The 57,671-nt window shown below is 44.0% G+C and carries 59 protein-coding genes (2 of these 59 cut by a window edge); 20 read left to right on the top strand and 39 right to left on the bottom strand.

Translation table 11 applies throughout. The features are described 5' to 3' along the window. The 5 genes in view from HOP38_RS06550 to HOP38_RS06530 are tightly spaced (at most 12 nt apart) and all read left to right on the top strand, a layout consistent with a single transcriptional unit that may run on beyond the window. Positions 1-1,174, top strand: the 3' portion of a protein-coding gene (locus tag HOP38_RS06550) for a TolC family protein (protein ID WP_198557698.1). The gene continues 449 nt to the left of window position 1, outside the view; 1,174 of the gene's 1,623 nt are visible here — the last part of the coding sequence; its start codon lies off the left edge, out of view; it ends in the stop codon at positions 1,172-1,174. Beyond that, positions 1,175-1,378, top strand: coding sequence for a DUF1656 domain-containing protein (locus HOP38_RS06545; protein WP_006072343.1), 204 nt, complete (start codon positions 1,175-1,177; stop codon positions 1,376-1,378). 12 nt (positions 1,379-1,390) lie between these two features. Further along, the gene (locus tag HOP38_RS06540; RefSeq protein ID WP_198557697.1) at positions 1,391-2,269 is read left to right on the top strand and encodes an HlyD family secretion protein; all 879 of its coding nucleotides are present in this window, start codon (positions 1,391-1,393) and stop codon (positions 2,267-2,269) included. Between the two features lie 12 nt (positions 2,270-2,281). Beyond that, the gene (locus HOP38_RS06535) at positions 2,282-2,968 is read left to right on the top strand and encodes a potassium channel family protein (protein WP_198558265.1); all 687 of its coding nucleotides are present in this window, start codon (positions 2,282-2,284) and stop codon (positions 2,966-2,968) included. Next, entirely contained in the window at positions 2,961-4,097 is a 1,137-nt protein-coding gene (locus HOP38_RS06530; protein ID WP_198557696.1) for an AI-2E family transporter, read from the top strand. The genes HOP38_RS06535 and HOP38_RS06530 overlap by 8 nt, the downstream gene beginning before the upstream one ends. Before the next feature lie 79 nt (positions 4,098-4,176). On the opposite strand, the gene HOP38_RS06525 is transcribed toward HOP38_RS06530, so the two are convergent. Next, complete coding sequence (locus HOP38_RS06525) at positions 4,177-5,328, bottom strand: aminotransferase-like domain-containing protein (protein WP_006072337.1); 1,152 nt, start codon at positions 5,326-5,328, stop codon at positions 4,177-4,179. Between the two features lie 141 nt (positions 5,329-5,469). Between HOP38_RS06525 and HOP38_RS06520 the strand changes: the two genes are divergently transcribed. The 3 genes from HOP38_RS06520 to HOP38_RS06510 all read left to right on the top strand — a co-directional run bounded on the left by HOP38_RS06520 (position 5,470) and on the right by HOP38_RS06510 (position 8,077). Next, positions 5,470-6,375 carry an AraC family transcriptional regulator gene (locus HOP38_RS06520; protein WP_423250083.1) on the top strand — a complete coding sequence of 302 codons (906 nt, stop codon included), beginning with the start codon at positions 5,470-5,472 and terminating at the stop codon, positions 6,373-6,375. 150 nt (positions 6,376-6,525) lie between these two features. Next, positions 6,526-7,203, top strand: coding sequence for an SDR family oxidoreductase (locus HOP38_RS06515; RefSeq protein WP_006072334.1), 678 nt, complete (start codon positions 6,526-6,528; stop codon positions 7,201-7,203). A 103-nt stretch (positions 7,204-7,306) separates the two neighbouring features. After that, entirely contained in the window at positions 7,307-8,077 is a 771-nt protein-coding gene (locus tag HOP38_RS06510) for a class II glutamine amidotransferase (protein WP_006072333.1), read from the top strand. A 202-nt stretch (positions 8,078-8,279) separates the two neighbouring features. On the opposite strand, the gene HOP38_RS06505 is transcribed toward HOP38_RS06510, so the two are convergent. The 11 genes from HOP38_RS06505 to trmY form a co-directional block, all read right to left on the bottom strand. Then, positions 8,280-9,095 (bottom strand): phosphodiesterase, encoded by an 816-nt coding sequence (locus tag HOP38_RS06505; protein WP_124941011.1) that lies wholly within the window; start codon positions 9,093-9,095, stop codon positions 8,280-8,282. Between the two features lie 4 nt (positions 9,096-9,099). Continuing rightward, positions 9,100-10,188: an ABC transporter ATP-binding protein gene (locus HOP38_RS06500; RefSeq protein ID WP_198557695.1), complete on the bottom strand. Its 1,089-nt coding sequence runs from the start codon at positions 10,186-10,188 to the stop codon at positions 9,100-9,102. A gap of 11 nt (positions 10,189-10,199) precedes the next feature. Next, positions 10,200-10,988, bottom strand: coding sequence for an ABC transporter permease (locus HOP38_RS06495; protein ID WP_124941009.1), 789 nt, complete (start codon positions 10,986-10,988; stop codon positions 10,200-10,202). A gap of 3 nt (positions 10,989-10,991) precedes the next feature. Further along, positions 10,992-11,834 carry an ABC transporter permease gene (locus HOP38_RS06490; RefSeq protein ID WP_006072327.1) on the bottom strand — a complete coding sequence of 281 codons (843 nt, stop codon included), beginning with the start codon at positions 11,832-11,834 and terminating at the stop codon, positions 10,992-10,994. Between the two features lie 17 nt (positions 11,835-11,851). Continuing rightward, a complete protein-coding gene (locus HOP38_RS06485) occupies positions 11,852-12,871 on the bottom strand; it encodes an ABC transporter substrate-binding protein (protein WP_198557694.1) in 1,020 nt (339 codons plus the stop codon). A gap of 19 nt (positions 12,872-12,890) precedes the next feature. Next, positions 12,891-13,904: a substrate-binding domain-containing protein gene (locus HOP38_RS06480; RefSeq protein WP_198557693.1), complete on the bottom strand. Its 1,014-nt coding sequence runs from the start codon at positions 13,902-13,904 to the stop codon at positions 12,891-12,893. 352 nt (positions 13,905-14,256) lie between these two features. Next, positions 14,257-14,832 (bottom strand): sugar O-acetyltransferase, encoded by a 576-nt coding sequence (locus tag HOP38_RS06475; protein WP_031495696.1) that lies wholly within the window; start codon positions 14,830-14,832, stop codon positions 14,257-14,259. A 67-nt stretch (positions 14,833-14,899) separates the two neighbouring features. Then, on the bottom strand, positions 14,900-15,352 hold the full coding sequence (locus tag HOP38_RS06470; RefSeq protein WP_198557692.1) for a septal ring lytic transglycosylase RlpA family protein: 453 nt from the start codon (positions 15,350-15,352) through the stop codon (positions 14,900-14,902). A 199-nt stretch (positions 15,353-15,551) separates the two neighbouring features. Continuing rightward, positions 15,552-16,511: a hypothetical protein gene (locus tag HOP38_RS06465; protein ID WP_198557691.1), complete on the bottom strand. Its 960-nt coding sequence runs from the start codon at positions 16,509-16,511 to the stop codon at positions 15,552-15,554. Between the two features lie 99 nt (positions 16,512-16,610). Next, positions 16,611-17,594, bottom strand: coding sequence for an HAD family hydrolase (locus tag HOP38_RS06460; RefSeq protein WP_198557690.1), 984 nt, complete (start codon positions 17,592-17,594; stop codon positions 16,611-16,613). A 193-nt stretch (positions 17,595-17,787) separates the two neighbouring features. After that, positions 17,788-18,384: a tRNA (pseudouridine(54)-N(1))-methyltransferase TrmY gene (gene trmY, locus HOP38_RS06455; RefSeq protein WP_006072313.1), complete on the bottom strand. Its 597-nt coding sequence runs from the start codon at positions 18,382-18,384 to the stop codon at positions 17,788-17,790. A gap of 282 nt (positions 18,385-18,666) precedes the next feature. Here trmY and HOP38_RS06450 point away from each other — a divergent pair, with 282 nt between their 5' ends. After that, complete coding sequence (locus tag HOP38_RS06450; RefSeq protein ID WP_006072312.1) at positions 18,667-19,383, top strand: hypothetical protein; 717 nt, start codon at positions 18,667-18,669, stop codon at positions 19,381-19,383. A gap of 507 nt (positions 19,384-19,890) precedes the next feature. Here the strand turns inward: HOP38_RS06450 and mnhG are convergent. The 10 genes from mnhG to HOP38_RS06400 all read right to left on the bottom strand — a co-directional run bounded on the left by mnhG (position 19,891) and on the right by HOP38_RS06400 (position 29,912). Then, a complete protein-coding gene (mnhG, locus tag HOP38_RS06445) occupies positions 19,891-20,187 on the bottom strand; it encodes a monovalent cation/H(+) antiporter subunit G (RefSeq protein WP_006072311.1) in 297 nt (98 codons plus the stop codon). Next, entirely contained in the window at positions 20,187-20,471 is a 285-nt protein-coding gene (locus tag HOP38_RS06440) for a cation:proton antiporter (RefSeq protein WP_006072309.1), read from the bottom strand. Before HOP38_RS06440 ends, mnhG begins: the two co-directional genes overlap by 1 nt. Further along, the gene (locus HOP38_RS06435; protein ID WP_006072307.1) at positions 20,464-20,940 is read right to left on the bottom strand and encodes a Na+/H+ antiporter subunit E; all 477 of its coding nucleotides are present in this window, start codon (positions 20,938-20,940) and stop codon (positions 20,464-20,466) included. Before HOP38_RS06435 ends, HOP38_RS06440 begins: the two co-directional genes overlap by 8 nt. Next, entirely contained in the window at positions 20,937-22,430 is a 1,494-nt protein-coding gene (locus HOP38_RS06430) for a proton-conducting transporter transmembrane domain-containing protein (protein WP_198557689.1), read from the bottom strand. Before HOP38_RS06430 ends, HOP38_RS06435 begins: the two co-directional genes overlap by 4 nt. Then, positions 22,430-22,783: a Na+/H+ antiporter subunit C gene (locus tag HOP38_RS06425; RefSeq protein ID WP_006072303.1), complete on the bottom strand. Its 354-nt coding sequence runs from the start codon at positions 22,781-22,783 to the stop codon at positions 22,430-22,432. The genes HOP38_RS06430 and HOP38_RS06425 overlap by 1 nt, the downstream gene beginning before the upstream one ends. Further along, positions 22,783-25,452 (bottom strand): hydrogen gas-evolving membrane-bound hydrogenase subunit E, encoded by a 2,670-nt coding sequence (gene mbhE, locus HOP38_RS06420; RefSeq protein WP_423250090.1) that lies wholly within the window; start codon positions 25,450-25,452, stop codon positions 22,783-22,785. Before mbhE ends, HOP38_RS06425 begins: the two co-directional genes overlap by 1 nt. A gap of 856 nt (positions 25,453-26,308) precedes the next feature. After that, positions 26,309-26,662 (bottom strand): rhodanese-like domain-containing protein, encoded by a 354-nt coding sequence (locus tag HOP38_RS06415; RefSeq protein ID WP_006072300.1) that lies wholly within the window; start codon positions 26,660-26,662, stop codon positions 26,309-26,311. Between the two features lie 40 nt (positions 26,663-26,702). Continuing rightward, positions 26,703-27,176, bottom strand: a complete 474-nt coding sequence (locus tag HOP38_RS06410) for a response regulator (RefSeq protein ID WP_031494351.1) — start codon at positions 27,174-27,176, stop codon at positions 26,703-26,705. Further along, positions 27,163-28,488: an ATP-binding protein gene (locus HOP38_RS06405; RefSeq protein WP_124941003.1), complete on the bottom strand. Its 1,326-nt coding sequence runs from the start codon at positions 28,486-28,488 to the stop codon at positions 27,163-27,165. Before HOP38_RS06405 ends, HOP38_RS06410 begins: the two co-directional genes overlap by 14 nt. A gap of 5 nt (positions 28,489-28,493) precedes the next feature. Then, on the bottom strand, positions 28,494-29,912 hold the full coding sequence (locus tag HOP38_RS06400) for an SLC13 family permease (RefSeq protein WP_006072295.1): 1,419 nt from the start codon (positions 29,910-29,912) through the stop codon (positions 28,494-28,496). A gap of 207 nt (positions 29,913-30,119) precedes the next feature. Here HOP38_RS06400 and HOP38_RS06395 point away from each other — a divergent pair, with 207 nt between their 5' ends. Beyond that, positions 30,120-31,016 carry a homocysteine S-methyltransferase family protein gene (locus tag HOP38_RS06395; RefSeq protein ID WP_198557688.1) on the top strand — a complete coding sequence of 299 codons (897 nt, stop codon included), beginning with the start codon at positions 30,120-30,122 and terminating at the stop codon, positions 31,014-31,016. Between the two features lie 62 nt (positions 31,017-31,078). Here the strand turns inward: HOP38_RS06395 and HOP38_RS06390 are convergent, their stop codons facing one another. The 5 genes from HOP38_RS06390 to HOP38_RS06370 form a co-directional block, all read right to left on the bottom strand. After that, a complete protein-coding gene (locus tag HOP38_RS06390; protein WP_006072292.1) occupies positions 31,079-31,552 on the bottom strand; it encodes a DUF2947 domain-containing protein in 474 nt (157 codons plus the stop codon). Between the two features lie 8 nt (positions 31,553-31,560). Beyond that, positions 31,561-32,148 (bottom strand): HD domain-containing protein, encoded by a 588-nt coding sequence (locus HOP38_RS06385; RefSeq protein WP_006072290.1) that lies wholly within the window; start codon positions 32,146-32,148, stop codon positions 31,561-31,563. Next, positions 32,148-32,726, bottom strand: a complete 579-nt coding sequence (gene rimJ / locus HOP38_RS06380; RefSeq protein WP_006072288.1) for a ribosomal protein S5-alanine N-acetyltransferase — start codon at positions 32,724-32,726, stop codon at positions 32,148-32,150. The genes HOP38_RS06385 and rimJ overlap by 1 nt, the downstream gene beginning before the upstream one ends. Next, the gene (tyrR, locus tag HOP38_RS06375) at positions 32,726-34,267 is read right to left on the bottom strand and encodes a transcriptional regulator TyrR (RefSeq protein WP_038228270.1); all 1,542 of its coding nucleotides are present in this window, start codon (positions 34,265-34,267) and stop codon (positions 32,726-32,728) included. The genes rimJ and tyrR overlap by 1 nt, the downstream gene beginning before the upstream one ends. A gap of 133 nt (positions 34,268-34,400) precedes the next feature. Then, entirely contained in the window at positions 34,401-34,730 is a 330-nt protein-coding gene (locus HOP38_RS06370) for an STAS domain-containing protein (RefSeq protein ID WP_006072285.1), read from the bottom strand. Positions 34,731-34,942: 212 nt separating this feature from the next. Between HOP38_RS06370 and HOP38_RS06365 the strand changes: the two genes are divergently transcribed. Then, the gene (locus HOP38_RS06365; protein WP_006072283.1) at positions 34,943-35,830 is read left to right on the top strand and encodes a DMT family transporter; all 888 of its coding nucleotides are present in this window, start codon (positions 34,943-34,945) and stop codon (positions 35,828-35,830) included. Positions 35,831-35,896: 66 nt separating this feature from the next. On the opposite strand, the gene glpD is transcribed toward HOP38_RS06365, so the two are convergent. Beyond that, positions 35,897-37,426, bottom strand: coding sequence for a glycerol-3-phosphate dehydrogenase (glpD, locus tag HOP38_RS06360; RefSeq protein WP_038222546.1), 1,530 nt, complete (start codon positions 37,424-37,426; stop codon positions 35,897-35,899). A 277-nt stretch (positions 37,427-37,703) separates the two neighbouring features. Between glpD and glpK the strand changes: the two genes are divergently transcribed. Next, the gene (gene glpK / locus HOP38_RS06355; protein WP_198557687.1) at positions 37,704-39,197 is read left to right on the top strand and encodes a glycerol kinase GlpK; all 1,494 of its coding nucleotides are present in this window, start codon (positions 37,704-37,706) and stop codon (positions 39,195-39,197) included. A 59-nt stretch (positions 39,198-39,256) separates the two neighbouring features. On the opposite strand, the gene HOP38_RS06350 is transcribed toward glpK, so the two are convergent. Next, entirely contained in the window at positions 39,257-40,411 is a 1,155-nt protein-coding gene (locus tag HOP38_RS06350) for a benzoate/H(+) symporter BenE family transporter (RefSeq protein WP_124941001.1), read from the bottom strand. A gap of 98 nt (positions 40,412-40,509) precedes the next feature. Here HOP38_RS06350 and HOP38_RS06345 point away from each other — a divergent pair, with 98 nt between their 5' ends. Beyond that, complete coding sequence (locus HOP38_RS06345; protein ID WP_171388697.1) at positions 40,510-41,049, top strand: helix-turn-helix domain-containing protein; 540 nt, start codon at positions 40,510-40,512, stop codon at positions 41,047-41,049. Between the two features lie 42 nt (positions 41,050-41,091). On the opposite strand, the gene HOP38_RS06340 is transcribed toward HOP38_RS06345, so the two are convergent. After that, positions 41,092-41,703 (bottom strand): TetR/AcrR family transcriptional regulator, encoded by a 612-nt coding sequence (locus tag HOP38_RS06340; RefSeq protein ID WP_124940999.1) that lies wholly within the window; start codon positions 41,701-41,703, stop codon positions 41,092-41,094. A 111-nt stretch (positions 41,704-41,814) separates the two neighbouring features. Between HOP38_RS06340 and HOP38_RS06335 the strand changes: the two genes are divergently transcribed. From HOP38_RS06335 to HOP38_RS06320, 4 genes are all read left to right on the top strand, one after another. Beyond that, positions 41,815-42,702, top strand: a complete 888-nt coding sequence (locus HOP38_RS06335; RefSeq protein WP_198557686.1) for a DMT family transporter — start codon at positions 41,815-41,817, stop codon at positions 42,700-42,702. 11 nt (positions 42,703-42,713) lie between these two features. Beyond that, positions 42,714-43,136 (top strand): tRNA (N6-threonylcarbamoyladenosine(37)-N6)-methyltransferase TrmO, encoded by a 423-nt coding sequence (gene tsaA, locus HOP38_RS06330; RefSeq protein WP_006072273.1) that lies wholly within the window; start codon positions 42,714-42,716, stop codon positions 43,134-43,136. Positions 43,137-43,282: 146 nt separating this feature from the next. Beyond that, positions 43,283-43,747 carry a hypothetical protein gene (locus HOP38_RS06325; RefSeq protein WP_198557685.1) on the top strand — a complete coding sequence of 155 codons (465 nt, stop codon included), beginning with the start codon at positions 43,283-43,285 and terminating at the stop codon, positions 43,745-43,747. Between the two features lie 164 nt (positions 43,748-43,911). After that, positions 43,912-45,216: an alpha/beta fold hydrolase gene (locus tag HOP38_RS06320; protein WP_198557684.1), complete on the top strand. Its 1,305-nt coding sequence runs from the start codon at positions 43,912-43,914 to the stop codon at positions 45,214-45,216. 51 nt (positions 45,217-45,267) lie between these two features. Here the strand turns inward: HOP38_RS06320 and HOP38_RS06315 are convergent, their stop codons facing one another. Then, positions 45,268-46,152 carry a LysR substrate-binding domain-containing protein gene (locus tag HOP38_RS06315; protein WP_198557683.1) on the bottom strand — a complete coding sequence of 295 codons (885 nt, stop codon included), beginning with the start codon at positions 46,150-46,152 and terminating at the stop codon, positions 45,268-45,270. A gap of 105 nt (positions 46,153-46,257) precedes the next feature. Between HOP38_RS06315 and HOP38_RS06310 the strand changes: the two genes are divergently transcribed. Continuing rightward, complete coding sequence (locus HOP38_RS06310; protein ID WP_198557682.1) at positions 46,258-47,508, top strand: D-amino acid dehydrogenase; 1,251 nt, start codon at positions 46,258-46,260, stop codon at positions 47,506-47,508. A 28-nt stretch (positions 47,509-47,536) separates the two neighbouring features. Here HOP38_RS06310 and HOP38_RS06305 read toward each other — a convergent pair whose 3' ends face one another. The 4 genes from HOP38_RS06305 to HOP38_RS06290 form a co-directional block, all read right to left on the bottom strand. Further along, positions 47,537-48,295: a DeoR/GlpR family transcriptional regulator gene (locus tag HOP38_RS06305; protein ID WP_038222536.1), complete on the bottom strand. Its 759-nt coding sequence runs from the start codon at positions 48,293-48,295 to the stop codon at positions 47,537-47,539. Positions 48,296-48,326: 31 nt separating this feature from the next. Continuing rightward, complete coding sequence (locus tag HOP38_RS06300; RefSeq protein ID WP_006072262.1) at positions 48,327-48,992, bottom strand: HAD family hydrolase; 666 nt, start codon at positions 48,990-48,992, stop codon at positions 48,327-48,329. 87 nt (positions 48,993-49,079) lie between these two features. Beyond that, the gene (locus HOP38_RS06295; RefSeq protein ID WP_198557681.1) at positions 49,080-52,688 is read right to left on the bottom strand and encodes an ATP-binding protein; all 3,609 of its coding nucleotides are present in this window, start codon (positions 52,686-52,688) and stop codon (positions 49,080-49,082) included. Positions 52,689-52,725: 37 nt separating this feature from the next. Then, complete coding sequence (locus HOP38_RS06290) at positions 52,726-53,763, bottom strand: HD-GYP domain-containing protein (RefSeq protein WP_031494127.1); 1,038 nt, start codon at positions 53,761-53,763, stop codon at positions 52,726-52,728. A 150-nt stretch (positions 53,764-53,913) separates the two neighbouring features. Here HOP38_RS06290 and HOP38_RS06285 point away from each other — a divergent pair, with 150 nt between their 5' ends. After that, entirely contained in the window at positions 53,914-54,933 is a 1,020-nt protein-coding gene (locus tag HOP38_RS06285; RefSeq protein ID WP_198557680.1) for an AbrB family transcriptional regulator, read from the top strand. Positions 54,934-54,936: 3 nt separating this feature from the next. Continuing rightward, on the top strand, positions 54,937-55,209 hold the full coding sequence (locus HOP38_RS06280) for a DUF134 domain-containing protein (protein WP_006072255.1): 273 nt from the start codon (positions 54,937-54,939) through the stop codon (positions 55,207-55,209). Positions 55,210-55,223: 14 nt separating this feature from the next. Here HOP38_RS06280 and nqrM read toward each other — a convergent pair whose 3' ends face one another. The 4 genes from nqrM to HOP38_RS06260 form a co-directional block, all read right to left on the bottom strand. After that, on the bottom strand, positions 55,224-55,376 hold the full coding sequence (gene nqrM / locus HOP38_RS06275; RefSeq protein WP_198558262.1) for a (Na+)-NQR maturation NqrM: 153 nt from the start codon (positions 55,374-55,376) through the stop codon (positions 55,224-55,226). Positions 55,377-55,436: 60 nt separating this feature from the next. Further along, a complete protein-coding gene (locus HOP38_RS06270; RefSeq protein WP_124940989.1) occupies positions 55,437-55,877 on the bottom strand; it encodes a NifB/NifX family molybdenum-iron cluster-binding protein in 441 nt (146 codons plus the stop codon). A 186-nt stretch (positions 55,878-56,063) separates the two neighbouring features. Then, positions 56,064-56,981: a pseudouridine-5'-phosphate glycosidase gene (locus HOP38_RS06265; protein WP_198557679.1), complete on the bottom strand. Its 918-nt coding sequence runs from the start codon at positions 56,979-56,981 to the stop codon at positions 56,064-56,066. After that, positions 56,975-57,671, bottom strand: the 3' portion of a protein-coding gene (locus HOP38_RS06260) for a PfkB family carbohydrate kinase (protein WP_088877095.1). The gene runs 395 nt beyond the window's last position; 697 of the gene's 1,092 nt are visible here — the last part of the coding sequence; its start codon lies off the right edge, out of view; its stop codon occupies positions 56,975-56,977. Before HOP38_RS06260 ends, HOP38_RS06265 begins: the two co-directional genes overlap by 7 nt.

Below are 57,671 nucleotides of genomic sequence, written 5' to 3'. Positions count from 1 at the left end.
TTACGCCTCCATCGCTTCCTACAACGATATTTTGGTGACCATCACCTCTGAAGTGGCAAGAAACTATATTAATTACCGAACATTCCAAGAACGCATACTGCTTTCACAGCGCAATATCGAGATTCAAGAGCGAGTAGTCAACATTACGCGAGTGCAGTTTGAGTCAGGCAATGTCACCGAACTCGACGTTCAACAGGCGCGCAATCAACTATTCACCACCAAAGCTGCCCTACCGGGGCTAACTGTAGCGATGTTGCAAGCCAAAAATGCGTTGGCGGTCCTGCTGGGCACATTGCCTGAAGAAATAGAGCCCATTCTTAAGTCAGACATGGAGCAGAAACTGGTTCAATTTGAGCAGCGTTTTAAAGCTTCCGGATCAAAAAGCGCTATTTCGGAAAAGGGAGATGGCTCTATCGTTCCAGAAACCCCAGTATTAGCCAATCTTGTTGACGCTAGTTTGGTTATGCGCAGACCAGACTTACAAGTCGCAGAGCTTCAAGCTCATGCCCAAAGCGCTCAAATCGGTGTCGCTGAAACGGCGTTGTACCCGAGCTTCTCCCTCTTTGGATCCATAGGCATTAACAGCTCTGTACCTTCAGGCAGTAGTTTCAGCTTCAACGATTCGCTGACTTTGGTGGCCGGACCCGCAATGAGCTGGAACATTTTTCAATATGGGCGAGTGAAGAACAATATCCGTTTTGAAGACGCGAAATTCCAAGAAACCCTGACCAATTACAACAAAAAAGTACTGCAAGCGGTTCAAGAGGTGACGAATGCAATGGAAGCCTACGATTTGTATCGAGAACAAAAATCCCTGCGCTTAGAGTCAGTAAACGCCTCAGTTCGCGCGTTTAATATCTCGCTCACCCAGTATGAGAACGGACAAATCTCATTTGAGCGTTTATTGAACTCCGTCGAAAAAATGACTCGAAGCGAAGACAGTTACGCTCAAATTAAAGGAAACGTCGCTAACCAAGTTGTCGCCTTGTACAAGTCACTAGGTGGCGGTTGGCAAATTAACTCAGGAAAAGCGTTTGTGTCTCCAGAGCATGTCGAACAGATGAACAAGCGCACCGATTGGAGTGACCAATTACAGCAAGAAAATGTTGCTCTACCTTCATTAACGCTACGCACAGGTGCCAAACCACCAGCAACGGACAAGGAGGATAAATAGATGCCACATGAAATGTCGTGGGGAGATATTTACTTTTCTCCATTGGTGTTAGTCCTGATTCTCGCACTCATTGCGACTTGGATAACCGTCGTCATGCTAAACAAAGTGAAGCTATCAAGATTCATCGCCTTCCCTTCGCTCACGTTCTTAGCAATCCTAGTGTTGTATGTCATTGCTATCGACCATTTCTATTTAAGGTTTTAGGAGCTCGTCACTATGAAAAAATCTCTCATTATCATCCTAAACCTGATTATCCTTGGTGGCGCTGGGTGGTTTGGGTATCAGAAATACCAAGACTACTTCAACAACCCTTGGACACGCGATGGACAAGTTAGAGCGAATATCATCAAGGTTGCCCCAAGAGTCTCAGGTCCCATTGTCAACGTGACTATTGTTGACAACCAACAAGTCAAACGAGGCGACTTGTTATTTGAAATCGACCCTGAAACCTATCAAGTTACCCTCTCCCAAGCCGAAGTGGCTTTGCAACGCGCCATCATCAGCTCAAAGGGAAAGAAAATCGAGTACGACCGTTTGCTCGACATTCGTAAAAAAGACAAAGGAGCAGTCTCTCATAAGGACCTCATTCGACGCGAAATTGCCTATCAAGAGTCACTGCTGCAAATCAAAGCCTCAGAGGAACAATTAAAGTCCGCTCGCCTCAATCTTAGCTATACGCGCGTTGTTGCCTCGGTGGATGGCTATGTCTCCAACCTTGATATCAAAGAAGGAACACAGGCCGTCGCTAACCAACCTCTTGTCGCCCTGATTGATGAAAACAGTTTCTGGGTATTTGGCTTCTTTAGAGAAAACCAACTACCAAGAATACACCCTGGTAGCCAAGCAAGAGTGACTTTGATGTCACATCCAGATGAACCTATTCATGCCACTGTCGATTCTATCGGCTGGGGTATCGCGCCCAAAGATGGCACAGTTGGCTATAACCTTTTGCCCAACGTCAATCCTGTTTTCCAATGGATTCGCCTCGCCCAGAGAATCCCAGTTCGAGTGTCGTTACATGAACTCCCTGAAGGAGTGCATCTGCGTTTTGGATTATCAGCGTCAATTATGGTGATGGAACAAAGTGAAGACTAGGGAGAAACGATGATGGAAATGGGGAATCGGTTAAGAAAAATCAATGAAGACAATAATTTCTTCTATCTTACTGTGGCGTTAATCGCGTTACTTATCAGCTCAGCATTGGCCGAAATCGTTGGGCAAGGTGTAATAGATCATGTTCTTCAACTGTTTATCATCGTCACTTTCATTGTTTGCTTGGCCAGTCTGCGATTCGATAAAGGATGGACGCGATTTTTGATAACGCTGGTATGCCTATGGATCTTAGCGACGTTGGCAAAAATTGTTTTCGAGATCCGTGAAATGGACTTCGTTATGCTCGCTCTCACCTTCTCATTCTTCTTTGGCACCTTTAAGTCGACTGCTAAACAGGTGCTCTTCCACGGCAAGGTCAACACCAACAAAGTCATTGGTTCAGTAGCATTATTTTTACTACTCGGCTTAATGTGGGCTATCGTTTACTTAATTATTATCGAATATTCCCCACAAGCCTTTACGGGGCTCGAAGCCATTACGTGGGGAGAGAATTTCTCTAACGCAGCGTATTTCAGCTTCGTTACTTTAACAACGTTAGGTTATGGCGACATCAGTCCAATTACTCCGCTAGCACAAGTTGTCGTGTATTTGGAAGCCATTGTCGGAGTGTTCTATATGGCAATAGTCGTATCAAGTTTGGTAAGTGCAAATATTGAAAACAGGGAAAACAACAATGGATAGACAGACTGAACAGCGTCAAAGCAAGCTCTTTGTCAATAATATGGTCGAATCGGCCATTCGAATTGGTTTATTGGTGATATTGCTGATCTTCACCTACGATATCATTAAACCTTTTATCATTCCTGTCCTCTGGGGCTCAATCATAGCCGTCGCCTTGTTGCCGCTGACCAAAAAGTTAGAGCGCTCATTAGGTGGCAAACGGGGATTAGCCGCTACTCTGGTCTCCTTAATCGGTATTTCTTTGTTGGTGATCCCTTTCGTCATGGTTTCTGGTTCAATTTACGAGGGCGTCGCTCATACCACTGAAGTAATACAAAGTGGCGAGATAAAAATCCCGGGGCCCACCTCTAAGGTCGCCGACATCCCTGTCATTGGTGACAAGCTGTATAGCATTTGGAACCTGTTCGCCACTAACATGGAAAAAGCTATACAGCAGTTTTTGCCTGAGATTAAAGGCTTTCTCGGTACTGTCGCCTCCATATTAGGCGGTGCATTAACAAGCTTGATTATGTTCATCATTTCCCTCGCAATTGCCGGTGGATTTATGGCACATGCAGAGAAAATTTCAGGAGCATTAGAAACCGTCGCAGTAAGAGCTGTTGGGAAAAAAGCTGAACAGTGGGCTAACTTGATGGCAGCAACTATTCGCAGTGTATTATTAGGTGTTGTTGGTGTGGCGTTTATTCAAGCGGCAATCATCGGTGCTGCGATGTTTGTGTTTAAAGTTCCGGCTGCTGGTTTGCTGACACTCGCAACATTGATCCTTTGTATCGCTCAGTTACCTGCTCTACTTATCGTTGCACCGGTAATTTTCTACGTTTATTCCACAGGAGACGGAACTAGTACGACACTGTTTACTATTTGGGCATTAGCGGGTGGATTATCTGATAACATTCTCAAGCCTATGTTGATGGGGCGTGGCGTTGATGTCCCGATGCCTATTATCTTAATCGGTGCCATCGGTGGGATGTTGTTCGCTGGAATTATTGGTCTGTTCCTCGGCGCTATTATTCTCGCCATTTGGTATGAATTGTTCTTATTCTGGATTAATTACGAAGAGCAGACCGAGTTGTCAGAAGACGACGTTGAGGCAACATCAGAAAGTAATACGAAAGCCGAAAACAGCTAATACAATGGACAACGGATAAAAAACAGCCGATAAAGTCACTAAGCTTTATCGGCTGCGTTATTTAAGAGGCTGCGGAACGTTACTGGTGTTCGCTTAGGACATTTGCGAGCACATCCACTGCTTTTACAAGCTCTTCAGGCGTTGAGTTAGTGAAGTTCAAGCGAAGTGCCGAAGGCTGCCCGTTTGCCTCTGGATAAAATACAGGGCTAGGAACCACGGCAACACCTTTTGACAACAGTGCCTTAGCTAATTCAAACGTATCGCACGAAGGAATCCCAACCCAAATAAACATACCGCCATCAACAGAGTTCAACGTACAACTCTCAGGTAACTTAGCTTCTAATGCTTCAAATAGCGTTTGATAACGCGCCTTATAAATCCCTTTTACTGTATCTAGGTGGGCGTCAAAGTCATCATGTTTTAGCAAGCCCAGTAGCGCAGCTTGCATTGGAATGCTGGAGTGCAGATCAGCACCTTGTTTGATCTTAATAATCGGCTCAATATAGCTCTTCTTGCCAGTGACCACACCAATGCGAAGGCCTGGAGAAGCAATTTTAGAGAACGAACGGAATACAATGGAGTGGTCTGGACAAAAGGTCGAGACCATTGGCAACGCCTCTCCGGTAAATCGGAGTTCGCGGTACGGAGCATCTTCAATAAATGCCACATTGTATTGAATGCAAAGCTCCGCGACTTTTTGACGCGTTTCCAGTGTCCAACAAACACCTGTCGGATTGTGGAAATCTGGCACTGCATAAAACATTTTTGGCGAGTTGATTTTAAAGCACGCTTCAAGTTGTTCTAAGTTAGGGCCGGAAGCCACTTGTGACACCGTCACGATATTCGCGCCGACCAAGCCGAACACTTGCATAGCCCCCAGATAACTAGGCGCTTCCATTACGACCGTATCACCCGGATTAATGTAAGCTCTTGCCACCAAATCCAGACCTTGCTGAGATCCTGTACAAACAACCGCACTGTGATTGCTTGGTAGTTGGTAATAGTCCGATAGGAAATCGAGTAACGGCGTATACCCTGCCGTGGTTCCGTACTGGAATACCTCTGGCTTATCACATAACCCTTCAAACGTGGAGCGCATTAGCTCGATGGGGAATGTATCCGGATCTGGCAATCCTCCAGCCAGTGAAATGACGCTTGGATCGCTGGCTGCACTCAGAATTTCACGAATATAAGACGAAGGGACATTTTGAAGAGAGCGAGCGATTTCCATATATTTCCTTACCAATACAACTAATAGCGGGGCATTATTTTAGATTAAGAACAATTAATGATGTGTATAGAGAGATTTAAACTACCCCGCCATAACGAAAAATCAGCTTACACGCTATTGCAAGCTTCATGTTGTCCATTTATGCTTATAAACATGTCCATTTATGCGATTTTGATTGTGAATACCCGTCATCTAACTCGAATCAACGACGTCCTGTTCTATATCCACAGTGATATAAGTAAAGAGCTTTCCGGAAAAGAGCTCGCTGCTATTGGGGCCTATTCCGAACAGCATTTCCATCGAGTATTTAAGGAAGTCGTTGGTGAATCACTGCATCAATATATCCGCCGCACAAGAATGGAATACGCCGCAAATCAATTAATGTTCGATACCAAATCTAGTATTCAGCAGATAGCAAATAAGAGTGGTTTTAGCTCAATATCATCATTTTCGCGTGCGTTCAAAGACGTGTTCAGACTCTCACCCGGTCAGTGGCGAAAACACGACCCTCAAGTGTCACACAAGCCTTATTTAGCGGACCCTGACGTTGCTGCAGGTTATGCCCGAGCTGTGGATCGTCCTATTCCCGCCCCCAAAATTATCGACGCGCCGCCGCGTCGCGTCGCATATATCCGTCACATTGGTTACAACCGCTCTATAGGTAAGCCATGGCAAATGCTCAAAGCATGGGCAAGCGCTGAAAAACGAGATTTTTCGGTACAGTTTGGATTACATCATTCGAACCCCGCTTGGGTTGAACTAGATAAGTGTCGCTATGTCGCATGCCTAGAAATTGATGCTCCGATCAAACTTCGAGGTACCGTAAACCAAATGACCATTCCGGGTGGTTTACACGCCGTCTTCCGTCTTCAAGGTGTTTACGGTGAGTTGCTTCCGCAAATAAGTCGAATCCAAGAGAAATGGTTACCGCAGTCTGGCTTCAAAGCCAGTGCAACCCCAGCTTACGTACATTATCATCGCAATCATTTCTTGGCGCCTGACGAAGTTTTTGAACTGGATTTTTATCTGCCTATCAGTTTTTATTGACCAGTTGCCTCTCCCTTTGCATTTGTTTTGTAACAAAGCACAAACGTGTGCCCTGTTTTCATTAATTGGTACGGTAATTTACTCGTGTCCACGGTAAGCTTGTGCCACTATCCAACCTACTCAACGTCTTATCAATTTGGAGCTCTGGCGATGAAAACAATCTTGGTAACTGGTGCAACAAGTGGTATCGGCTATGAACTAGCAAAAGAACTTAGCCATAAAGGCCACCAAGTAGTAGCAACGGGCCGTAATCCTGAAAAACTGGCACAGTTAGAGCAAGAAGCGAACTGTCATACCATCGCTGCCGACTTAACCGACCCCAACCAGACTGTCGAACTATTCCAAAAGACGCTCGATAAACTAGGTAAGTTGGACGTTCTAATTAATAACGCGGGTATGAACTCGCGCAAATGCGCTATTGAAGAGTTCACCTTAGAAGAGTTTGACCAACAGTATGCCGTCAACCTTCGTGCACCTGCGTTGTTGTGTAGAGAAGCCTTAAAGGTCATGAAACCGGCTAAATCAGGACAAATTATTAATGTGGTAAGCACAGTTGCTAAACGCTCTAATGAAACCATGAGTGTCTACACGGCGATGAAACAGGGCTTTGCGGGCTTTAGTGCAATCTTGATGAAAGAAGCTCAGCCTCATGGAATAAAAGTGACTTCTTTGTTCCCTGGCGGCGCAGACACCAGCTTTAGAGAAGCAGACCGCCCTGAGTATATGCACCCAGCAAGCGTTGCATCCACCATTTCTCTATTACTTGAACTGCCTAGTGATGTCGTCATGCATGAGATGACGTTTAGACCGCCGGTTGAAATTGAGTAGACATCTCCTTTGTAACAGTTGGTATGGGTGCTTGTTGAACGCCACAAAAGTGGTTAATTTAGGAACAGTACCCATTTCAAACACTACACAGAGGGAGCGATGAATGTGTCGTTGGCTAGCTTATCAGGGAACCGCAACTTATCTAGATGAACTAATTTATGTACCTGAACACTCACTGATTAACCAGAGTTTAGAGGCAAGAAAAGGTGCCACTCGAATAAACGCTGACGGTTTTGGGTTAGGTTGGTACACGCAACGTGATATCCCCGGTCAATTCCACGAAGTCATGCCTGCCTGGAGTGACGATAATCTTCGTTCTCTGACGCATCACATTCGCTCCCATCGATTTATGGCACATGTTCGCTCTTCAACGGGAACGAGCGTATCACGCTCTAACTGCCATCCTTTCGTAGTCGACAATTGGATGTTCATGCATAACGGACAAATCGATGAATTTGAAAAGCTGCGCTTCCAACTAGAACGTCTGCTGCCTGAATCGCTTTATCACTATCGAAAAGGAACGACCGACAGTGAGCTTATCTTCTTATTGATGATGAAAAATGGCCTGTCGAGCAATGTAAACAACGCCATTATTGAAACCATCAAAGATATCGAAAATGCCAAATCAGAAAGAGAGGTAGCCCTGCCATTTAAAGCCTCTATTTGCCTCTCCGACGGCGAACAGTTTTGGGTCGTACGATATAGTAGTGACCAAGAACCACCAACTGTTTTTATTAAAGCAGAAGGAGAAAATGTCAGTGTTGCGTCCGAACCTCTCGAAAAAAGCAAAGAATGGAAACTACTCAAACCACAAACAATTACCCATATACATGGTTTGAGCCTTACGACGACGCAAATACGTCTCGATATATAACGGCTGAGTTCTATCCTGAAGCTCTCGGCCTATAAACTCTGTTGAATGACACTAAAGTTGTTGAACTATTAGAGTGGTACTCGCAAGCATACGAGAAACGTACGCGTCAAAATACGAGTAATTAATAAAGCACAACATACTCGCGTAACAAGTTTAAAAGGGTCCATACCTAGCATGGACCTTTTCTGGGTTGCTTCAATCGCTAATCGATCAATCTACCCTGTTCATCGAAAAATGGATGAGGACCATCACTGTCTTCAATGTAGCTAATATGGGACACCACCGAATCATTCTCAAATTTGAGCAGTTGAATGGCTCTTGGCTCTAATGAAAAAGATGACGGTGCGTTAGGATCGAGGTCAAGCGTCACCGAATGGCTGTGTGACGGTCCAACCCAAACAGGAATTGAACGCCAAGTCGCGGTGATAGGACGGTGTAAGTGGCCAGCGCAAAGTCCGCGTACGTTATCAAACTGACTTAACACTTCATATAAGCTGTCTGCATTTGTCAGGTTTTGCACATCCATATGCCCTAATCCGACATGCATTGGCGGATGGTGTAGAAAAATAAGCACAGACTTATTAGATAAACGGGCTAACTGACTTTGCAACCACTCAAGTGTTTGTGAAGATAAAAAGCCATAAGGTTTGCCAATGACAGACGAGTCTAAACCCAATAAAACTTGTTCATCCTGCTCAACGACAAAGTTGCAAAACTCTGGGTGGTCAAAATCGACTAACTGTTGCAGTCCCACTCGCAAATTATCACGGTGATCGTGGTTACCCGGAACGACCCGAAGTGGTATTTGCAGTTTCTCTAGTTCTTGCCTGATGATTTGGTATTCCTGTTCCGTACCAAAGTCACCAAGATCACCGGTAATAACGACATAATCTGGTCTGGGGTTAAGGTGGTTGATATGTTGTACAGCATTCTGTAGGCATCGCAACGTATCCACCTTGCGATACGCGGGTTTGCCATCTTGTTTGATATGCAAATCGGTAAGTTGGGCAATTAACATAACTTTACTTCTTCAAAGGAATTAAACGACTAGATTCAAAGGACACAGTCACAACTTGACCCGCCTGATATTCAGTGCGCTCAAAACAGTCAACCATGAGTTGAGACTCCTTTTGTACTCCAGACAAAGTGACACGGGTTCTGTCCCCTAAAAACACCGTACTCACTACGACACCGGTTAAAGCATCACAATCATCGCTAATGTCCTTCAAGATAATATCTTCTGGTCTTAGCATGACGCTCAATGAGTCATTTTTAGCAGAGATATTCGTGTCTATATGCTCTGGCAGTTTTAGGTACTTACCGGTGTCCAACAGCAACTTCCCTGCTTCTACCGCTCCTTCAAATCGATTCATTTGCCCGATAAAATCAGCTACAAAGCTGTTACTTGGCTGCAGATAGATATCCTTTGCTGAACCAATCTGGGCAATTTCACCATGGTCGAGAACGGCAATTCTGTCGCCCATCGCCATAGCTTCTTCTTGGTCATGAGTTACATACACTGCAGTGATGCCTAATTCTTTTAACAACGAGCGAATATCACTTCTCAAACGTTGTTTTAGCAAAGCATCCAAAGCTGAAAGCGGCTCATCAAGCAGCAACACATCTGGTTCGGTTATTATGGCGCGAGCTAACGCCACACGTTGACGTTGGCCACCAGATAATTGATGGACGCCTCTTTGGGCATACTTTTCTAGGTCGAACATAGTCAGCATCTGCTTAAGCTTTTGAGCTCGTACCGAAGGATCCACGCCACGAACTTTCAGGCCATAAGTGATATTTTCGCTAACGTTCATATTGGGAAACAGCGCATATGATTGGAACACCATCCCGACTTTTCTTTGCTCAATAGGTAGCGCGGTAACCTCTTGATCACCAAAAGTTATTTGCCCGCCATTTTCATCAGCAAACTCCAATCCAGCAATAAGACGCAAGGTTGTCGTTTTCCCGCAACCAGAAGGGCCCAGTAATACTAAAATCTCTCCCGCTTCTATTTTTAGGTCAGTCGGTTTTAGTGCCAAGGTTCCATCTGGGAAAGTCTTAGTAATATTTTTCAGCGTGATTTCTACGCCAGTCATTGTTTGTTCTAACATTGAGTTCAATCTTAATTGCTTGTAACCGGTTTTCTGTTCAGCATCTGAGCCAGAACCAGCAACGGTAAAATGAGACAAAGGAAAATTAAGGTATAAGCAGAGCTAATCTCTAAACGCATGGAGGCGTACGAGTCAGCCAAACCAACAGGCAAGGTTTTGGTTAATGGCGTGTGAAGCATCCAAGTCAGGTTAAACTCGCCAATAGAGAGAGTGAGGGTCATCAACATACCCGCAACAATACCTGCCCTGCAGTTAGGGACAATGACATCAAAGAAACGCTGCCAAAAGCTTGCTCCCAAACTCGCCGCTCCCTCTTCCAACACATTGAAATTAATACTTTGCAGTACCGCCAACACTGACTTAACCATAAACGGCAAAGTGAAGATAACGTGACCCACTAAGATAAACGTCCAGTTAGAACGGAAATCACTAAAGTCACCGTAAGCGAGGATTAAACCAAGCGAAATTGCCATACCGGGAATGGCAATCGGCAAGGTTAAGATCTCATCAAACAACGATGCCCAACGGCTTTTGCTTTTCGCCAGCACATAAGCACAAGGTACGCCCACCAACACATTAATAATGGTGGTCGCGATAGCAATTTGTAGTGTTAGCCAAATCGTGTCTGAATAGAGTGCCCATACTTGTTCAACCCAACGAAGGGTCAATCCACTTTTCACACCAACAAAATAGTTGTTCGTTAGTCCAGCAACAATCGACATAAAAACAGGAACAATTAGAAATGCACAGACCAATAAAGTGAACCCAAGCTGGATATAAAAGTACTTATCTTTCTTCATTGATTAGCCTCCCATTGCCATAGACGAATTACCCTGACGCTTCGCTAACATCAAACACAACCAAGTCACTAGACCAAGGATTAAGCTCAAAGCAGCCGCCATAGCGAAGTTAGCATTGAGCGTGAACTCTGTGTAAATCGTCATTGGTAACACGTTAATGTTGGTTGCCAGAGTGAAGGCCGTACCAAACGCGCCCATTGAGGTAGCGAAACAGATCGAACCCGATGAGATTAATCCTGGTTTTAACGCAGGTAGCGTTACGTCTTTGAAAATTTGCCAACGATTTGCGCCTAATGAACGCCCCGCTTCAAGTAGGTTTTGATCGAGTTTTTCTGCGGCACCCATGACCGTGAGTACCACTCGAGGTATTGAGAAGTACAAGTAACCCAAAAACAATCCCGCGATTGAGTAAGCAAACATCCAACGTTCCCCAGTAAGCAATAACCCTGCTTGGGCAAACAGACCTTGACGTCCTGCAAGCATAATGACGAAAAAACCAATCACCACCCCGGGAAATGCAAGCGGAAAGCTCAACATAGCAACCAGCAACTGCTTCCCCTTAAACTCATAACGCGTCAAAAACAGCCCACTGATCGTAGCCACCGCTAAACTAACAACTGTGACTAGGACAGAAAGCGTTACGGTTGAAAAAAGACTCTTTAAGTACAAAGGTCGGGTTAGAATTTGTATGTAGCTCTGCGCACCGCCATCAACTAACGAGACCTGCAACAGTTGCACCACTGGTAACAAGAAAAATGCGCAGCTCACTATTACAGCAGGCAGAATAAGCAAAATAGATAGATGATTCTTTTTCATAAAAACAATGGCGGAAATCTTGTCCGCCATCCATGGTCCGGTGAGGTTTAGTTGACTTCTCTTAGATACAGGTCAGCGAATGCGGCTTGGTTTTCAGACATCTTTGCAAAGTTAACTGAACCAACGCGCTGATATTCAGAGTCAGGTAGGAACTTCCTCTTCGCATCCTCATCCATCACCCCATCAATAACTGGTCGTAAATACGCCTTTGCCCAAACTTGTTGGCCTTTTTCGGATAACACAAAATCCAAGATTTTTTTTGCGTTGTCAGGGTGTGGCGAGTCTTTCACCATGCTCATTACATAAGGAACAGCAATAGAGCCTTCCTTCGGAATGACAAATTCCACATTAGAGAAGTCGTTATATTTGGCACGATACGCATTAAAGTCATAATCCAATAAGATTGGAATCTCACCCGAAATTACACGTGCATACGAGGTTTGTTTTGGGACAATCGGGCGATTTTTCGCAAGTTTGCGGAAGTACTCAATAGCAGGTGTGAAGTCATTGATATCGCCACCCATTGCCTCATTTACCGCTACCGCACTTGCGTAGCCCACAAACGCACTGGTTGGGTCAAGATAACCGACCATGCCACGATATTCTGGTTTAAGAAGATCTTCCCAACTCTGTGGGACCGGCGCTCCATCTAAAGCATCAACGTTAACGAAGAAGCCAATGGTTCCCGAATGAATTGCGAACCAATTACCGTTTGGATCTTTCATCCCCTCTGGAATTTGGTTCCAATTCTTCGGTTTGTATGGTTCTACCACCCCTTGGTTAGTCGCGTTGATGCCAAATGACACGCCATAATAAACAACGTCTGCTACTGGATTGTTTTTCTCCGCAACTAACTGAGACAAAGACTGACCGGAATTTTTGTTGTCCATCGGAACTCGAATTCCAAGTTCTTTATTTATCAGCTGTAATTGCCCTCCCCAGTTCGCCCACTCTGGAGGGCAGTTATAGCAAATTGCGCTAGATGCCTGCGCTTGAAATGAAGCGCAAGCCAAACCAAATAGCATTCCCGCTAGTTTTTTTGTTTTAGAGCCTAGTGTAAAAGTCATTATATTCTCCAATATGTGACTATTCGTTGTTTTGTAAGTGCGGCACCACGTCAAGTGAGCCATTCATTTGCAATTGATAATCCAGAGCAAGTTGAGTCGATACGCTCGCTCCTGCTTTGGCGTTAAATAAAATATCTACAGCGACTTGCCCCATTTTTAGATGTGGTACCGCAACCGTTGCGAGAGTCGGGGTGATAAGCTGAGCTAAACTCATGCCGTCAAAACCGATAATTGAGATGTCCGAAGGTACATGTAGACCGTTGGCTTTCACGGCATTTATCGCCTTCAATGCCAGCAAATCGTTACTACAAAACCACACTGTAGGCGCCTGTTCTCTCTGGATAACACTCATCTCTTGGTCACCAAATGGATCAAGCTTGTTTTGGTCTACTTCTAGTAGCTCAGTTAATTCCAATCCATTGTCATTAAGACCTTTTTTAAACCCTTTATAGCGCTGCTCAGCACGATCAGATGAGACAAATCGCCCCGTTAACATGCCAACTCTTTGGTGTCCTAATTCCACGACTCGCTGAGCTACATCAATACCGGCTTGATAGTTATCAACAAAAACGCAAGGTTCTTGCTCACCTGAACGGTTGTGCAATAAACAGTAGGGAAACTTAAAGTCTCTCAGAAGCTTCAATGCTTCATTTTCAGAGGTATCTGCGATCGTCAAAATGACACCTTCGACACGCTGCCTTATCAGGTCGATAACCGCTTGCTGCTCTTGGCCACTGCCATATTGAGTGTCAACAACCACAACCGAGTACCCAAAGTGCCTCGCTCTTTGCTGGATGCCGGTAACTACCTCTGAAAACACAGGGTTAATTAAACTTGGAATCACCACTCCGATAGTAGGATTTCTATTGAATTCAATTTGGTCATGTCGTTGCTCAACACTGTATCCAGTGAGAGTAATGACCTTCTCAATTCTCTTGCTCGTGGCATGCGCTACAGATTGAGGCTGATTTAGATAACGAGAGATAGTTGCAGGTGACACTCCTGCAAGTTCTGCTACATCTTTGATATTCATCGCCTCTCCTCCGTTGTTGAACGCAAGATTAAAGAGGACACATTACAGTTTTATTAAGGAAAAAATGAAGAAGCGTCAATTTAGCCGCCATATCGATGCATTTTTGCGACATATATCGACAACATAATTCATGAAACACTTTCATTTCATTGAATTTAACGGAAGCAAATTAAATTGTAGGGTAATGTGAAATAACGATTAGTGTCACAGAAACTGGGGGAAATATGAGTGGTCGCCGAAAGGATCACGATAATTAAGCTGAAATGCAGCGAAAGAGATTAAGCGCTCTGGCTCATTTCTCATACTAAATGCTAATCGCCATCCTTTCGGAAGAATTTACTGAGTTGTGTGGCTATTGGCCTTTGTAAGTGTTATCGCTCTCATTGAGATTCTTAATCAACCTAGCGGGTGTTCCACCATATAACGAGTCGGGCGGTACGTCACTGTTCACAACGGAATTAGCGGCAATCACGGAACGCGCTCCAATGGTAACACCTTGATTGATCACCACATTACCTCCAATCCATACATCGTCTTCCACCGTAATCGGTCCACAGATCGTTTCCCAGTTGCGACGCTTGAGGTAGTTTAAGTCGTGGCTAGCGCAATAGAACTGCGTATTTGGCCCTATCAACACGTTGTTACCAATCATGATTTTGGCACCATCTAGCATGGTGACATTCATATTAATAAAGGTCTTTTCACCAATCGAAATCGTCTTACCAAACTCACAATAGAATGGAGAACGTACAATACTGGAATCTGCAATATTCCCCATTAACTGTTGAAACAGCTCACCACGTTGAATGTCATCAGTATTTTTATTTATTGCCTGTAACAGAAGGGAGGCGTTTTCGCGGATTTGGTTAATGCTTTCGGCGCCGCCATCGAACTCTTCACCAGCAAGCATTTTTTCGAACTCAGTCATGTTGTCTCTCAACTCGGATCTTTTTTGCTGCTGAATTGTATCACCAACGCGTCATTCGGGCAGTGGATTAGTGCTTATACCTAAAAGTATTACTGTCATTGATAATCTCAATTTTTACCGGTGCTATCCCTTTACTAATGTCGCCAATTTGTTCAAATGACTTGCGAGATAAGTCAATAATTCGACCTTTTACAAACGGGCCTCTATCGTTGATTTTGACGTCCACTGTTTTACCATTAGCGGTATTTGTCACTCTCACGATCGTTCCAAAAGGTAACGTTTTATGAGCTGCGGTATAAGCCCTCATGTTATAGCGCTCACCACTCGCAGTGCGTCGTCCGTGGTATTTATTCCCATACCAAGACGCTTGACCTACAAGTTCATGGGATTTTGCATAACTTCGAGTTTTGGAATTATCAATTGAAGCGGTTGAAGAGCAACCAGCTAGAAAAGAGAACATTAATGCAACAAAGATGAAATTGATCTTCTTGATATTATTTGGAAATTGAAATTTATTCATGTCGTGTTTATCTATTCTTGAACTGTTGACGCTTTAGCAATAAAGCTCATAAAAACAATCGAATGGGACAAAAGCCAACATTCGATATCAATGGCCGATTTTTCCACGACCTCGATGCTACTCGGTCATGCTCAAGAAAGATTTTAGACATGAAAATACCAAAGTTCACTGCCTTTGAGATCCGTGCCAAATTACATCGTTATTTTGACTTCATAAACGTATCATAAGGCTTTTCACCAAACAGCTTTTGGTACCGCTCAGAATATCGACTCCATCCATCAACCCCTGATAATACCGTAGCTTCTAATACTGAAGAGCACTTCCCTTGAATCAAAATATTTCGAAATTTAAATAGATTAACGAGCAAATAGAATCGCTTGGGTGCAATGAACAAATACTCTTTGAAAAAGAGGTTGATGCTTTTGGTGCTAATATCTAATTCATTAGCTATCTGCTTCAGCGACATCACTCGCGTCGTTTTCTGTTCCATCATGTTCACTATTTTTGTCATCAGATGCTTTCTAGGCCTGCGACTTGGTCCATGCAGCGATTGGGGGCGCAGTGGAGGGAGTTCATCCAAAAGAACGGTGATCAAATCAAGGACAGCTTTCGTCCCACCATGCCCTTGTTTCTCAGTCGGCTGTTCAAAGACAAACTTACCTACCGCCTTAAACTTGTCTAAGTTCCTTTTCGAAACAGTAACTGGGACAAGGGAATCACTGAAACTTTTCAATTTTCTAGAGGGCTCAGCTATTTCACTCAAGATAACCGTGGTGTTCTGGGGAATAAATAATGCAAAGGGAACTTCAGAACGACTTGAGACTATCGCAACTTGGTCAGTGTTAATCCAACTACCATTAAAACACACGGACTGACTTTCCATTGTGGTGATCATCAGAGTAATTTCTGGTGAATGTAATCGAGTTTGCAAAGCACACTCAGGCTTAAACAGAGCGGAGTAAAGTATCAGTGCATGAGGAGTTGTGAATGCTGTATAACGAATCGTTGGACGATCAATTTGTAAAAATCCATACTGACGCTCGGTAACATGATTTGGTTCATTGGGAAAATCAAACAGGACCTTGCAGTTTGCTATCGCAGTTATCTCACTAGATAACTGCTCGAAAGTGAGTATTTTTTTACTATTAGTGACTGCCATTCAGCCCTCTTACCTTCACTTATACCCTAAAAGGCTAGCAACCACCGCAATGCTTTCTAGTGACCCCAAACGCATTGCGGGTTCCAAATCACTGCGCTATCAATTGGGGTAAATCACTTTCCAGTCATTCTTCATATCTGCGATAGTCCAACCTTCTTTCTTGGCTTCGTCTAGTCCCTTATCTAGGCGGCCAACCGAAGAATTACGATCATACTTCCACTCTCGCCCTTCATCAGTATGATGCACATAAAGGCCGAAGGTGACACCTTCTTGTTGGGTCGTCCACTGCATCATCTGCAAATCACCGTCAGAATTACCAAAAGCCGCAATAGGTTGGCGACCTAGTCTCTTGTGAATACCAATGACCTTACCCGCTTTGTCATTAATATGAGCGACGTTTGCCAAGCGTTGGATTTCAATGCCATTACTAGTGTAAGCGAACTCTGTCTCTATTTCGCTGCCAATAACGTACTCCGGAGAAATACCATACACTTCCTCTGTCCAAGGACGCATAAAGTCTGCTCCTCCACCAGAAACTATGTAGGTTTTGAAATCATTATCACGAAGAAAGTCGAGCACTTCCAACATCGGTTGATAAATCATCTCCGTTAGAGGCCTTTTAGTGATTGGGTGTTTAGCGTTCTTCACCCAAGCTTGCACCATTTCCTCAAATTCCACAGAGTTCATACCGGCATGCGTTGCCATAACCATTTTCAGCAATCCTTCCTCACCATGAGACAGGGCTGCTTTTATGTCGCCTTTCAAAACAGACGCAAACGGCTCTTCGGTTTTCCACTCAGGGTGCTTCGGAGCAAGCTCTTTAATACGGTCCAAGGTAAAGAATAATTGAAAATACATCGGCTTCTCGGCCCATAACGTACCATCGTTATCAAATACTGCGATACGCTCTTCGGCTGGGACGTAATTGTCAGAGCCTTTTGTGGTGACGGTTTCAACAAATTCAACAATAGCAGATTTAGTAGCGCCATCGTTCCAAGAAGGTAAAGGATCAGGATGCTGCGCGGCAAAAACGGGAGTAGATAGAACAGCTAAGCAGACAAGGCTTTTGAAATGCATTTTCATATTTTGCTCTCAGTAATGTAAGTGTATTCATTAACGTTTGGCATCAGTAAGATGACTAACCTGAACTGAGAGAATTATGCATTGCACGATCTAAAAATAATCTGCAAAAACGGAAAAGTTAAAAAAACGCTATGCCTAAAAGACATAGCGTTCAATACACTATCGAATGGTGATTTCCTATCGCCCTTCAATGTTACTCATTTAAATCCAATTCATTATGAATCAGAGTTACGCATTGAGAAGCAAACAACATCTTAGGACCAAGGCTGATTTTCTCAGTACCTAGACGCTTTAAACTATTAAAACTCTTCTTCGGCATTGGAATATGGTCGGTAAGAAGAAAACAGGAATTACCGACAAACTGTTGTTCTCGAATGAAGGTGCCTTTCTTATCCATCATGTAGAGCTGATAATCTTCAGCCAGTTCTTGAACCAGCTTTTCGAAACTGATGGTTCGTACAGTAATACCCGCTTCAACTTCACGCTCTTGCTCTTTACCCATACCTTGGGATACGTCTAATGCTCTGGCAACTTTATCGAGTAGCACTTTCTCATGAAAGCCACCAACGTTACTGATGTCGTTTGAGCTAAAGCGTATAGTGCGAGAGTAATCTTTAGTACTTTCTAGGACGAGGTAAACCACCACATCTTCACGATGAGACTGCGCAACAAAGATCGTGTTCATCAGCGTGTGAGCTAAAATTTCGGTATGAGCCTCCTGACCAACGGAAGCGAGAAGTTGCTGGCTTTCGGTAGGGGCGGAACGAGCTCGAAGTACAAAGGCGCGCATAGATGTAAAATCCTACTTAATGAATATAACGAATAACTTAACCAAGATGCTCTATCGCCAATAAGGCAATAGTCACTGTGGGTCGCCATTATCACAGTTTTGCTTGATGAAGTAACGGCAATAATTTAGCTATTTACAGAAATAGTCTTCAGCAGGGTGTGCTTTGAACAAAAGTATTTAAGTCAAACTGATAACTTGTTGAGGTTGCCAGACGTTTTACTGATTTGAACTAATCGCTTATGGTAGCATCGACAATCATCGACACGGATCCACACTATCATCATGCACTCACGTCTTTTTGCCCTACCCTCTGCTGAACGAGAATACATAAATCGCTTGTGCGACGTGCTTCAGTTAGTCGCAAGTACTAATATCGTTGGTATCTACTTACTTGGCTCAGCAAGTCAGGGGAGTTATGTTGCGGGTGAAAGTGATTTAGACGTCCAAATGGTGGTAGCGCAACCCCTTTGCGACGCTCAAAAGCAGGCTATCATAGAGGCGCTATCGCACTCTCACCTACCCTGCCCAGCAACCAAATTGGAGTTCGTGGTATATCACAAAGCCCAACTGCGCACAGCACAATCGCTGCACTACGCTATTAATTTCAATACGGGTCGCACCTTAAAGAAAGACTACGTTTCGTTTGACCATAATAATGACCCCAGGCATTGGTTCTTACTCGACATTGCAATGGCCGGCGATTGGGCGATAACGTTATTCGGTGAATCGTTTGATCGCATATTTCCCAGCATTGAACCATCTCTTTTGTTGCAAGCAATGCACGAGTGTCTTACTTGGTTTAACAAACATTATCCGGACAGCAAAGATTGCTATCAGTGCGCTTGCCGCATTCATAGCTATCTATTACGGGGAGTGATGGTCAGCAAACGGCAGTCATTATCAGAGGTGGCTTTAACGGAACAATGGAAGAGTTTACCTGCTCAGGAGTTTGTGGAATCAGTGCTTCAGCAGTTAGATGCGAAGATTGCACACCAATAACCAAGTTGGAAGTGGCACGACACTATTATGTTCGCGCCACATACTCAAACTTATTGACACCTATTTATGAAGCACGACTAGTCACAGGACCTGCTTGTGGAATATGTCGTTCTACATTATAAGATGAACAGTTAAGCTTATTTCCCTATTACTAGACTCACTAGAAATAAAGTACTAGTAATAATAAGCAATATCATTTCTTTTTTACGCATATATTATTCTCCTTCGATTTTTAACGAACGACTAAACTTCAGAACACTTAAAATGGAACTTATAATTTAATGAGCTATCAAAAAGAGGAGCATTGACTCTATAAACTATATTACCTTCCACTCTAATTAAGGTAAATATGAAAATAACATCAAATATAAATTTATCTCGATAGTTAAAGCCATACCACAAAAATACAATTAACAATCAAATATAACGCTGAATTACAAAACGAAATATGTCGAAATACTTTCCTTTCCATGAAAAGTAGACTCAATGGACGATGATCGTTACAGGTTATTTTTCTCTTCGCCACATCTTATAACCACTAGCGTGCATACTTTTTCCCAACAAGTGCGTCGCAACCGGTGCCGTCAGCAAAATAAATAACATGGTGCCTAGTACACGTGAGGTTACTGTAATATCCGGAATCCCCACCGCTACAGCAGCCAACAACGCTGTTAATCCCATAGTATTAGCTTTTGTTGAAGCATGCATTCGGGTATAAAGATCCGGCATTCTTACCACACCAATACTAGCAACGATAACAAAAAAGGTACCGATACAGAGCAACATTCCCGTTATGATTTCCATTACTCTTCCTCCTCTAATGTTCTCTTCGCTATAAAGCTTGAGAAAGCAATCGTGCCCAAAAATGCTACCAGACCTAGCGTTATCGCAACGTCTAATAATGATTTTTGCCCACTATCTAAAGTATGTACTGCAATAAATCCAACGGTAATGAATGCAATCAAATCGAGCGCAACCACTCTATCCGCCAAGGTCGGTCCTAATATTAACCTGATAAACACCATCACCAAGCTAAATAATAATCCAGCGTAAGAAATGGTAATAGTAAACTGCAACCAACTATCCACGAGTCACCTCCAAAATACGCTTTTCCATCCCTTGCTTAATAGTTTGAATAACCTCTTCATGTTTAGGTGCGAACATAGCGTGAACGACCAAATGTTTTTTATCTTCTGTGACATCCAAACTTAGACTGCCTGGCGTTAATGACACCATATTAGCCAGTAGCGTAATTTCTAAGTCTGTCGTCACATCCAGAGGCACATAAACAATATCCGGGTCACTCAAGTGTGTTGGCGTCACCACATCCCAAACCACTTGAGCTGCGGAAATCACCATCTCATAGCAGAAACACAGAAACAGCTTAATCACCGCACTGAAGCGTGTGAAATAAGTGGATTTCATTCCAAATGGCTGACTTAGTCTCAAAGCAAAGAAGCCAACCGTAAACCCAACCACGAAATTTAGACCACTGTATTCGCCGTTGATCAGCATCCAAGCACCTGCTAGGAAAACATTGAGGAAAAAGTAATTCATGCTCCACCTCCTAAGACCGCATTAATGTAGGCGCTCGGGTCTAGTAACTGCTCTGCTGCTCCCATGGCTAGCCGGAAAAAAGGCTCTGCAATGAATCCAAACAACAGCGCCATTGATGTCAGGCTGATGATAGGTGCGTAATACAACACCTTGGTTTTCTTACACAGTTTTTTCGCTGGCTTATTTTCTGGTTGTGGCTTCCAAAACGCTTCGCTCCAAATTTTGGTCATCGAAAACAGTGTCAGTAGCCCAACAAATAGAGCTGTACCCGCTAGCCAATAATACTCAACGTGTAGACTGTCTCGAATAACCAGAAACTTACCCCAGAAACCTGACAGAGGAGGAAAGCCTGCAAGTGAAAACGCTGGGATAAGGAACAGAAACGCCAGCAATGGTGTCGATTTGTATACCCCGCCTAAGTGGCGCAATTCACTCGTGCCATACTTGCGTTCTAATACCCCACCAATCAGAAACAGGTTCGACTTCACGATAATATGGTGGACGATGTAGAAGATCGTTCCAGCAAGCGCTAACGGTGTCGCAATGGCTAGACCCATTGCCATATAACCAAGCTGGCTAATACTGTGGAACGACAAGATCTTCTTTACGTTGAACTGACTCGCCGCACCTAAAACGCCAGCCAACATAGTTAACCCAGCAATCCATAACATTAATGGTTGCCAACCACTGTCCGACAAAGGAAACACAAGGGTGAACATCCGCATAAGCGCATAGATGCCAACTTTAGTCAGTAGTGCAGCAAACAGAGCAACAACACCACTTGGTAACGTATGGTATGACGCTGGTAACCAGGCAAACAGTGGAAATAATGCCGACTTAATGGCGAACGCAAACAAGAATAGCACCGCCACCGTTGACTGAGTTTGCGGGTGAATGGATGCGACTTTCCCATGCAAGTCAGCAAGATTCAAAGTGCCCGTTGCCCCATAAAGCAAACCAATCGCCAGCAAGAACATTAGCGTTGAGATCAAATTCAACATTACGTACTTAACGGCTCCATCTACCTGTTCACGAGTGGCATCCAGTACCATTAATCCGAACGAGGCAATCAGCATCACTTCAAACCAGACATATAGGTTGAATATATCCCCCGTTAAGAACGCCCCGTAAACACCTGCCAATAGAATATGGATTAATGAATGGAACAAGCTATACGATGGTTTAGGTCGTAAATCTGCCATGGCATAGAATACGATGATTACCCCAATGAAAGCAGTCATGACTACCATGCCTGCACTCAGCATATCGGCGACAAATACGATACCAAATGGCGCCGCCCACTGACCAAACGCGACCGCTTGTGGGCCCAAAGTAGTGACATCGGCAAACAGCATTACGCTGGCGAGCAAGGTGATTAGCGCACTAACACCACTAATCCACTCAACGTATCTCACATGATTGCGACTAAAGAAAACTAAAGCCGAAGTAAGCACTGAGAGAACGACAGGTAACGTTAACCAAAGCGACATTACTGCTCCTCCTCTGAATACGTCATTTGATCAATATCCGCTGTTAAGGACTCTTGATAGGCTCGATAAAACAGCACAAGCGTGAACACCAATAAACCAAACCCAATAACAATCGCCGTTAAAATCAATGCTTGAGGTAATGGGTTTGCAGCACCTATAGGCGGCACAACTGCATTAGCATCAATCAATGGTGGCTCACCTACTGTCAGCCTACCCGCTGTAAAGATCGCCATATTGACAGCACTACTCAGCATAATTAAGCCAAATAGAACGCGTAACAAATGGCGCTCGAGCATCAAATAGATCCCAGCGGCAACAAACACCCCTACGACCACACTCCATAAAATTTCCATTAGTTAAGCTCCTCACTGACGTGCAGTACCATTCCCATAACACCACCAATAACACCCAGATAAATACCAATATCAAAGATCAATGGTGTGCCGAGCGGAAGTACATCTTTCCACCACAACCCAGTCAAGAAAGGTAAGTTGAATAACAAGCTGATAACGCCTGCGATAAAGCTCAGCAATACGCCAAACATAGCAATACTGAATGGCGCGAAGTGCAATCGCTCACGCACATACTTGGGAGACTCTGCAAACATCAGTAGTGATAAACCAATCACTGCGATAAGCGCACCGATAAAGCCACCACCAGGCGAGTTGTGTCCTCGCATCAGGAGATAGAGTGAGAACACCAACATCAAAGCAGCAACGATATGCGAAGCAGTACCAAAGATCAGCGACTGAATGTTCTTGTAGGTCACACTACCCGGCTTCAGTAGACTGACCGCACATAGCCCAGCCATTACCACCACAACCACTTCACCAAAGGTATCGAACGCACGGAAGTCCACTAGAATTACGTTCACAATATTGCGCCCGTGACCGCCAGGAACGCTGTTGTTAGAGAAGAACTCTGCCACACTGGTATCCATCGGCTGTGAAGTAATGTTGATAAGCAGCATAGTGATGGCAAAACCAATCACACTAGCAACCACTCCGTGTAGCGTTTTTCTTTTTATTGAATGTTGACGAACCGTGGCCAGCTTAGGCACATGACGCATCAGCAAGACCAAAAACACCACCATTAGCGTTTCTACCAAAAGTTGCGTCTTAGCCACATCAGGAGCGCTGTAGATCATAAACACCAAAGTTGTCATGAAGCCGATCATTCCTAACGCCGCAACCGCAAGAAGTTTCGTCTTAGAAACAATGACGACAACCGTAGAGACAATAAGCAGTAATGCTACTGCAAACTCGTAGAACTTAACGTCAACAAGTTGGTTAAGCATAACGTCCGAAGAAATATGAACTTGAGATACCAGTAGTACTGCTAATGCTGAAAATGAAATCAACCCATAAAAACTCATGCGCTTTCGCTGCATCAGATTAGTTTGCCAAGACGCAAATGCCATCATTCCTTTTAGCAAACCATCAAACACCTTGTTCGCATTAGGCAAAGTGATAGATAACCGTGTCCACTGAGCGAGTAGCCAAGGGTAAATCTTATACACTGAGACACCTAGCAAGAGCGTCACCGCACTTAACACCAGAGGCAGATTAATGCCATGCCATAACTTGAGTGGCTCTGGCTCAGATATCGGAGCAATCGAGGTCACGCCGGGCAAAATAACTTGTTCATTAAGCCAGCCAAGCCCCAGTACCGTCGCGAGTACACTAACTAGCGCAAGCGTAATTGGAGGAAGCCACAGCCCCTTATTTACCTCAATAGGTTTGGCTGGTGTTGGTTCACCCTGGTATTTCCGTGAGAAGGGCTTTATCAGAAGAGCAAGCACCAACGTAACGGTCAGTGCATTGACCACCAGCATTAACAGTACCGCTAACGAGCTCACTTCCATGCCAGCTTTGTACATGTACTCTTTACTCAAAAAGCCTGGTAGTGGCGGAACGCCCGATGTAGATAGCGCCGCGATAAATGCAGCCACAAAGCTGATTTGTAATATCGGACGTAATCCACGAAGCACCCCAACCTCACGAGTCCCTGTCGCCTTATCGATGTTGCCAATCACCATGAACAAGCCCGCTTTATACATCGAGTGAGCTACGATCAACATTAATGCAGACTTAAGCGCCAAATCGGTACCAATACCTAACAAAAACGTCAGCTTGCCGAGAACGACTGTTGTACTGTAGGCAAGCATTAGTTTTAGGTCGGTCTGTTTTAAAGCTAAAACCGCACACCAAAGCGCCGTGAAACCACCCACTGTCGTTAGGGTATAAAACCAAACCTCACTGTGGGCGTAAATGGGCGAAAGCAGAGCTAATAAAAAGATCCCGGCTTTCACCATCGTTGCCGAGTGCAGATAAGCACTCACAGGTGTTGGTGCTGCCATCGCATTAGGTAACCAAAAATGAAACGGGAACTGCGCCGATTTCGTAAATGCACCCAATATAATGAGCACCAATGATGGAACAAACAGTGCGTGCTCATGAATGACCGACGCCTGCTGTAAAATAGTCGTCAATTGATAGCTTTCGGCCATGTTCCCTAAAAGAATCAGACCCGCTAGCATCGCTAAACCACCAGCGCCAGTAATAAGTAAAGATTGCAGTGCATTCTTTCTAGAAGTTGGGTTCTCGTGGTTAAAACCAATCAGCAAATAAGACGTAATGGTTGTTAGTTCCCAAAAAACAAATAGTAACAACACGTTATTACTGAGCACTACTCCCAGCATCGCTAACATAAATGCCGTTAAGTAAAAGTGAAATTTGAGACGGTTTGGATATTCACGCAAATAAGCCAACGCGTATATTTGCACTAAAGTACCTATACCGCTAATCAAACAGGCAAATAGAAATGATAAACCGTCGAGCCTAAAGCTGAGATCTAAGCCTAAGCTTGGAACCCACGATGCAGTCCACGCCACGCCTTCAGGGCTATACAAGTATAAGATTGAAAGAAATATCGACAGAGGAAACACAGCAAACAACGCGAATAGCTGTGAGCTATGCAGGTTTACACGCTCACCTTGTTTGCCGAGTTTATTGGACGTCAATGCAGCCTTTTCGATGTTCAAGTTAATACTCACCTTTATCTACTTTATCTAAGTGAATTCACGCTAAATACCAAATTGCAGAAATAGCAAAACGGTCACTTACCATTGCAGCAACCTTATTCGATTAGTTCCATATACCCGAAGCAGTGCTTGTTTTAGATGAAGAGTTTTCTAATAGCCAACATGAAGAAGTGAGTAGCTAATTTAATACCAGAACAATCATTGAGCTGATTTATTAATCAATCTTTACATCCTAAACGATATAAATTCTATCCTTGGCAAGTATTTTAGTACCAGAATACAATTGTAAAGAGTCGTTGATTAGTCGTAATTCTAATTTCTGAATGTATAAGAAAGCCGATTTTTTAATATATTTATTAAAAATATCTGGAATAGATGACAGTTTGTAACGAATAGTGTCAGAAGGGGTAAGTAGGATTAATGGTATTGACATTTAAAAATAACTTTTGATTATCAGTAACTTATAGTCAAAAAACAAATCACCAACACAGTAAAGAGGGTTATCAATATGATATTAGTCCTCCTTTAGTAAAAATGGTTCAACACCAGAAACTCGAAAATACCGAATAATAACTTATGTTTTTTCAAACGATATATCAGATAGAATTAAAAGCAAGTAATAAATTGCAATTATTCCTTTCAAGATCACGTTTATAACTTAAGCAAATTCAAGTTTACTTTAGTCATTTACTAAACTTAGGAATTGGATAGTTGATTAACCTAAGAGACCAGTATGACGCCACAACATTCGGTATGGTCACCCCTTTTATGGTGCAAAGACATCGATAAAAGGCCTGCTTGGGTGACGATACGAATGATAGAGGGGTGACTATTGCTACTTTGCGCCTTTCTGTTCGCGCATTTCTTCTAATCCACCTGCGTTGTGGACATTACTAAAACCAACAGAGGTCAAATAGTCCATTGCTTTACCTGAACGGTTACCACTTCGGCAATACACAACGATCGGTGTAGACTTATCGACATTAGCAAAGTACTTATCAATATCAGATAACGGATAGTTCACTGCATTTGCCAAATGACCATCAGCGAACTCATCAGGAGTGCGCACGTCCACAACCATTGCACCTTGTTCTATCATTTGCCAACCTTGTTCTGCGCGTTCAGATGCCATCACGCTAGCACTAGTCAATGCGACACAAAGTACCGACAAGGACAGTATTTTCTTCATAAATCCTCCTAAGTAATAAGGTGTTATATTAATCAAGGAGCTAGCGCAGCCTTTCAAACACTATCGTCTGATCTAACTCTTCATGATAAGGTTGGTAGTCAAAGCCTTTATCGAAAATATAGCTGGTTACAAGAGAACGTACACACGCAATGAGCTCTTCAGCATTCCAAGGCTTCTCAAAATAGTGACTAACACCTGCCGTATTTATCGCCGTAATAGTATCGGAATGCGTGGCCTGCCCTGTGAGCAACACTTTTTTGGTTTCTTTAAATCGGCTATCTCTGGAGACTTCCGTCAGCAATTCAACCCCCGTCATCCCCGGCATGACATGGTCAGACACGATAACAGCAACGCACTCCCCGTCAGCGTCAAGATCTTCCATTAAGTCGAGAACCTCTTCTCCTGATTCGCAATCTTCAATGTTTAACCAATTCGCTAAAGGTTCCAAATCTTGAATAACCGCGCTCAATACTTCGCGCTGGTCATCGACACAAATGACGTTAAGCTTCTCCATATGCTTCTCCTACAGGTAATTTGACTCGGAAAATGGTGCTCTCCTTATCGCTTTTCACGACAATCGTGCCACCATTTTCACTAACGATTCGTTTAACGATGGATAACCCTAGCCCTAAGCCAAACGATAGACCGCCCTTCTTAGTCGTGAAATTGGGCTGGAATATTTTTCGGCGGGTAGGTTCATCGATTTCCGGCCCATTGTTGGCAATGGTGACCAAAATTCTTTGATTCGATAACTTTGTTTGAATATCAATTTGAGGTGATTCAGTTTGCAACATGGCATCGCAAGCATTTTTAACGATATTACTCCATATCTGTACATACTCAGTGGATGCACCTTTGATTAAAGGCAGCGTTGCGGGACGCAGTCGAACAGAAACGCGTCGTAAATCACTTTGTAATAGAGCAAGGGCTTTATTGATGGTGTCGTTGATATCAAGTAATTCATCAGGCTCCCCGTCAGTACGTCCCAGTTGCTTCACAGATTTGACGATACCCACTGTATGTTTGGCCGCGACTCGTAAATCATGAAGATCGCGCCCCATTCCCCAGTACTTTAGTGCTTGCTCAGGGTCTGCTAACCAAGAATCAGGAATCGTGTGGCTTGCAGTGGCTCTAGCTAGACGTTTCGCGAGACTTCGTTCCAATCGATATTGTGACTGTATTTGCTTGGTAAGCTGTCTTACTTCACTTGATGACGCACTTTGTCCTTGCATCAGCCCCACATCGAAGAACTGACTTGCTTCTGGATGCACCTCTTCTAGAAGTTGAATTAAATCTTGCTGTAACCGTTCTGTTTTACTGCTCACCACACCAATAGCGTTGTTAAGTTCATGCGCAATGCCGGCAGCGAGTTGTCCAAGCGTCGTCATTTGCTCCGCTGTGTGTAGACGCTGCAGGGCTTTCTCTTTTGCTAACGCTTCCTGAGTAGCACGACGCTGACGTCGTGACAGTTCGTTGACCATTACTGGCATAAACTGCGCATTGAGTGGCCCTAACGTTTCCGGCGAAACGGCAGGCGTATGCCTATCAATCCACGCTAATGTGACTTCGGTTTTTGCTATGACTGTTGACGACGCAGTCCAAGTCCCTGAAAAGAAACTATGGACTCCAATAAATGCACCAGCCGACGCTGTGAAAAGTTTGGTAAGCTTGCCGTCCTCGTCACTTTCAAAGTAACCTTCCAGCTCACCTCGCAATACAAGATAAAGACGGTCATTTTGACCGCTTTGACGCAGCACGACCTCATCGGCAGACAAGGTTACCTGCCGATCACTTTGCGAGAAATAATGTCGTACTAATTGCTCCATAAACTCTACCCAATATGTCCCACGGCATGTAATAGCCAAACCAATACGAAGCTAAGCAATACACCAACCACACCAAGAATCACGCCTACTTTGGCCATCTGGTTACTTTGCACATGTCCCGTTGCGTGTGCCAGTGCGTTAGGTGGCGTACTGATTGGCAGCGACATACCCAATGACGCAGCGAACGTGACGACGAGTATCAGCGTAATTTCGCCGCCCAGTGGTGTCAGCGACGCCATAGACGTGCCTAACGCCGCCATAATTGGCATCAATAAGTTAGCGGTTGCGGTGTGCGACATAAAGTTTGCCATCACCAAACACAAGAAAGCAGCCCCAAACAGCACCACATATGGTGAAAAAGCATCAAATGGAATGCTATGTACAACAAGTCTTGCAAGGCCCGTTTTGTCCAAAGCTAGTCCAAGCGCGATACCACCTGACACCAGCCACAACACGTCCCAAGAGATCTTCTTGAGATCTTCTTTATTGATAATGCCTGTCAGCGAGAAGATTGCGACTGGAATCAGTGCGACGGTGTACGAGTTCATTCCGTGGCTGGAACCCATCAGCCAAAGTACGATAGTCAGTGTGAACGTAATGTAGACCATGATGGCTTTCGGCGTTTTTAGAAACTTACCTTTGATTGAAAGCTCAATTTTCTTTTGATCGGCACTATAAAGGAAGTTAATTAGCATCCAAGCTAACGCCATCATGACCACTACAAACGGCACACCAAACGCCATCCATTCACCAAAACTGATGTAGTTATCACCCACTAGATATTTAAGAGCAATAGCGTTGGGAGGCGTACCAATTGGCGTACCGATCCCTCCGATATTAGCCGCGACAGGGATACATAATGCAAACGCAATTCGTCCAGGATCTTTGGGACCAAAAACAGCGATAACAGGCGTTAAGATAGAGAGCATCATCGCCGTAGTGGCGGTATTCGACATAAACATGGAGAAGATGCCGGTTATTAACATCAAGCCTAACATGACGAATTTTGGGTCACTGCCAAATGGCTTGAGTAACACTCGCGCTAAATTAACATCAAGGCGATATTTTGTTGCAGCCATAGCCAGAAAAAAACCACCAAGAAAAAGCATGATGATCGGACTAGCAAAAGTTGCCATGATTTCGTTATAACTAAGTAGCTCACCAAAATGGGGCTGTCCTTCATTCAACCTGAACAGGTAAAGCCCTTTATTCGATACCAGTAACAACTCAAGCACAATAATCACCACAGAGGTGGCGTAGATAGGGATAGGTTCGAACACCCAACACAAGGCGGCGAGAAGGAAAATCGCGATAACGCGCTGCTGGATAATGGTCAATCCGTCGAAAGGAAATGCCGATAGTGGCAAGAGCAAAACGATTAATGGGATAGATATCGGAATGATATACTTTAAATATTTTTGCATGGTACTGCTCGTCCTGAGAAATATTATACTGTGAGCAGTATCACGCCGCTATGTGTGGAGCTACTTAGCGTAGGATCAAAGTTTTTGCATATTTATCATGAAGTTTCTTGGAGTGTGAATTGGGTAACAATTTGTTATTGTTACTCACATCAGTGATTACACTTATATAAATAACACCATAAAGGTTTAGCTGTAGGAAACCAGACAATGAATCCACTCACCATTCTAGATGGCGGTATGGGAAGAGAACTCAAGCGCATGGGCGCACCATTTTCTCAACCCTACTGGAGCGCACAAGCCTTAATAGAAGCGCCGCATTTTGTAGAACAGGCTCATCAGCAGTTTATTGATTCGGGTGCCGATATCATCACGACCAACAGCTATGCCTGTGTACCTTTCCATTTGGGTGATGTTCTCTATCATGAGCGAGGAACAGAGCTCGCAGGTTTGGCAGCGAAGCTGGCTAAAAATGCGGTATTACACAGTAACCGCGCAGTCACTATCGCAGGCTCCCTGCCTCCGGCATTTGGTTCTTACCGTCCAGACCTGTTCATGGCAGAGCGAGGGGCGCAGGTTTGGCAAGACTTAATGCAGGCTCAGGATGCGTATGTCGATATTTGGTTGGTCGAAACACTCTCCAGTATTGAAGAAGCACAGGTGGTATCTCAGGTACTTGCTGAGTCGACAAAGCCTAAATATTACGCGTACACCTTGTTAGATGATGTTAGCCAGCTAGGTAAGTTGCGCTCAGGTGAAACAGTAGTCGATGCGGTGCAGTCTCTGCTAAAACACAACCCAGATGGCATCTTATTCAACTGCTCTATTCCAGAAGTTATTGAAGCAGCTTTAGCAGCAACGGCAAAGGTGTTAGAAAGTCACCACTCTTCAATTTGCTTGGGAGCATTCGCCAATAGCTTTACGCCAATTCAGTCTGGGCATAAAGCAAATGATGCAGTACAAGAGTTACGAGAAGTCTCTCCACAAGAGTATTTGCAGTTTGCCAAGAAATGGCAGCAGCACGGAGCGAATATTATTGGAGGTTGTTGCGGTATTGGGCCAGAACACATTGAAGTGTTGGCTAAGTGGAAAGCAAGCGTGAAATAACGCCAAGTCAAAAATACAGATATGAAAAAGCCAGACGATGAATTATCTGGCTTTTAAGTCGGTTACTTGCGATGGCCTAATCGCACGGTTCCCTGAGTCGAAAACCAAAGCGCTTCCGAGCGGCGGCGACCTAATAAGATAGGGCCATCATCGTAAAACAGGAAGTTCTTCCAATACTTTTTAAACACCGACCATTTAGTTTCAATCACGTTGTACTTCTCATAACAGAAATACACTGTGACGTCGTCTTGCCAATCGATAAACTGATTCACGGCTTCAGGAAGCTCGTTCTCATCTGCTTCCCACGCAGCCATCCAATCAACATCATCTTGCCAATTGCTGTCTTTCATTGGCCAATCTTGTGAGCTTAGACGTTCTGCATCTGGGCTTTGGGCGCTGATATTTTCTTTCCAAAACTGCGCCGCACGCGCTTGAGTCATGGGTTTAATCTGTGGCCAATCTTGCTCAGGAACAGGCATTGATTGATGAGTAAAAATCCATTTTCTTTGGTATTCATCCAAAGTTGTGTAAGACATTCAGTCTCCTAATTTCTTAACCAGCCATTTTCTGTGGCTTCTTCTATCAGCAATTTTGCTTTATCCCAAAGCACTTGTGAACCTTTTTCTATACGTTGGTTCACTTGCATCACTTGTTGTTTGCTAACATTGTTTTCGATCCAGCTTTGACCATCATTATGGTAGTTCAATAACATCGGGATAAGTCTATCTAACGCCTTAGCAAATCTGGCCTCAGCCGATTCTGCTGCCTCAAACTCGCACCAAACCGAAAATAATGCCTCTCCTTGGTCATCGGGCAACATACCAAACAAACGCTTGGCGGCTTCAAGTTCAGTTTGCTGCTGCGTTTCATATGCGGCGGTGTCGTAAACAAAAGTATCGCCAGCATCGATTTCAACCATGTCGTGTAACAAAAGCATTTTGACGACTTTTGCAATATCGACAGGTTCGTTAGCATGCTCTTGCAACAGCAACGCCATCATGGCGACGTGCCAACTGTGCTCGGCACTATTTTCGAAACGACCATCCGCACATCGAACTCGAGTTCGGCGCAAAACGGCTTTTAACTTATCAAGTTCCATCAATAAGTTGAGTTGCTGCTCAAGTCTAGTCATTAGGATGGCTTCCAATTAGGGTTAATCAACGACGTTAACACGTGATCTTCCCATTTATCATCAATTAAAAGATAGTCTTTAGCAAAACCTTCCCGTGTGAAGCCCATCGCGTTTAATACCGCTTCACTGCGAACATTTCTAGGCATATATGATGCGGCAATACGATGCATGTTTTGCACATCGAACATATACGGTATCGCTAACTTCAACGCACGGCGCATATAGCCATGGCCTTGTGCATTTTCTGCTAAAGAGTAACCGAGGTTGCATGAGTGAAATGGAAAACGTATCAAGCTGCTAAACGAGATCGTCCCCTGCATCTGGTTCGTTTCCGCATCAAAAATTAAGCAGTAATACGCTAGCCCCAAACGGTGCAACTCTTCTAACTTCACCAATTTGGCTGCCCACGAGTCGACTTTATAAAAGTCGGCATCTCGTTTTGGTTCCCAAGGTTTGAGAAAGGTCTTGTTATCCCGAAAATACTGAGCAATCGTGTAAGCATCAGAGGGCTTAGCCGTTCTCACTAGAACATTCCCTTCGCGACGGTGCAGCTGCACCGCCGAGCTAAGATCTTCCATTAATTCTTCCTGATATTGTAATCACGTAGCTTATTGGCAATGGAGGTATGTGACACATTAAGACGCTTAGCTAACTTACGACTTGATGGGAAGGACTGATAGAGTTTTTCAAGTACACGTGATTCATAGTCCTTCATGATGTCATCGAGAGAACCATCGATGTTTAGATTAACAGAGCCGGAGTTCACACTTTCCAACTTAGGCAAATTAAAGTCTTCTAGCTCCAATGTTGACCCCGTTACCTGTGTCAACGCACGCAACACCATATTGTCTAGCTGACGCATATTGCCTGGCCATGGATAGTTGCTGAGAGACTTCACGAGTTCCTCATCAATATCAGGCTTGGCGATGCCTAGCTTATTGCTATGTTTTGCGACAAACAAATCCAATAGCGGTGCGATATCACTAGCTCTCTCGCGCAGGGGAGGAATAGTAAGCGTCAAAACATTTAATCGGTAATAGAGATCTTCTCGGAATGCACCTTGCTCTGCCAGATCCGCCAGATTATAGCGAGTCGATGCAATAATACGCACATCAACGTGTACTTCGTGCTCTTCCCCTACGCGTCTAAAGGTGCCATCTTGTAAGAAACGCAGCAATTTGATTTGTAAGTGAGGGCTCATTTCACCGATTTCATCCAATAGCACAGTACCGCCATTAGCTTGCTCGAAAATACCTTTGTGACCATGTTCATGATTAAATGAACCAGGAGCGTGACCAAACAGTTCCGTTTCTGCAACATCATCAGGCATCGATGCGCAGCTCAATACCAAAAAGGGATTAGAAGCACGATTAGAACGATTATGGCAAGCTTTCGCTAGCATTTCTTTACCGGTACCCGTTTCGCCTTCAATCAGCAGCGGTTGGTCTAACATAGCTAGCTTTTTCGCTTGACTCATCAGAGCTTTGTGACGGTTCGATACGCCAACAAAGTGCTCAAACCCTAGCGAATTGCTGTCGGCAAGTACCTCGGGCGCACTTGAGGTTGTAGTTGGGTGGATACTCATAACCGCACTGGCTAATAAAGTTTCATTCGACTCGCCAGTAATGTAAACCGGTAGGATTTCCATGGTGTAATCTAAACCATCAATAACAATGGCTTGTTTCTGTCGGGAGATCTCTCCTTCAATCCACTTGGTGAAGTTAAAGCTTGGTAATAGATGAGAGATTAACTGACCAATGGCTTCTTCTTCGCTTTTCGCAAGTAATTTCAAAGCTGCATGGTTAGCCATATCAATCGCCCCTTTAAGGTCAATTGACAATACCGGATAAGGTAAATTGGTGAGCAGTGACACGAGTTCTGTATTGTGTCGTTCGCTAGGCATAAACTGGATCTTTCGGACGTCTTTCACTCCGGAAATTCGGCGAATTTCGGCCATTAAGTCCCTAAACGTCTCGAAATCAATATCTGGACAGTTCAAGTAGATAATCCCAGATATATCGATTTCAATGCCACGCAAATCAATACTATTGGACGCAAGAATGTCCAATAGCTCGCGCGTGAGCCCCAGTCTATCTTCGCAAAAAACCTCTAAACGCACTTTGTCTTCCTATAGAAAGTGTCACGAAATGTTGACAGTAAGTGTGTATGACAAGCGGTTTCGCGTCAACAAAAACAATATGTTGGCCCTACGATTTGACTTATTTTTGTACGTTATGCAAGCAAAGTGATAACTAGTTCGCAGTTATCGCTTGTTCAAGGTCGGGATAGACGGTAACTAACTGATCTACTTTGGTAACTTTTAACAATTGGAGAACAGGTACACTCTCAGTGATAAGGCATATGGTGTCACATTGATGGGTTTTTCGCAGCGCCATCAGCGCTCCTAACGCACTGCTGTCCATAAACGTCACACTGGTTAAGTCCAATAACATGCACCGATTTAATGAATCATCTAAACCATCGATACATTGTCGAAAACTCGGGACAGTTTTAGCATCAAAGTGCGGCGCGTCAACTTCGATAACGGTGTGAGTTTCATTACTATAGGCAATGAACGACATCACTTTCTCCTTTTCGGATATTACTTACTCTAGATATGAATATAGTAGCATTTGTAAACTAATCCCAAATATTGCTGCAAACGTTAAGGGTGAAGGCAATCACCATCAAATTAGTAATTCTATTTATCAGATATATCAATAATTCCGCTCGGTTCTACTATGGTCTATCCGGCAAAAATAGCGCAGAATGAGCAAAAAAAAGAGTCCACTTTATGCACGTCAAATATCGCGCTGAATTTATTCTGGTCTTTACCACATTGCTTGCAGGGGCTGGTTGGGTGTTTTCGAAAGAAGCCATTCAGGGTCTTCCGCCATTCGGCTTTATTGGTTTGCGGTTTATCTTTGCGTCGTTAATTTTACTTCCATTCTGTATGCGAGCGCTTAAAGCAGCCTCATTAGGAGACTGTCTTCGAGCGATGAGTGTAGGTTGTTTCTTAGGAAGCGCTATCTTTTGCTGGATTCATGCAATTTCTATCAGTGATACCTTAGGCGAAGGCGCATTCATCATGAGCCTGTCGATGCTGTTTGTCCCAATAGTCGCTTGGGTACTATTTAAAACAAAGCCAATCCGTGCTTTTTGGCTGTCACTTCCAATTGCAGCCGCAGGATTGTTTCTGTTGTCTTGGAAAGGAAGTTGGCAAACCGACCCTAGCCAGCTTTGGTTTTTGGCGTCCGCTGTTGGATTGGCGCTCCACTTTAACTTCAATAGCAAGTATTCAGCACAGTTGTCACCTATGCTGCTGACAACCTTGCAACTGTTTTCAACTGGTTGTATAGGTATTATTCTTTCCCTCAGTGTCGAAACTTGGCCTGAACATATTTCGTTGATCACTTGGAAGTGGTTTGCACTGAGCGTTTTACTTGCAACTAGCTTACGGTACTTAATGCAAACAACGGGTCAGAAACTAGCTAATCCGACAAATGCAGCACTATTGATGCTTCTAGAACCAGTGTGGACGTTAATTCTAAGTGTGCTTATCTATTCCGAGCCGATGCCCATTAACAAAGTATTCGGCTGTTTATTGTTACTTGCTTCATTAGTTTTTTATCGCCTAAGTTCGATGGTTTCGTTTCGAAAGGCCAAACGACTTAACCAATAACGGAACAGCGCCCTTACTCAAGGGCGCTGTTCGTTTAGAGCGATCAATGGTGAATCTTATAAAAGACTAGCTAACACGTTTAAGATTCACACCATTCTTTTTTGCAAGTGATGCGCCGAGATAATCGCTAAGTTGTTCGACTTGCTCCACTTCAAACTCTAAACCGAGCTTGCTTCGCCTCCAAAGAACATCGTCTACTGATACAGCCCATTCTTGCTGCACTAAGTAATCAACCTCTGCTTGATACAGGCCGTGTCCAAAATCCGTACCCAGCTCATCAACACTAGATTTACCTTCAAGGAACTGACTAATACGTGTACCGTATGCTCTGACCCATCGCTTTATAATGCCACTGTCTAGCCATGAGTACTGAGAAGCGAGCTGCTGCTCTAAATGATCACGATTAGAGAAATTACCACCAGGTAGAATTGCTTCACGAGTCCAAGCCTGTCCCATATGAGGGAAGAATGGAGCAAGTTTATCCACCGCTGCCTGACCAAGTTTGCGATACGTTGTCAGCTTGCCACCAAAAATAGATAAGAGCGGAGCATCGTCCATTTGATCATCAAGCTCGATCGTATAATCACGTGTTACTGCTTGCGGGTCGTCTGATTCATCATCACATAGCGGACGAACACCAGACCAATCAGAAATCACATCTTCAGGTGAAATTTTAGTCGTAAAGTGTTGGTTAACGATATCGCACAAGTAAGCAATTTCGTTATCATCAATTTTAACTTTGCTTGGGTCACCTTGATACTCTACATCTGTGGTACCTACCACCGAGTATTTATCCATGTAAGGAATCACAAACACAATTCGTTTATCTTCGTTTTGCAGAATAAATGCATGATTACCATCGTACATCTTAGGAACCACTATATGGCTTCCTTTTACTAGACGAATACCTCTCGGCGATGGCATAGCCAATTGACTGCCGAAGAAACGGTCAACCCAAGGACCTGCGGCATTTACAAGTGCTTTGGTTTGTATTGAATTCACTTCACCTGTCAGCGTGTTCTCGATATCCACACGCCATGCTTCACCAGAGCGTTCGGCTTTAACACATTTTGAGCGAGTGAAAATATCCGCACCTTTCTCTTCAGCTAACTTGGCATTAGTGACAACCAAACGCGCATCGTCAACGGCACAATCCGAATATTCGAAGCCTACTTTCATTTCTGGTAATAGCGGACTTTGCTCGCCCTTAAACTTCACACTATGACTACCAGGCAAAGAAACACGCTTGCCCAAGTTATCGTATAGGAACAACCCCGTTCTTATCATCCAAGCTGGGCGCAAATGAGGTCGGTGGGGTAATTGGAAACGAAGTGGAGAAACAAGGTGCGGTGCATTTTTGAGCAAGACTTCACGCTCTGCAAGAGCTTCCGAAACTAAACGAAACTCATAATGCTCAAGATAACGTAAGCCACCATGAATGAGTTTACTACTTGCCGAAGACGTAGCCGAAGCCAAATCGTTCATTTCATAAAGTGCGACTTTCAAGCCACGCCCTGCTGCATCAGCTGCAACTGCGACGCCGTTAATGCCGCCTCCTATTACGACTAAATCATACACTTTATTGGTTACACTCATAGTTTCCTCGTCCAGCTCTTTATTCGCAAATGCGCGTTTATGTTCGTTTAGATACAATATAATCATCATAAACGAAAAGATCGAGTATTTTTTACACCTTTCACGAAAGTTTCATTAAACCAAGATAAATCAAGGAATGAGAACTCAACCTTTGCAATACGCCGGAAAGTTCATTAACATTAATTTCATGTATATTTGACATTTCGAACACTACAGTGTGCGGAAACGAACATTTCGCGATGACAGCGAAAAAGCATAAAGAAATAACGAGAAAGATATGGAAAGTAAGAAGAAAGTCGTCGTCGCACTAGATCAAGGAACGACTAGCTCCCGAGCTATTATTTTTGATCATGACGCGAATACGATCAGTGCTGCTCAGCGCGAATTCACTCAAATTTATCCTAAGCCCGGTTGGGTAGAACATGACCCGATGGAAATCTGGGCCACACAGCGCTCTTCCCTTACTGAAGTATTAGCTCAGTCTGACATTGCTAACGAAGAAGTCGCTGCGATTGGTATCACCAACCAGCGTGAGACCACCATTGTATGGGAAAAAGAGACGGGGCATCCTGTCTACAATGCTATTGTCTGGCAGTGCCGCCGTACGGCCGATTTTTGTGAAAAGTTAAAAGCCGACGGCCATGAAGACTACATTCGTGACACGACAGGTTTAGTGGTAGATGCTTATTTTTCTGGTTCTAAGATTGCATGGATTCTCGACAATGTTGAAGGTGCACGAGAACGCGCGGAGAAAGGCGAATTACTATTCGGTACTGTGGATACTTGGTTAATCTGGAAACTGACCCACGGTAAGTCTCACGTTACAGACGTAAGTAACGCATCACGCAGTATGCTGTTCAATATCCATACCCTAAAATGGGATGAGAAACTACTCGATATCTTCAACATTCCAAAATCCATGTTACCTGAAGTTAAATCGAGCAGCGAAGTCTATGGTTACGCCCATATTGGCGGAGGGACTGAAGACATTCCTATCAGTGGTATCGCAGGAGACCAACAAGCCGCCCTATTTGGTCAGCAGTGCTTTAAGAAAGGCATGGTCAAAAACACCTATGGCACTGGCTGTTTCTTACTTATGAACACTGGCGACAAGCCCATCGCTTCGAAACACGGTTTGCTCACTACCATTGGATATAAAGTTGGCAATGAGATCACTTATGCGCTCGAAGGTAGTGTGTTCATGGGTGGCGCAACGATTCAATGGCTGCGTGATGAGCTAGGACTCATCCAAGATGCTCAAGATACTCAGTACTTTGCAGAGAAAGTCGATGACTCCAACGGCGTGTATCTTGTACCTGCATTTGTTGGTCTAGGTGCGCCTTATTGGGACCCACACGCACGTGGCACTTTGACGGGATTAACACGCGGCACGAACCGCAACCACATTATCCGCGCAGCTCTTGAGTCCATCGCTTATCAAAGTCGGGATGTCTTACTTGCCATGGAAGAGGACTCAGGTATCAAGCTAAGCCAAATTCGCGTTGACGGCGGCGCCGTTGCTAACGATTTCCTGATGCAGTTCCAGTCCGATATTATGGGTAGCAAAGTCGTTCGTCCGGTTGTCAGAGAATCAACCGCTTTAGGTGCGGCAATGCTAGCTGGTCTCGCAGTTGGTTTTTGGCAAAACCAAGACGAGCTTGCTGACAAGAAAGAAATCGAGCGTACCTTTAGTCCGCAAATAGAGCGAAATGAAAGAGAAGCGTTGTACGCCGGTTGGTTAGACGCGATCAAGCGAACTAAATCACACTAAGGTATAGTTCTTCATGAACTTATTAAACCCGTACTCGAATAAACGAGTGCGGGTTTTTATTAGGCGTGACGCGTAAAGCGGCTATAAATCAACCCTACTGCTAAGCCAAGCAAGGTTGAGCTAATGCCTAAGAAACTAACGCCCGAAAGGGTCATCAAGAAAGTTAATAATGCCGCCTCTCGGTACTCTTCAGTCATAAATGCCGAGTGTAAACACATCAATAACGTTCCCAACAAGGCAAAACTGGCTAACATACTGGTAATATCAGCTGGCAGTGCGATAAAAAGAGCAACCACAGACGTCGCGAACAAACCGGCAGCGAGATAAAACACACCGGCCCATATTACCGCTTTATACCGCTGATTCTTGTCGGCATCCACTGAGTCGTTCATGCAGATAGCCGCTGAAATCGCTGCCAAGTTAGCACTAAAACCACCGAAAGGAGCGAAAATCATATTTGCAACACCAGTGGTAATTAACGACGACTTCACTGGTGTTTGATAGTGATAACTCTTCATCATCGCAACACCAGGCAAGTTTTGAGAAATCATAGTGATAAGATAAAGCGGTAGCGCAAGATTGAGTAACGCGGATACATCAAAAGTTACCGGCATCCAAACAGGCTTAGCCATCGCTATTTGAAACTCGACAGCGTCATGCGGCGTAACAAACCATGCACAGATTAATGCTACCGAAAGAAGGAGCAGCATGGCATACCTGGGAACAAAGTGCTTTGCCAGCAGATACGTCAGGAACATGATGATAAACAAGATTGGTGACGTCTGAAGTGGTTCAAAGCCTTTAAGACAGAAAGGTAACAGAATGGCCGCCAACATTGCAGTGCCAAGTGATGAAGGAATTCGCTTTAAGGCTTCACTAAGGGGACCAATCAGCCCTGTCACGGTAATCATTAAACCAGAAACCACAAAGGCACCTATCGCCTCACTTAACTGGTACTCCCCTGCTGACACAACTAACATCGCCGCCCCTGGTGTCGACCACGCGGTGAGAATAGGCATTTTGTAAAACCATGACAGACCTATTGAGGTTAGCCCCATCATTACGCCTAGAACCAACAGCCAGCTTTCGATTTGAACTGGGCTTGCGCCAGATTGCGTCGCAGCTTGAATGATGATGACCACAGAACTGGTATAGCCAACTAATACCGCAGTAAAGCCCGCAGAGACATGACTCAAACTAAAGATTCCTTTCATGTTAGTTCCTTATTTCATCAATAGTGCTATTCTTGTGCGTGATAACGCACAAACCTAAGAGTACCACTGTGCGTTATAACGCACAATAAGAGAACCCTATGAACGACACCGTTTTTAAATCGCAAATCGCGGCGCACTTAAAGCAAATCAGAAAACACAAAGGATTGAGCTTAGACGCAACTGCCAAGCTAACTGGCGTCTCCAAAGCTATGCTGGGACAGATAGAAAGGGGGGAATCAAGCCCCACAATTTCGACACTATGGAAAATTTCTAGTGGTTTGGAGGCGTCCTTTTCTGGGTTCTTCGCAAACGACCCTGTGCTACGTGACAGCGAAATGACGTTCCCAGAAGATGAAAACATGCTGGTCAATACCCTATTTCCCTATACCAGCGACACCAACATGGAAATGTTTGAAATTACGCTAGCTCAGCACCATTGCCAACTGTCTTCACCTCACAGCGTAGGCGTCATTGAGCATATCATTGTGTTGGAAGGCAACCTCGAGGTTTTTTTTGAAGATAAGTGGCATGCCGTCGCACAGGGTGAAAGTTTACGCTTTTATAGCGATCAGCCACACGGTTATAAAGCCGTAACCGAGAGGGCGGTATTTCAGAATATTGTCTGCTATCCAAACTAGCCCGACGCATTGTGATAGGAACTGATAGTTAAATCTAGGCTATCAGTTACCCTTCGAACATTCCCTATTCTCGATAATTGCGTCTAACAATAAGGTCGTTGCCGACGCTACATGCACTCGAATTTCACTTTCGTCCATATCTTGTCGGCCAAGTAAAATACTCATTCTTGGCGCAAGTAGCATACCCGTCCACAAGTCCACTAACGTTCCAGCATTCTGCACGCCAAAGCGCGTCTCGAAGAACTGTTTCAACTGTTCATCAGATTCGTCTGAACCAAGTGCAAAGAAACGGTCAACGATCTCTGGCGCTTGTGCTTGCTCTGCAATAAGGAGTCGCAGCGTTGCAAGATGATCATTTGAAAAATGAAATCGAACAAATGCGTAGCCAAATTCTAACAATGCATGGGTTGTATCAGGCTCTTTGAGATAGTAAGAAAACTGAGCGTTGTTACTTTCACCAATGAATCGCAACGTCGCATCAAACAAGTCCATCTTTGAAGGGAAGTAACGATACAAGGTTTGTTTAGTCACTCCCGCCTTACTGGCTACCGCATCCATACTTGCCATGCTGTAACCCTCTGACAGAAAAATGCTTTGCGCACCTTCCATAATAGCGCGACGTTTCTTCTCGCGATTTTGTTCAATCTTACTCATGCCCTACTCTCAGCTCTGAAATACCAATCATACTCTAGAGTATGATCACTATTGACACAAGATAATTTAAAAATCATACTGAGCAGTATGATTTTTAAATTAGAGGTTTTCATGTCCAATATCACCAGAAATTCATCCTTGTCGGTATCCAAACGCGCCAAAGGTTTCGCCCTTGCTGTCGCAGGAGCAATGCTTATGAGTCTTGACCCGATATTTATTCGTTACGCCCAAGTCAGCAGTTTCGACACCGCATTTCTGTTTGGGCTATTTAGTGCAGTGTCTATGCCACTTGTATTGAAACTGAATGACAATCGGGGAATAAAAAAAGCGGTCCAATCCAGCGGATGGCCACTATTGGTTGCAGGTTTACTTATGGTAGGCAGTGCTTCAGGCCTCATCTTTAGTGTTAAAAATACATCTATTGCCAATACCTTTATTATTCTTAGTACCACTCCAGCAATAGCCGCGATATTCAGTCGATTATGGCTTAAAGAACACATTAGCAAAGCTACCATGGTCGCGATCTTTGGTGTAATGATAGGAATCGCAACCGTCGTCTCTGGCTCTATGAGCACAGGAACTTGGTTTGGCGACCTGCTCGCCATGTTTTCAGTGATTTGCTTGTCATTCATGTTTACGTTGCTTCGCAAATACCAAAACGTCAGTCGTCTCGCTGCGGTAGGCTTAGGAGGAATGCTACTCGCGCTGGTAATGCTGCCGTTTAATGTTCCTTCCGCATATAGCATGGAAACTTGGTTAATTATGGCATTAATGGGACTAATTACTGCACCAGCAGGCCGAGTACTCTCCATGGTATCTACCCGATATATTACGGCACCAGAAGTATCTATGACACTAATGTTAGAAACAGTATTGGCCCCCATCTGGGCATTAACTTTCTTTCACGAAATACCGGCTAACGCCAGCATTGTTGGCGGAGCGATTATCCTAGCAACCATTTTCCTTTACACAAAGTTCGCGCTTAGCAATCATCAATAGGAATATTAACAATGAAGCCAACCTTAGATTCTATCGGGCATATTACTACGCCTTATCAACATATAAGCGACTGTCCCAACAACATTCAGCCAACAGATGGTCCAATGTGTACTATTCATATCAATCCGGCCTACAATGAGGGGATAAAAGGTCTATACAAAGGTGATTCGATACTAGTGCTTTATTGGTTGAACGAAGCCCAGAGATCATGCGATGTCTATGGAGATGACACCAATCACCCCAAAGGGACATTTGCGCTACGTACACCACATAGACCAAACCCTATCGGTGCTGCGATAGTTGAGATCGAAGGAATTAAAACGAATCAAATTTTCGTACGCGGACTAGACTGTCTGAACAGTACACCACTTCTTGATATCAAACCTGCTATTTACAAAGAGCTGCCAAGTTTTAGTCATATCACTATTACATAACTAAATTTCAGAAAGTTATCTATCGTCGCGCATATCTCTAACATCCGAGACTATTATTATTTATTTACACAGCAATTGTTGCAATTGCAACAATTGCTGTGTAATCTTTGCGTAATTCATACGATGACCACTCGAGGCTGACCACTATGCGACCTATCATTCCTGCTCTACACCGAACTGCAGCGATCATTGCTTTTGCTTTGATTTTGTCATTCTTCACCAGCAGCGTTTTAGTCGAGCTGTTTGGAAGTGAGCAAGCTGTGATTACCGTGAAAACTGCCATTTTCTTTGCCGTATGGGTTTTGATCCCTTGTATGGCAATCGCTGGTATCACTGGTTCAAAGCTCGCGCCAAAAGCAAATAAGGGAGTGCTTGGAGCAAAGAAAAAGCGGATGCCATTTATTGCAGCTAATGGCATGTTGGTGCTGCTACCTTGTGCGATCTATCTTCACACCCTTGCCTCTAAAGGCCAATTTGACCACACCTTTTATTGGATTCAAGGCATAGAGTTTGTCGCAGGTTTTATCAACTTAACGCTTATGGGATTAAATATTCGCGATGGCCTGAGTTTGAAAAATAAACGATCACCAAGTTTAAGTACCGAAAACTAATACCTGTGCGTCGATACTTTGTATTTGTTCGATTGTCACTAGCGTTTTCATTACAAAAACGTTAACGTCGGTGCTACTTCACTGCTGTTTCTTCGCATAGCGATTACCTCATTTTCTGACATTGCAGAAATAGCAGTTTCCCTATTCATCACGGAAGTTCGAATATGACAGTCAACACCGCCTCTTTCATCGACTCAGGTTTACGTTTTACCCCTCACAACTTTATTGTTCCATTAGATTATCAACACCCAAATAAGGGCAATATCAATGTCTTTGCGCGAGAAGTAACTCTTGTCGATGACACGGCAGACAAGCCGTGGCTAGTCTACTTTCAGGGAGGTCCCGGGTTCCCTTCACCCCGTCCGAATGGCAATAGTGGTTGGTTAAAACGCGCTTTACAGGATTACAAAGTACTTTTACTGGACCAAAGAGGCACCGGAAACAGCACCGTAATCAGCCATCAAACCTTGGCAAGTCAAACACCACAGCAGCAAGCAGATTACCTCAGCCATTTTAGAGCGGACAATATTGTTCGCGATGCAGAGTCTATTCGTAAACAGTTTGGTGTTAAGCAATGGGCAACTCTCGGTCAAAGCTTTGGTGGTTTTTGTTCATTAACCTACCTCTCTTTATTTCCAGAAAGCTTATCGCGTTCATTTATCACAGGTGGTGTACCATCAATTTCGCGTCATCCAGACGACGTCTATCAAGCGACATTTAAGCGTACCAGAGAGAAAAATCAGGCATTCTTTCGTCAGTTCCCTCATGCACAAACGCTCTGTAAGAACATTGCCAATCACCTAATGAATAATGACGTCTACTTGCCTAATGGCCAGCGTTTCACCGTTGAGCAATTTCAACAGATTGGCATTAATTTTGGTATGAGTGATACCTTCTTACCGACTTATTACAACTTAGAAAACGCTCTGGTTGAGGTCAACGGTGAGACTATTATGCGTTATGAGTTCCTTAATGAAATGTTGATGCAACAGGGTTTTCAAACTAACCCTATCTACGCCTTGCTGCACGAATCCATTTATTGCCAAGGCTTTAGCTCGAATTGGTCTGCACATCGAGTACGTCAAGAGCATAGTGAGTTCAATTACTCTGGCGAAGAAAGCGAATTCTACTTTACTGGAGAAATGGTCTTCCCTTGGATGTTTGAACAATACGAGTGCTTAAAACCACTGAAAGAAGCCGCAGATCTGCTGGCAGAGAAATCAGACTGGGGCAAACTGTATGATGCCGAAACACTCGCCAATAACTCAGTTCCAGTAAGTTGCGCTGTTTATGCCGACGATATGTTCGTAGAAATGGATATCAGCCGCGAGACCCTTGCACTGATGCCTAATGCTAAAGCTTGGATTACCAATGAATACGAACACAATGGACTGCGGGCGGATGGTGAGCGCATTCTTAACAACCTGATTACCATGGGTAATCATACTTATCATTGCCAACAGGCTTAATGCTCTTGCTCACCTCAGCTGCGCACGGTGAGGTGAGCCTTTTATCTCACTTTACTGTACTTGTTCTTGCAGCCAACTCTTAAACAGTCGCGTATAAGGATTGTCAGTATGGGTGATGACGAAATATCCGGCATTCGCCGCCATCTTATCAAATGGTGCAACTAGCCTCCCTTGCGCGACTTCTTCTCCTAGCAAGGCTGTCCGAGCCAGAGCAATACCAACTCCGGCCTCGGCAGCCGACATCGCCATATCTGTACGATTGAAGAAATGCCCTTGGTTGGTGTCAAAATCCAGACTCTGTTGAGATGCCCAGTACAGCCATTCATAATCTTTAGGTGCACCTTCCCACGGCATAAGATCATGCAATAGTGTCACTTGTTCCCACGCTCTATTGCTAGTTGCCAAATCTGGGTAACGCTGCCAGTAATCATGACTCATTACCGGAATCAGTGATTCTTCTAGCAGTAATTCTGCATCGGAGCGTTTATAAGGTATCGGCCCATAATCTATCGCAACATCAAAATCGCGGCTGTCGCTATCAACGAGTGCGCCTTCAGCGAAAGTGTGTATCTGAACATCGGGATAACGGCGATAGAAGTCCTCCAATCGAGGCACTAACCACTTAAAGGCAAACGACGGGGTGAGTTTTAATCGTATCTGTTTGCGCTCAGACACCCGTGTTAGTTGAAACACCGCTTCTTCAATGGACAATAGATGATGACTCGCCGCTTCTACCAGTTTGTTGCCACGTTCGGTGAGCCGAATTCCCCGAGCATGGCGTTCAAATACAGTAAAACCTAAGCGTTGTTCAATCTGATGTAGTTGCTGACTCACCGCACCGACCGTCAAATTCAGCTCCTTTGCCGCACTGGTAATGCTGGTGTGGCGCGCGACAATACAAATTAGATTGATACCATGAAGTACAGCAGATTTCATACCTAGCCTTTAGTTTTACTAAAATCTATTGTCAATTTATATCGATTGTTAATTAGATGTAAACCGTTCATTGTTGCTGAAAATTAAAAAATGTGAGAGTTGAATGTGAAAGTCGTCGTATTAGGAAGTGGAGTCATTGGGTTAACCAGTGCATGGTATCTGTCTCAAGCTGGCTTTGAGGTGACTGTCGTCGACCGTCAATCCAGAGCTGCGGAAGAGACAAGCTTCGCCAATGCGGGACAAATTTCCTACGGCTACTCCTCTCCATGGGCAGCACCAGGGATTCCCACAAAAGCACTCAAATGGCTTTTTGAGCAGCACGCACCGTTAAAAATAAAGCCTAGCTTAAGCCCTGAACTGATTCACTGGGCGAGCCAAATGTTGTTGAATTGCCAACTTAGTCATTACAAAACCAATAAAGCTCGCATGTTGACCATTGCTAATCGCAGTAGAGACTGTTTAGCCCAGCTTAATAAACAATACCAACTGCAATACCAAGGACGCATGCAAGGCACACTGCAGATCTTTCGCAAACACGAGCAATTGAATTCTGTAGAAAAAGATATGGCGCTACTCAGAGAGAGTGGTACTCAGTTTCAACTACTCGATAGACAGCAGTGCTTACAACAAGAGCCTGGACTAGAAAATATGAACGGTAAACTAGTCGGCGGGCTTTATCTACCGGATGATGAGACCGGTGACTGCTATTTGTTTTGCCAGCAACTACAAACCTTGGCGGAGCAAGCAGGTGTCAAGTTCCTATTTGATACCAATATTAATGAACTAGAGGTTGATAAGCAGTGCATCAGGGGGGTTAACACGTCACAAGGCACAATAACAGGTGATAGATTCGTCGTCGCACTAGGAAGCTACTCCAAATCTTTGTTAGCGCCTCTTGGTATTGATCTACCGATTTATCCGGTAAAAGGCTATTCATTAACACTTCCGGTGATCGATGATGAGCAAGCACCTACCTCTACCATTATGGACGAAACCTACAAAGTCGCGGTGACTCGATTTGATGAGCGCATCCGTGTTGCTGGAACAGCGGAGCTCGCAGGGTTTGATGCAACACTTCCCGACAAGAGACTTGCCACACTCAACCATGTCGTCAGCAACCTTTTTCCTAGGGGCGCAGACCTTACTCAAGCGGAATACTGGAGCGGGTTTAGACCAATGACACCAGATGGCACACCGATTATTGGCAAAACATCGATCAAAAACCTTTACACCAATACAGGACACGGCACCTTAGGCTGGACGATGGCATGTGGTTCGGCGGATATTCTAACCGAGTTAATGGCTTCAGATGGTTGTCTAGAACTAGCAGAACTGAGCATTGAGAGGTACCAGTAGAAGTACCGAAAATGTACGGCAGGTGTGTTTAACACACCTGCAAATCTACCTCATTATGTTCAAGAATATCTACTAATTCTTGAGGGGGCATCGCGTCAGTGTAAAATGCATCTACTTGAGAAATATGACCAAGATTGACCATAGCACCTCGGTTAATTTTGGTGCTATCTGCCGCAAGTATCGTTTGCCCTGAACAAGCAATTATCGCTTGTGCAATACGAACTTCAGAAAAATCAAAATCGAGAAGACTGCCATCTTCGTGTATACCAGAGATACCGATGATGCCGTAATCGAGTCGGAACTGCTCGATGAACTCTTTCGCCGCCTCTCCGATAATACCGCCGTCTTTATTACGAATCTGTCCACCAGCAACAATCACCGTGAAGTCATCTTTGACTCGTAATATGTTGGCAACGTTAATATTGTTGGTAACAATCTTAAGATCTTTATGCTCAAGTAGTGCCGTCGCTACCGCTTCTGTTGTCGTGCCGATGTCAATAAACAAAGAGGATGAGTTTGGTATACGCTTTACCAGTTCGTTGGCAATGCGGTTTTTTTCATCTTGATACCGTACTTTACGTGAAGAGTAGGCTTCGTTTTCAGTACTAGAGTGAAGCGATGCGCCCCCGTGATGACGAGTAACAAGCCCTTGCTTCGCCAAATCATTTAAATCTCGGCGAATGGTTTGTGGGCTTACGCCAAACACATCCACGAACTCTTCAGTGTTCAAAAAGCCCTTTTCTGAAAGCATGGCAAGTATTTGTCTGTGGCGTTGGGTTTGCTTCAAAACATCACTCCAGTTCGAGTTCTTTTAAAATCTACTTAATAGTATAACTATCTGAAAGTTCACGGTATACCTCAAATAACGAAGTTCTAGTTTTCGCATTCAGAGCTTTCACATCTTCACAAGGCGAGACGAGATCGGGAATTTGGTAAGTATGCATAGAGGCCGCAACAGCCGCTTTGACGCCGTTGTTCGAATCTTCAAATGCTAAACATGTTTCTGATTCAACCCCAAGTCTTTGCGCCGCCAAATGATAAATCTCTGGGTCAGGCTTGCCTCTAGTCACCTCACAACCCGTTGCTAAACAGTCGAAGTACTTATCTAAGCCTGCCAATTTCAGTTTAGCTTCAGCGACATTTCGGTGAGTCGATGTCGCCACAGCGAGAGGAATATTTTTTGATTTCAAGAAATCCAGTAGTTCAATTACGCCATGCTTTTTCGGAATAGCTTGATGGAACACAACCGAATCATAGCTTTTTCGCCACTCATCATTAATTACCTTGTAATCAATAATATCCTGATACGCCTCACCGAGTTTGCTATGAATGGTCTTTGAATTGCATCCAATAATAGATAAATAGCTCTGCTCTAAGAAAGGTACACCGAGCGTTTGGCATGCCTTTTCAAAAATGCCTTTACAGACATTTTCTGTATCGAGAAGCAATCCATCCATATCGAAAACTGCTGCTTTAAAGTTCATGAACTACCTTACTTACCTTCAAAAAACGCCGAGTATAGCAGATTCCCGACTAAGAAAGGTCGAGCAGCCCTTTAATAGCTTATCCTTTTATTTTCCACCTAATGACGCTTTGTAAGCTTGAAGGATAGCGCTCATCTTCTCAAAGTCATAATGTCCGAGCGCCACTTTTAAATCATTAATTACTTCCTCCGCGAGTCCGGCTTGAGACAAATAATCAACATCGCTCAATAACTCTGATACTTGCATATCAAAGTCCTCTGACAGAGCAATCAACTCATTAATTCGCTGCAGTTGCGGTTCGCTAAATGGAATCTCGAACTCTTGGGGTTCAGGGACACTTATTGATAAAGTGTTTTGGATTAAGCTCTCAACTGTACGTTCAAGTTGAGTGTTGAGCATTGTAACTTCTTGTTCAACCGAACCGCCTTGCTTTAGCTGCCTTTCTATTTGGTCACAAATTTCAGCAATATCAGCCAACCCCAAGTTGCCAGCAGCACCTTTTAAAGTATGAACCTCAAACATTGTAGCTTCGCTGATCTGTTCTTCTGAAGTACCTATTCTCACTCCGGAGTATTGTTCGATAAATCGTTGAATGAGTTTTTGATGCAGTGCCTCATTACCTCCAGCTAAGCGCAGGCCTATTTCAGATCCAGCCAGTCTTTCAATGTCGAGATGATCAACTGAAGACTGTTTGCTTGGCTGAATCCATTTGGCCATCACTTGGAACATTTCTTCAAGAATAATCGGCTTACCAATCACATCATTCATTCCACAGGCCAACGCCTTTTCTTTATCATCGATCATCACACTAGCTGTCATAGCTATTACGGGAAGCTCAACTAGACCAAGTTCTTTTCGAATATTCCTCGTGGCTTCATAACCGTCCATGATGGGCATTTGACAGTCCATCAGTACTCCATCATAGATTTCCGATTGCAAGGAGGTCACGGCCTCTTGTCCGTTTTCCACCACATCAACGGAAAGTCCTTTCGATTGCAGTAACTCTCTTGCTACCTCCTGATTGATCGTATTATCTTCTACCAATAGAACTTTAGCGCCTTGTAATGATACTAGTGCTCGCTTTAGTTCTTCGCTATGGCTTCGATAATGCCCTACACGTGGCGACTCATTCAATGCAGCTGCAATCAAAGCATCGTGCAATGTAGAAGCAGTAAACGGCTTTTCCAAAACACTGGCGACTTGAATATCAGTCTCTTCTAACGCTTCAATGATATCTTGTCGAGAATCAGAGCACAGAATGATCAGCTTTGCGGTTAAGACTTGGGGCGCACGTTCTCGCATGGACAAGATCGTTTCTATGTTATCGGACACTTCATTTCGCCACCCATAAAGAACAACATTGGGAATAGTTTTCCCCTGATTAAGCGCTGACTCAAGTTGATCTAAGTCGCGATAGCTGTCCACCTTGCATTGGATTCTTTCCAGCTGACTTAGCACCACTTGTTCTGATTCTTTCGAGCTATCTATCAGTGCTAATTTCTGACTCTGCAACTGAGCTGGATAAAACACCGTTGCGTTACTCTCTGAAACACCTAGCACCAGTGAAAAGCTAAAGCGAGCACCTTCGCCTAACCGACTCTCAACACTGACTTTACCTCCCATCAGCTCAACTAGATTTTTGGTAATGGAAAGACCCAACCCCGTCCCACCATATTTGCGAGTCGTGGATGAGTCTGCTTGAGAAAATGACTGGAACAGTGAGTCTATCTGCTCGCGAGTCATTCCAATGCCCGTATCTTTAACCGCGAAATTAATTTTGCACTCTCGCTCCCTCATCATCGCAGTTGATACCTTAACGCGTACTTCACCTGTCTCAGTAAATTTCACAGCATTGGAAGTCAAGTTCGTTAACACTTGTTTAATTCGCAATGGGTCGCCGATGAGTTGGTCGGGCACATCCGAAGCGACATCAATAATAAGTGATAGCTTTTTCTGTTTAGCACTGTCATCAATCAGGCTAATCACCTCCTCCAACACACTGTCTAAAGAGAAATTAATTGATTCAATTTCCACTTTTCCTGCTTCGATCTTCGAGAAATCAAGAATATCATTAATGATACCTAACAAGGCTTGAGCGGAGCTATTAACCTTGCTGATGTAATGACGCTGTTTGTTATCAAGTTTGGTCTCTAAAGCAAGGTGACTCATACCAATAATGGCATTCATCGGTGTGCGAATCTCATGACTCATATTGGCCAAGAAGTCTGATTTTGCCTGGCTTGCATTTTGAGTTTGGATATTACTTTCTTCCAACTCTTCGGTGACGATATGAAGCTCACGCTGTGATTTTCGAATCAGATAAGCAAGGAGAAGAATGGCCAAAGCAAACAAAATGCCGCCATAGGTTGTCATATTGGCAAGGCCCCTAGCTTCAGACATCTCATTAAATCGGCGATTTCTTATATCCAGAATGGCACCGTCGATATCAATAGCGGAATCCACCATCTGCTGTGCGATAGTACCTATATGACTCGACACTATTCGCAATTCTCCAAATCGCTCAAGGTAATTTTTAATTGCCGGTTCAAGTTCCTCAAACAGCACTTTTTCATCTAACTCTATTAATGAACCACGCAGTATGGAGGTGGTTTGCAGTCCCCTTTCTAAAACCATCACCACATTTTGAGCATGAATGGTTTTTGCTTCGGAAGACAAGGCCAGCGAAAAATCTCTATCGGTTTGCCTAGCACTGTCTAATTCTTGTATTAGTTCAGTCACACTCTTCGATAGGTCCAGTCGTCGAGCCATCAAATTTTGAATGGCCGCTACTTTTGACTGAGCTCGCTCAAACACCAAGGTCTCGTTATTCCGTAGGTCCAACGCAGACTGTGCTAGGTCGAACGCAACACGACTTAAATCTGCCAAAGCGGGGTCATCTAGTCGAATTCCTTTCTTAACCTTATCACTTCGAAACACAGTCAAATTCTCATAATAAGCGCGCTCTAGTTGCTCCAACTCAACCAATAACTCCCGACTACGAGTGTCTTTGATTCGATCTTCCAAAAAATCCAAATAGCGCGATATTTTCTTCAATTCTCCTTTGCTAAGGTGATATTCCTTTAAATTTCCTGATACCAGAAAATCCTTCGCATGGTTGCGTGCTGACTCAACAGCAACGGAGAGCTGGAAAGAGGCCGTTGAGTTACGGGAAATATCACTCATTGATTGGCGCAAGCTATCCACCAAGCGTTTATCTTTCTCAATATATTTTATCTGTAAGCTATGAAGAGCATCGGCGATAGAACTCGCTCGTTGAGCCGCCTCAACCATCTGTTCTCTTTTTTCGACTGACTCCCAAGACAACGCCACGTATCTTTGAAAATCTGCTCGATATTGAGTAATTTGACTGACTAGTTCTTTGGTCCCTGAACTATCTTCATGCCTTTCTAAATGAAACGTTTCGGACAGTTTCAGTGCTTCTGTCATATGAGAAAGCGCGACTTCCGACTCTCTCTCCGATAAGTCTCGGGTAAAGGAAAGCTCATGCAGTCTTGCTCTATCTAATGTAAGAAGCAGCTGCCCCGCACCTTCATACCGATCGACAGAACGAAACAACTTGTCTAGGCTGAACCACGCTGCTAAGCCGACACTGAGGAGCAGTACCAACACCACGAGAAAGCCAGCTGCAATTTTGTTTGAAGTTACGATGGAATGTTTAACGCTTTCAGAATTCATGTTTGTTGGTTACATCCTGTAATAGTGACTAGCGAAATTAATCAGCAAATGCACGTTTGATTTGTTCTATCTCAGGCTCCATACCAACAAAAGCCGCAACTAAGTCTGGCTGAAAATGAGAACCTGATTCTTTGCGCAGGTATTCGAAGGCATCCTCAGTCTTCCATGCTTGTTTGTAAGGGCGCTCGCTAGTTAACGCATCAAACACGTCAGCTATAGCAACGATTCTGGCGCTAAGAGGAATATCCTCTCCAGAAAGTCCTGACGGATAACCGCTACCATCCCATTTTTCATGATGACATTGAGCTATCTCTTTCGCTAAATCCAACAATGGTGACCGGTATGGACCCAGAATTGCGACACCATATTCCACATGCCGCTGCATCTCTTTCCATTCATGTTCGTCTAGTTTTTCAGGCTTCAACAACACATCATCAGCAATACCAATTTTGCCAATATCGTGCATAGGCGCCGCTTCAAACAATAACTCGACCCATTTAGGATCAGCGCCAATGTGCGTCGCTAACATTCGGCTGTAATGACTCATTCGTACAACGTGCATTCCGGTTTCGTTATCTTTAAATTCCGCCGCTCTTCCCAAACAGCTAATAATTTCTCTTTGAGTATCTTTGATGACTTGGGTGCGTTTCTGAACTAGCTTCTCAAGCTGTCGTTTTTGATGATGAAGTGATAAATGTGTTGCAACACGTGCTCTCACGATAGGAGGACTAACGGGTTTGATAATGTAATCCACAGCACCAAGCTCAAACCCTTTTGTTTCATCAGAAACTTCACCTTTTGCCGTCACAAATATCACAGGAATATCACTGGTTAAAGGATTTGCTTTGAGCTGCTCGCACACTTGATAGCCATCCATTTCTGGCATCATTACATCAAGCAAAACAATGTCTGGCCTGGGGACTTTTTGCGCAATTTTCAGGGCGATTCTGCCGCTAATCGCAACCTTTACTTTATAGGAATCTGTTAGAATCCCGTTCAGTACATCTAGGTTTTCTGGTGTGTCATCGACGACCAACACCGTAAACGGCTCTGTACTTTGCTCTACCTTACTCATCTCAGTCCAACCACTGTTATTATTATCAATAAAGTATTGTTTAGTTTGGATATATTGCAAATCTGAGTAGCATCAAATTCTGTAAATAGATGTCTTGAATTCCTGAAATCGCGTACAATCGTGTGAATTCATTTATCTGGTATGTTGTACATGGAAGTATTAAGAACCATCTTGGTAGGACTTATCGGGTCACTTCTTGGCGGTGTGTTACCGATACCGCTCGGTGAGCTATTTTCCGCGGCTCTCTTTGTTGTAATGTATCTGCGCTTAACCAAAACAGACGTAAGATTACCCAGTGCGATCCTCACTACGATTCAGATTATTCTTGGCCTGAGTATTGGTATCACTGTGCATACAAGTGAACTTATTGACTCTTTTTCACTGCCTTTATTTATGGGCTTGATTCTATGCATGTTGTCACAAACCACCGTGAATTTTTTCTGGCTCTATAAGCAAGAAAAATGGACGCCTTTTGAGTCCTTACTTGGCGCTATTCCCGGAGCAATGGCAGCAATTCTGGTAATCAGTGAAGAACAAGAAAAACCATCTCCCAAAATCATCTTTTCGCATTCAATCCGCTTACTTCTGCTAGTTGTCTTGGCGGGAATTGTTGCAACAACCGGGGAAGGAACGTCTCAGCTCAGCCAAACGGTTTCATTAGCACAAATCCCTTATCTTATTCTGCTTACTGTGCTGAGTTTTGTGTTTGGTAAGATCGTTGGAAAGATCGGTATCCCAGCCCCTTACCTGTTAACCAGTCTGATTGTTGCTGCGATGTTTAACGCTCAATTTTCGTCACTTCATTTGGTAGTACCTGAGCTATTTATTATGTTTGCAACAGCAATTCTAGGCGTGCTAATTGGCACCCGTTTGGCTCCTACATCATTAAAAGACGCCGTTGAATATTCTAGAGCTGGATTTATTGTAACTGCGCTGGGCGTCACCGTAACCTTAGTCTACGCCCTGATATTTAGTTACTTGACCAGCACAGATTGGGAAGTGTTATTGCTTGCTTGGGTACCTGGTAGCGTTGAAGCGATGACCGCAGTAGCTCTATTATTGGGTTTGGAACCCGCATTTGTTGCGATAAATCATGTGATGCGATTAATGATGTTGTATATGATGCCTGTGGTATTAAAATCGCCACTGCAAAGACTAAGTAGGATGTAAACAATGGCTAGGCCTAAAAAACAGCGTCGTATCTGCGGCCGTGCTCCCTTTGAATGTTTCAAACCTAATGGTGTACCACTTTCTGAGCTCGATAAGATGGCATTGTTACCCGATGAATTAGAGGCATTAAGGCTGGCAGATCTCAATGGTATGAACCAGATTGATGCAGCGAAAGAGATGCAAGTATCGAGGCAGACTTTTGCCAACATAGTAAAGTCTGCTCGTTTGAAAGTCGCGACTTGCCTAATTAACGGTCAAGCACTCGTTATCGAATAAGAACCCGTTAAAGATTAGTGCTTTCTAGGCTCTTGTATTTGATACAAGGTCTTATAAGTTGTCGCACACTTATCTTTGCAGTCACATTCGCCATCGATGCCAGCACTCGCAAGTCCACCACAACTACCTTGAATGGCTTTTCGCTTAAACATCACACCAATAGCCATTAACGCAATTGCCGCCAAAAACGCAATAATAGCGAACAGTACTTCCACAATGTTACCCCGTCACTTAATCGATTTGAGATTCATTCTAATATGATGGACCGTACTAGGCGCGAGTTTATTTCGTTTCGGTTCGTGGCCAGAACAGCAAGTATTGTGTTTTGGCTTATTCACCCGGCCATAATCAAGTGATTCCACTTTATTTAGGGTATCAAAGTCGATATCGTCAATATGTGTTCTGACAGGTGCAGACCTGACATTGACGCCCGAATTGAACAAAGCACCAAGCATTTTTTTGCCTATATTTCGAACCACGACGGTCTCTACGTCATATTGTTTGATGATGTCGAGCCAATGTTTTTTGTTCCCGCAGCCACCATTAGAAACGTCAGGTAAGGTCAACCTATGCTGACTATTTTTCGAAGTATCAACCAACAAAATTTGAGGTGCTTTGGCGAAATGAGACGATATAGAATCATTATTGAATGGGATAGCAACGATCATAAGAGTTCCTCCATTTGAACAATGGTGCTTAAATTACTCCTATATTTAGCATATGCCAATAACTAAATTTGCAATATTAACATCTTTAAAATGAGAAACAGCGTTTTCCCAAGTTCAAAAAGCCCCACCCTAGCAAATGAGCCTAACTAGGGCGGGGCTTGAATATAGAGACGAAGCTAGAAACTATTAAGCTTCACAATACGACTTAGCAATAGCGGCACCAAGACGAGCATTGTTTAAGACCAACTGAATGTTTGAATCAAGGCTGTTCCCACCTGTTAGTTCACAAACTCGAGCTAACAAGAATGGTGTCGATTCTTTACCAGCGATACCTTGCTCATCTGCTTCTGCCAACGCTTGCTCGATCGCAGAGTTGATAGTTTCCACTGGCATCGCGTATTCTACAGGGATTGGGTTGGCAATCACTGCACCACCAGTAAGTTGCATCTCCCACTTCGCTTTCAGCGCAATTGCGATCTCTTGTGCTGAGTCTAGGCGGTAGTCGATGCCATGCTCACTTTCACGGGTATAGAACGCTGGCAGACTATCGGTTTGATAACCAATAACAGGTACACCTTGCGTTTCCAAATATTCACGAGTAAGTGCTAAGTCTAGAATTGACTTCGCGCCTGCACACACTACAGCAACATCTGTATTTGCAAGCTCTTGAAGGTCAGCAGAGATATCAAATGTTTCTTGAGCACCACGATGAACACCACCGATGCCACCTGTAGCAAATACACGAATCCCTGCCATTTCTGCCAAAATCATTGTCGCTGCTACTGTTGTCGCACCGTCTTTTTCGCCTGCCACCATAAAAGGAATGTCACGGCGGCTGACTTTGGTCACGCTAGTACCGGCTTTACCCAAATATTCGATCTGTTCTTTATCTAAACCAACTTTTAGGCGGCCTTTTATGATAGCAATAGTCGCTGGAATAGCGCCTGATTCGCGGATTGTTTCTTCGACTAAAAGCGCGGTCTCTACATTGCGTGGATAAGGCATACCGTGAGAAATGATCGTTGATTCTAGTGCCACGACAGGTTTGTTTTCAGCCAATGCTTGCGCAACTTCAGGTTGAATATCTAGATACTTCTCTAACATGTTGATTCCTCTATTAAACGAGAGACTGCCTTTTCAGACATAATTGAATTAATTGTTGAACTGGATTGAAGTGCTAATCGGGCTGCACCAAGTGCAAACTCCACGCTCTGCTGCCAATCCCAGTTTTGTAGATAACCATGAGCAAGACCCGCCATCAGCGCATCACCCGCTCCGGTGACATTGTTTACTAGTGTTTTCGAAGCCGGGATAAACTCACCTTGACCCTCAACACTCGAATAGGCGCCCTCTTTACCTAAGCTGATTAGCAGACGCTTAACACCCAATGCGTGCAGTTTGTTAGCAACGTCTGGCAACTGATCCGGATGCTCAATCTTACAATCCGCCAACAGTTCGGCTTCAGAAAGGTTTGGTTTTAAGGTATGCACATATTCCAAATAAGGCTTTATTTTTCCTGCTTTAACTGATGACACAGGATCAACGAAAATTGCTTTATCCGCATGTGCGTGGAATAAATAATCCAGTGCCGACTCACTTAAGTTTGCGTCGAGCACAATGGCCGATGAGCGATTAAATACTGCAGCGCGTTTAGAAAGTTGCTCAACATTAAGCTCATCAATTAACGCCATATCGTTTAGTGCAAGCTGAAGCTCACCGCTCTGGTCGTGAATCGACAAATAAGTGCTGGTCGCTTTACCTGGAACGGTTAAACAATGGTCAACACCAACGCCT

This window comes from Vibrio mediterranei (genome assembly GCF_013364395.1).
Taxonomy (GTDB): domain Bacteria; phylum Pseudomonadota; class Gammaproteobacteria; order Enterobacterales; family Vibrionaceae; genus Vibrio; species Vibrio mediterranei.
The sequence above is the reverse complement of the archived record's forward strand: the minus strand, read 5'-3'. Positions and strand labels throughout refer to the sequence as shown.

Excerpts from the sequence above, each read along its gene's own strand:
- HOP38_RS06530 (WP_198557696.1), top strand. The coding sequence starts at position 2,961 with ATGGATAGACAGACTGAACAGCGTCAAAGCAAGCTCTTTGTCAATAAT.
- HOP38_RS06500 (WP_198557695.1), bottom strand. The coding sequence starts at position 10,188 with ATGTTAGAACAAACAATGACTGGCGTAGAAATCACGCTGAAAAATATT.
- glpD (WP_038222546.1), bottom strand. The coding sequence starts at position 37,426 with ATGAGTGTAACCAATAAAGTGTATGATTTAGTCGTAATAGGAGGCGGC.
- HOP38_RS06300 (WP_006072262.1), bottom strand. The coding sequence starts at position 48,992 with ATGAACTTTAAAGCAGCAGTTTTCGATATGGATGGATTGCTTCTCGAT.
- HOP38_RS06525 (WP_006072337.1), bottom strand. The coding sequence starts at position 5,328 with ATGGAAATCGCTCGCTCTCTTCAAAATGTCCCTTCGTCTTATATTCGT.
- HOP38_RS06480 (WP_198557693.1), bottom strand. The coding sequence starts at position 13,904 with ATGAATATCAAAGATGTAGCAGAACTTGCAGGAGTGTCACCTGCAACT.
- HOP38_RS06340 (WP_124940999.1), bottom strand. The coding sequence starts at position 41,703 with ATGAGTAAGATTGAACAAAATCGCGAGAAGAAACGTCGCGCTATTATG.
- HOP38_RS06540 (WP_198557697.1), top strand. The coding sequence starts at position 1,391 with ATGAAAAAATCTCTCATTATCATCCTAAACCTGATTATCCTTGGTGGC.
- HOP38_RS06370 (WP_006072285.1), bottom strand. The coding sequence starts at position 34,730 with ATGTCGTTCATTGCCTATAGTAATGAAACTCACACCGTTATCGAAGTT.
- glpK (WP_198557687.1), top strand. The coding sequence starts at position 37,704 with ATGGAAAGTAAGAAGAAAGTCGTCGTCGCACTAGATCAAGGAACGACT.
- HOP38_RS06280 (WP_006072255.1), top strand. The coding sequence starts at position 54,937 with ATGGCTAGGCCTAAAAAACAGCGTCGTATCTGCGGCCGTGCTCCCTTT.
- HOP38_RS06290 (WP_031494127.1), bottom strand. The coding sequence starts at position 53,763 with ATGAGTAAGGTAGAGCAAAGTACAGAGCCGTTTACGGTGTTGGTCGTC.
- HOP38_RS06390 (WP_006072292.1), bottom strand. The coding sequence starts at position 31,552 with ATGTCTTACACAACTTTGGATGAATACCAAAGAAAATGGATTTTTACT.
- HOP38_RS06435 (WP_006072307.1), bottom strand. The coding sequence starts at position 20,940 with ATGAATTACTTTTTCCTCAATGTTTTCCTAGCAGGTGCTTGGATGCTG.
- HOP38_RS06410 (WP_031494351.1), bottom strand. The coding sequence starts at position 27,176 with ATGGAGAAGCTTAACGTCATTTGTGTCGATGACCAGCGCGAAGTATTG.
- HOP38_RS06365 (WP_006072283.1), top strand. The coding sequence starts at position 34,943 with ATGCACGTCAAATATCGCGCTGAATTTATTCTGGTCTTTACCACATTG.
- HOP38_RS06475 (WP_031495696.1), bottom strand. The coding sequence starts at position 14,832 with ATGACTGAGTTCGAAAAAATGCTTGCTGGTGAAGAGTTCGATGGCGGC.
- HOP38_RS06325 (WP_198557685.1), top strand. The coding sequence starts at position 43,283 with ATGCGACCTATCATTCCTGCTCTACACCGAACTGCAGCGATCATTGCT.
- HOP38_RS06495 (WP_124941009.1), bottom strand. The coding sequence starts at position 10,988 with ATGAAGAAAGATAAGTACTTTTATATCCAGCTTGGGTTCACTTTATTG.
- HOP38_RS06350 (WP_124941001.1), bottom strand. The coding sequence starts at position 40,411 with ATGAAAGGAATCTTTAGTTTGAGTCATGTCTCTGCGGGCTTTACTGCG.
- HOP38_RS06405 (WP_124941003.1), bottom strand. The coding sequence starts at position 28,488 with ATGGAGCAATTAGTACGACATTATTTCTCGCAAAGTGATCGGCAGGTA.
- HOP38_RS06535 (WP_198558265.1), top strand. The coding sequence starts at position 2,282 with ATGGAAATGGGGAATCGGTTAAGAAAAATCAATGAAGACAATAATTTC.
- HOP38_RS06270 (WP_124940989.1), bottom strand. The coding sequence starts at position 55,877 with ATGATCGTTGCTATCCCATTCAATAATGATTCTATATCGTCTCATTTC.
- HOP38_RS06460 (WP_198557690.1), bottom strand. The coding sequence starts at position 17,594 with ATGAAAATGCATTTCAAAAGCCTTGTCTGCTTAGCTGTTCTATCTACT.
- HOP38_RS06545 (WP_006072343.1), top strand. The coding sequence starts at position 1,175 with ATGCCACATGAAATGTCGTGGGGAGATATTTACTTTTCTCCATTGGTG.
- HOP38_RS06505 (WP_124941011.1), bottom strand. The coding sequence starts at position 9,095 with ATGTTAATTGCCCAACTTACCGATTTGCATATCAAACAAGATGGCAAA.
- HOP38_RS06450 (WP_006072312.1), top strand. The coding sequence starts at position 18,667 with ATGCACTCACGTCTTTTTGCCCTACCCTCTGCTGAACGAGAATACATA.
- rimJ (WP_006072288.1), bottom strand. The coding sequence starts at position 32,726 with ATGGAAGATCTTAGCTCGGCGGTGCAGCTGCACCGTCGCGAAGGGAAT.
- HOP38_RS06395 (WP_198557688.1), top strand. The coding sequence starts at position 30,120 with ATGAATCCACTCACCATTCTAGATGGCGGTATGGGAAGAGAACTCAAG.
- HOP38_RS06430 (WP_198557689.1), bottom strand. The coding sequence starts at position 22,430 with ATGTCGCTTTGGTTAACGTTACCTGTCGTTCTCTCAGTGCTTACTTCG.
- HOP38_RS06285 (WP_198557680.1), top strand. The coding sequence starts at position 53,914 with ATGGAAGTATTAAGAACCATCTTGGTAGGACTTATCGGGTCACTTCTT.
- trmY (WP_006072313.1), bottom strand. The coding sequence starts at position 18,384 with ATGCGCGCCTTTGTACTTCGAGCTCGTTCCGCCCCTACCGAAAGCCAG.
- HOP38_RS06470 (WP_198557692.1), bottom strand. The coding sequence starts at position 15,352 with ATGAATAAATTTCAATTTCCAAATAATATCAAGAAGATCAATTTCATC.
- tsaA (WP_006072273.1), top strand. The coding sequence starts at position 42,714 with ATGAAGCCAACCTTAGATTCTATCGGGCATATTACTACGCCTTATCAA.
- HOP38_RS06385 (WP_006072290.1), bottom strand. The coding sequence starts at position 32,148 with ATGACTAGACTTGAGCAGCAACTCAACTTATTGATGGAACTTGATAAG.
- HOP38_RS06425 (WP_006072303.1), bottom strand. The coding sequence starts at position 22,783 with ATGGAAATTTTATGGAGTGTGGTCGTAGGGGTGTTTGTTGCCGCTGGG.
- HOP38_RS06345 (WP_171388697.1), top strand. The coding sequence starts at position 40,510 with ATGAACGACACCGTTTTTAAATCGCAAATCGCGGCGCACTTAAAGCAA.
- HOP38_RS06485 (WP_198557694.1), bottom strand. The coding sequence starts at position 12,871 with ATGACTTTTACACTAGGCTCTAAAACAAAAAAACTAGCGGGAATGCTA.
- nqrM (WP_198558262.1), bottom strand. The coding sequence starts at position 55,376 with ATGGCTATTGGTGTGATGTTTAAGCGAAAAGCCATTCAAGGTAGTTGT.
- HOP38_RS06400 (WP_006072295.1), bottom strand. The coding sequence starts at position 29,912 with ATGCAAAAATATTTAAAGTATATCATTCCGATATCTATCCCATTAATC.
- HOP38_RS06510 (WP_006072333.1), top strand. The coding sequence starts at position 7,307 with ATGTGTCGTTGGCTAGCTTATCAGGGAACCGCAACTTATCTAGATGAA.
- HOP38_RS06320 (WP_198557684.1), top strand. The coding sequence starts at position 43,912 with ATGACAGTCAACACCGCCTCTTTCATCGACTCAGGTTTACGTTTTACC.
- HOP38_RS06515 (WP_006072334.1), top strand. The coding sequence starts at position 6,526 with ATGAAAACAATCTTGGTAACTGGTGCAACAAGTGGTATCGGCTATGAA.
- mnhG (WP_006072311.1), bottom strand. The coding sequence starts at position 20,187 with ATGGAAATCATAACGGGAATGTTGCTCTGTATCGGTACCTTTTTTGTT.
- HOP38_RS06520 (WP_423250083.1), top strand. The coding sequence starts at position 5,470 with ATGCTTATAAACATGTCCATTTATGCGATTTTGATTGTGAATACCCGT.
- HOP38_RS06315 (WP_198557683.1), bottom strand. The coding sequence starts at position 46,152 with ATGAAATCTGCTGTACTTCATGGTATCAATCTAATTTGTATTGTCGCG.
- HOP38_RS06490 (WP_006072327.1), bottom strand. The coding sequence starts at position 11,834 with ATGGCGGACAAGATTTCCGCCATTGTTTTTATGAAAAAGAATCATCTA.
- HOP38_RS06415 (WP_006072300.1), bottom strand. The coding sequence starts at position 26,662 with ATGAAGAAAATACTGTCCTTGTCGGTACTTTGTGTCGCATTGACTAGT.
- HOP38_RS06265 (WP_198557679.1), bottom strand. The coding sequence starts at position 56,981 with ATGTTAGAGAAGTATCTAGATATTCAACCTGAAGTTGCGCAAGCATTG.
- HOP38_RS06295 (WP_198557681.1), bottom strand. The coding sequence starts at position 52,688 with ATGAATTCTGAAAGCGTTAAACATTCCATCGTAACTTCAAACAAAATT.
- HOP38_RS06465 (WP_198557691.1), bottom strand. The coding sequence starts at position 16,511 with ATGGCAGTCACTAATAGTAAAAAAATACTCACTTTCGAGCAGTTATCT.
- HOP38_RS06335 (WP_198557686.1), top strand. The coding sequence starts at position 41,815 with ATGTCCAATATCACCAGAAATTCATCCTTGTCGGTATCCAAACGCGCC.